This window comes from Flavobacterium marginilacus, from assembly GCF_026870155.1.
Lineage (GTDB): Bacteria > Bacteroidota > Bacteroidia > Flavobacteriales > Flavobacteriaceae > Flavobacterium > Flavobacterium marginilacus.
In genome coordinates this window covers 2,710,559-2,768,229 of sequence record NZ_CP113975.1, presented here as the reverse complement: position 1 = coordinate 2,768,229, position 57,671 = coordinate 2,710,559, and the positions used below count along the sequence as shown (strand labels likewise).

The following is a 57,671-nucleotide window of genomic DNA, read 5'->3' as shown; positions in this document are numbered from 1 at the left end:
GCTGTAAGCGTAAATAGATCCTATGGATAACTGCATAATCATTCCTGCCAATACTATCAAATATTTATTTTTTGACATAATTGTATAATTTTTTATTGTAAAAAATTGTCTTGAATTTTTATTTAACTTTTACATTTTTGAAGTACAGCCTGAATATTTCAGCAGCTTTATTTACTTCTTCAGCTGTGTGCGGTTTTGTATCTGCTAACTGATATTCTAAGCCTAATAACTCCCACTTGCTTTTTCCCATTTGATGGAAAGGAATGATTTCTACTTTTTCGATTGTTTTATAAGAAGTAAAATATTGTCCCCATTCATGAAGATATTCCTCCTGATCGCTCCAGCCTGGTACTAAAACGTAGCGCAGCCACATGGGTTTTCCAGTACTTTCTCTATATTCGGCTAATCGGAGAGTTGTTTTGTTTTTTACACCAGTCAGCTTTTTATGACATTCTTTATTGATGTGTTTGACATCCAATAGCAGTAAATCGGTTCTTTCGAGTAATTGTTCTGTTTTAGAGTCTAGTACTCTTCCATTAGAATCCAGACAGGTATGAATTCCGTTTTCGTGCAGACGGTCAAAAAAATGAATTAATTTTTCTCTCTGCAGTAAAGGTTCGCCTCCAGAAACTGTAATACCTCCTTTTTTGCCAAAATAAGTTTTTTGATGCAGCGCTTTTTCAACTAGTTCTTCAATAGGCAGAAAAGAACCGCCATGAATATCCAGAGTGTCAGGGTTTTGACAATACAGGCATCTGAACTGGCATCCCTGAACAAAAATGACCATTCGAATTCCAGGGCCGTCATGAGTTCCAAATGTTTCAATAGAATGGATTCGCAGTAGGTCAGGATTATGAGCGTCTATTGAATCGTCTGTATATTGTTGCTGTGGAAAATACATTCTGTAAAAGATTAAAAAAAACCTGCCTAAACTGAACTTGATCAGCTCTTTTTAGACAGGTTAATGTGGTTCAATTTAAATCTATAATTAATTTGGTTAATTTATAAACTTTCGTGAAAAGTTCTGGTAATAACTTCAAGCTGATGTGCTTTAGATAATCGAACGAAGTTTACGGCATATCCAGAAACTCTTATTGTTAACTGAGGGTAATTTTCAGGATGGTTGTAAGCATCAATTAATGTTTCTTTGTTAAGGACATTCACATTCAAGTGATGTGCATTACGGCCGAAGTAACTGTTTAAAATCGTTGTCAGATTATCTACCTGTTCTTCTTTATCGGAACCCAGAGATTTTGGAACCATTGTAAATGTATATGAAATACCATCCTGAGCATCCTGATATTTTAATTTACTAACTGAGTTCAAAGAAGCAATAGCTCCATTTGTATCTCTGCCGTGCATTGGGTTTGCTCCTGGTGCAAAAGCTTCGCCGCCTTTGCGTCCGTCTGGTGTTGAACCAGTATTGGAACCATACATCACATTTGATGTAATAGTCAATAAAGACAGGGTAGGAGTTGCATTTTTGTAAGCAGTATGTTTTCTCAATTCAGTAATAAATATAGTAGTGATTTCCTGTGCGATACTGTCTACTCGGTCATCATCATTTCCGAATTTTGGAAAATCTCCTTCGATATTGAAATCTACAGTTAATCCGATGTCGTTTCTAACAGGAGTTACTTTAGCATATTTGATAGCAGATAAGGAATCGGCAATAATTGAAATTCCAGCTGCACCATAAGCAATATCAATATTTGGGTCACTATCAATCAAAGCCATCTGTGCTCTTTCATAATAGTATTTGTCATGCATATAATGAATGATATACATTGATTTTGCATAAACTCTTGCTACTTCTGCCAGTGTAGTTTTAAATATGTTCATAACTGAATCATAATCAAGAACACCATCAGCCATTTGAGGGATGTTTTTAATAACAACAGATCCTTTATCTTCCTCGCGTCCGCCGTTTAAAGCCATAAGCAGTGCTTTTGGTAAATTTGCACGAGCTCCAAAATGCTGGATTGTTTTACCAATTTTTTGATATGAAACACAGCATGCAATTCCATAATCATCAGATCCTCTGTTGGTACGCATTAAATCATCATTCTCATACTGAAGAGAAGAAGTGTCGATAGAAACTTTGGCACAAAAATCTTTAAAGCCCTGTGGCAGGCTTTGAGACCAAAGAATAGTCAGGTTTGGTTCAGGAGAAGCTCCTAAATTATATAAAGTCTGTAAGAATCTAAAAGAAGTTTTGGTAACTTTTGTTCTTCCATCGTTAAGCTGTCCGCCGATAGCTTCGGTTACCCAAGTTGGATCTCCTCCAAAAATTTCATCATAGGCACCTGGACGCAAATGGCGCACCAAACGGAGTTTCATAACGAACTGGTCAATAAATTCCTGAGCTTCTTCCTCATTTATTAAACCTGATTTCAAATCATTTTCGATATAAATATCCAAAAATGATGAAACATTACCCAAAGACATTGCAGCGCCGTCTTGTTCTTTTACCGCACTTAAATAAGCTAAATATGTAAATTGAACAGCTTCTTTTGCATTTACAGCAGGTACAGAAATATCAATGCCGTATGAATTGGCCATGATTTTCATATCCTGTAAAGCATTTATCTGCTCCGTGATTTCTTCTCTAAGACGTACTTTATGATCTGTCATTTCACCTGCAACAGCAGTAAAATCCTCTTTCTTAGCTTCGATAAGACGGTCTACGCCATAAAGTGCTACTCTTCTAAAATCACCAATGATTCTTCCTCTTGCATAATTATCAGGCAATCCTGTTAATAAGTGTTTTGAGCGGTATGCTCTAATTTCACTGTCATAAGCACTAAATACTGCTTGATTATGATCTTTAGCATAATTGAATATTTTAACTACTTCATCAGAAACTGTCAAACCTCTTTCTGCAACTGCAGACTGTACTAATTTGATTCCTCCGAAAGGTTTCATCGCTCTTTTTAATAACTGGTCAGTCTGAAGACCTACAATTACTTCATTGTCTTTATCAATATAACCAGGACCGAATGAGGTAAGATTAGAGATGATATTAGTATCAATAGCTAAACAGCCGTTTTTCTTTCTTTCTTCAAGTAAATTTTCTTTACAAACATCCCATAGCTTATTAGTCTTTTCAGACGGACCGGCTAAGAAACTTTGATCACCTTCATACGGAGAAATATTTTGCAATACAAAATCATAAACATCAATTGCATTATTCCAATTCCCTGTTTTAAAATTTGTTGTTTCAATCGTACTTTTCATTTTATAGAAATTATTTAGTTAACGTGTGTTGATTTATAAAACTGTTTTTATACTAGTAAATTTAAGCAAATTTCAGGCTATTTGGAAGCTGATGTTTATTTTTAGATAATAATTAAAGTATTTACTGCTAACTAGTTATTTGTTTATAAATTTCTTTATTTTGATGACTATTCTTTATAGCTATTACGTTATAGAGAAAACTTATCTGATTATTTTTTAATCAGTTAAAGATTGTTAAATTTTAGATACCTGAATAAATTTATTCTTATGTATGTAAAGAATAACTAATAATATAATGTATAATGATTTTTACAAAATGCTTTCCCTTGATTTTTTTTGTTCTTTAATTATCCAATAACCGTCTGTGATAATTAATCTGACCCAAATGATAAGCTAAATGTGTTGTGAGGTGAATTAATAAATACTCAGCAGAAGTTTTATTTTCGAAAACCAGATAGGGATGTTCATGTTTTAAATCTTCATCTAAAAGCTGATCGAGTGTATTATTAATCATTACAATTGCAGCGTCGATTTGAGCAATGAGCGTGCTTTTCGGAACAAATTTATTAGAAAATTCTAAGTCTCTGTTTCTAATGTAATTTGTATTCCCAATTTGGGCGCCTATATAAGTATTCAGATTACCTATTAAATGCAAACAAAGGTTGCCTCCGGAATTTGATATTAATTTTTCAATGTGCCATATTTTACCCTCATCGGAGTAGGAATCAATTTCTAATTTAAGCCTATTGAGATCCCGATTAAATAATGTTCGTAAAATTTCTATAGTCATTAGGATTGTTTTTTGATATAGTTTTTTAATGAAGAAACAGCCTGATTTTGAATCTGTTTTTGCATGAAACCAGTCCATCCCAATAAAAAACCTTTGAAACCAAAAGCTTGTTTAGACCATTTCCAAATGTCAAAATAATCAGTATGTTTAATAATTAAACCATCATGAAACTGAAATTGTGCATGAACTAGATTGACTATTTTTCGATTTGTTTTACTGAAATTATAAGTAGCAATCCATTTTGCTGTTCCAGCAAATTCATCAGCAGTAATATCAGAAAATTCTATTTTTATGTTTCCTTTGCTTTTTTCCAAAAGCATTTTCCACATTTGGCACGCATCATTTCTTCTCAATATGCCAAAAGCTGGATCTTGAAACTGAATGTCAGGGTGGTAGCATTCACGCATTGTCTGAGCATCAGCATTAGCGAAAGCAGAATAAAATTTATGAATTAATTGTTCGTTGCTATTCATTTTTAATAAAGTTAGAGAGTAAAAATAGTGATTTTTTTACAAAAAAAAGAGACTGTATAGTAGAACAGCCTCCTTTCATTTGAAAGAATTTAAATTCAGTACCTTTCCTTCTTTAAGTATTATGATGTAATCAATTCAATTCTTCGGTTTTTAGCTCTGCCCGAAGCTGTTTTATTACTGGTAATTTACTGTCGCCAAACCCTAAAGCAGTCAGCCTGATATCAGGTATTCCTTGGGTTATTAAATGGTTTTTTACAAATTCTGTCCGCTTTTGTTATAGATTTATATTACAACAGACATCACCGCCTGCTTGTCAGTGTTTCCGCCAATTTGCAGAATTGCTGCATTATGGTTACATATGTAAATGCTAAGTTCTATTGATTAGAATGATTTCTTTTAATTTGGTGTATTATTTATATAATATTCAACAGCAGGTTTGGATCTGGACAATTTTCCAGATAATAAGACAATTTGCTTTTGCTGCAGACACCTGGATAATCTCCAGACTTGCCGTCAATATCTTTTATAATCTGAAAATGAAGATGAGGAGCATAATTTCCATTTACTTCTGAGTTTCCTAGCATAGCTAACTGCTGTCCTTTTGCAAAAAAATCACCTTTTTTAATTGATTTAATACTTTCTAATGTCAAATGACCGTATAAAGTATAAAAAACATAATCCTCTAATTGATGTTCCAGTATAATTGTTGGCCCATAATCGCCAAGATTATTGTTGTTTTGAAAACTATGTACTTTTCCATCCAATGCAGCCAATACAGAAGTTCCGTCTTCAATCCACAAATCCATACCAATGTGAATATTACGTTCTTCAGTTGTTAAATCATTAAAAACAGTACTTCTTTTGTACAAATTGCGAACTTCGTTATAACCTCCATAAGCAGCTTTGGCATTATTACTGATTAAAATTTGGTTAATATATTCTTGAAGCTCAAACGCATTTGATACATTCAATTGATCAAGATCAGTATTGGATGGAGACAGATCTAAAGGCGTATACTGAGAGTAGGGGATTGAGCTGTCAATTACTTTAATGTCTTTTAAATCTAAAAATAATGTTTCTAAGGATTTCATTGCAAAATGTAATAAGTTGGAATAAAAAAATCCCAACCTGTTAGATTGGGATTAAAATATAATTTTTGATTTTAATATAAAGAAGGAAATTTTGAAGGATTAGCTTCGTTCATCATTTCATATACCTTTTCATAAATATCTTCAGCAGAAGGTTTTGAAAAATAATCACCATCTGTTCCGTAGGCTGGTCTGTGAGCTTTGGCAGTCAAAGTCTGCGGTTTACTGTCAAGATGAATATAAGCATTTTGATCTTCAATTATCTGCTGTAGAATAAATGCAGCGGCTCCTCCTGGCACATCTTCATCAATTATTAATAAGCGATTTGTTTTTTCAATACTTTTTACAATGTCATGATTAATATCAAATGGAAGTAGTGACTGCAGGTCGATAATCTCACAGTCAATTCCTGCTTCGAACAATTCTTTGGTAGCCTGCTCAACTAATCGCAGAGTTGAACCATAAGAAACAAGCGTTATATCAGTTCCAGTTCTTAAAGTTTCAACAACACCTATTGGAGTTTTGAATTCACCGTAATTTAAAGGAGCTTTTTCTTTTAAACGATAACCATTCAAGCATTCGATTACTAATGCAGGTTCATCGCTTTCTAATAATGAATTATAAAAACCGGCAGCCTGCGTCATGTTTCTTGGAACCAATACATGAATTCCTCTGACGGCGTTTATTATCATTCCCATTGGAGAACCAGAATGCCAGATACCTTCTAAACGATGACCGCGGGTACGGATAATCAAAGGAGCTTTTTGTCTGCCTACCGTTCTGTATTGCAATGTTGCTAAATCATCGCTCATAATCTGAATAGCATACAGCAGGTAATCCAAATATTGAATTTCGGCAATAGGGCGTAAACCTCTCAATGCCATTCCAATTCCTTGTCCTACAATTGTAGCTTCACGGATTCCAGTGTCGGCAACACGTAATTCTCCGTATTTTTCCTGCATGCCTTCAAGTCCTTGGTTTACATCGCCAATATTGCCGGCATCTTCACCAAAAATCAATGCTTCAGGATATTTTGAAAAGAGAGCGTCAAAATTATCTCTCAAAATCATTCTTCCGTCAGTATCTGCAGCAGCATTACTTGGATATTCAGGTAAAACTTTTTTTACCGAAAACACATTTTTGTCTGATTCCGAAAGTAAATGACTGCTAAACTTTGGCTGTGTTGTATTGATATAATTAGTAATCCAATTTGATAATTCTGCTTTGTCACTTTCATTTATGATTAAACGAAGTGATTTTCGGGCAATTATCATTATTTCCTTTTTTAAAGGGGATTTAATATTTTTTAAATTTGATATGTTTTTTAGAATTTCATCCTTTTTTGCGCAAACTTCTGAAGCTCTTTCTAAAATGGCAATTAATTCATTTTTCTCTTCAATAATAGGATTTATAAAAGCATTCCAAGCTGTTTTTTTACCTTCAAAAACTTCTTTTTTTGCATCCAGATCAATGGCATCCAGCTCTTCAGGAGAAGCAATATTGATGGCAATCATCCATAATTTCATTTGACGGATACAGTCAAATTCTTTTTCCCATGCTAATCGGGAGGCACTTTTATATCTTTCGTGCGAGCCAGAACTTGAATGTCCTTGAGGCTGTGTTAATTGATTTACGTGGATTAAAACCGGAACATGGCTTTCACGTGCTATTTCGGCAGCTTTTTCATAAGTTGCAATCAGGTCTACATAATCCCAGCCTTTAACGGTTAATATTTCAAAACCATTGGTGCCTTCTTCTTTTTGGTACCCTTTTAATATTTCAGATATATTTTCTTTAGTAGTCTGATGTTTTGCATGTACCGAAATACCGTATTCATCATCCCAGATACTCATTACCATTGGCACCTGAAGTACGCCGGCAGCGTTTATGGTTTCAAAAAAAAGACCTTCAGATGTACTGGCGTTTCCTATAGTTCCCCAAGCGATTTCGTTTCCTTCTATAGAGAATTGGTCAGCATTTGGAATATTAGGCACATTTCTATAAATTTTTGAAGCTTGTGCTAGTCCAAGCAGTCTTGGCATTTGTCCAGCAGTCGGAGAAATATCTGCGCTGGAATTTTTTTGCTGCGTTAGGTTTTTCCAGGATCCGTCTTCATTTAAGCTGTGAGTTACAAAATGTCCTCCCATTTGCCTTCCTGCAGACATTGGTTCCAAATCAATATCTGTATGTCCATATAAACCGGCAAAAAACTGTTCAATAGTTAATTCACCAATTGCCATCATAAAAGTCTGATCACGATAATAACCAGAACGGAAATCACCATTTTTAAAGCATTTTGCCATGGCTAGCTGCGGTACTTCTTTGCCATCTCCAAAAATACCAAACTTGGCTTTTCCAGTTAATACTTCTTTACGCCCTAATAAACTGCATTCCCGGCTTATAATGGCGACTTTATAATCATTTAATACTTCAGTTTTGAAATCTTCAAATGTTAAACCAATATCGACTTTTTCTGTAATCATAATTAAGAAGTATAACTTTAATGCGGCAAATTTAATTAAAACTATCTAGATAGCATTGTGCAATTCTGTATTTTTATATTTTTTTGGCAAATAATTTTTAGTAAAACGAATGTATTTTTATTAAAAAAATAATTTTACCTAAATTTTTCAAACAATAATTCAATATTTTAAAGTTTTTATTTTGAATTAAAACCATTTTCGGGTAAAAAGATTAATTAATGATTTTGGGTTAAAAATGAAGATAAAACGTATTTTCTCTCCATAATTTTTTTCTGACAGTTCAAATCCGTTTGAAGAATATACAGGAAAATACAATTCGAAGTAATCCTGAACTAAATTTAACCGAATACCGCTGTCATAAAGAAACGTATTTGAAGCCCCTTTATTTTTTATAAAACCAAAATCTGCATATGCATCAACCCAGTTCCATAGTATAGAATAACTCAGATTCGCCGTTGTCAGCCATTGATCAGCTTCAGACGGATTTAAAAATGATTTAAAACCTCCCTGAGCATGGATATACTGCTGACTTAAGATTCCAGTTATATCAGACCTTGCATAGACGGCATAATCAAACATATAATCGTTTACTCGTGATACACCAAAATTATAGTTTTGAGTATTGTTGCTATTATATAAAAAGGTTCCTGCAAAAACTCTGGCATTAAAATATCGGTTGTCATTAAACAATTTACGATATTCCATCTCAGCCGATACTTTACCAAAATAACTCGAAAATTGAACATCTGTAAAGAATCTTACATGACTTGTAACCTCGGTTTTTATATTAAAGTATTTAATGTTAAAGATAGAATAGTTATCAGTACTGTCGGTTACAATTGCTGATGGCTCCTTATAAATGATATTATATTTCATCATTAAAGCCTGTTTCCTATTATCACGATAGTTTGGCTGTCTTAAAAAAAAGGATAAGCTTGGATATAATTTCAAATAAGCCGCATCTGATGCATAATGGAAATAAGAACCGTTTAAAGAGTATCGAATGTTGTAGAGATTTCTATCCCTTAAATATTGATTGTATGCAAAGGTGTAGCTGCCAACAATTGATTTGGTATTAATGGAATACATCGGATTTAAAATAAACATAAACGGTTTATCAAAAAAGCTGTAATTATAAAAACTTACTCCTGGGGCAAAACCATCATATTTATTATAAAACAGCGTAGGCACATAAAATAATTGGGAGTAATGCGGGTCTTCTAAATCTTGAAAAAAAGTCATTTTTAAAGGACGGTTCAGCGAAAGAGCATTCAGCGATTTCCAATTGTTTCTCAAATTGAATTCGGGAACTTCATTTTTATAATTTAGAGCTAATTTGTCGATACTTTTTCTTTCTAAAGTTATCTGCTTATCAATTTCACTAATTTCAAGCCATTTTTTAAAAATAACCTGTTTATCTCTAATTCCAAATATTGGCATTGGAACCAATGGAAATCCTTTGTTCTTTACAGTAAACGTTACACTGTCTTTAGTTTTAGAAACGGCATCAAATTTATAATCAATGATTTCCCTGCTGTCAATTATATGATTAAAAAACCAATCGATATCTTTTGGAGTTTTTGATTTCAAAAGCTCCTCAAAATCATTTCTGTCTGTTTGTTTTTCTTTATTGAGACTGTAAAAATCTTTAATTCCTGATAAAACTATTTTGCTGCCAAGATAATCGTCAAGATACTGCATGCTCAATCCGGCTTTGTATTTATTTGCAATTTGAACATTGTATTTTATCAATGTATTTTTTGAAGCATTAAGAGGCTGGTCAAGGTTTTTTCTGGCCATCAGCATGTAATAATAGCTGTACTGCTCATTAAAATCAGTTTGTGCCATCTTAAAACCTCTGAGTAAAAAATATTTTGAGGCAGATCCCATCATTTTGCTTTTAGGATGATATTCATCGATATAATTCATCATCGTAAAGATTTGGATTCCGTCATAAATCCAGTTGTATTTTCTCGAATCTAACCGCATGCTGGTTTTTAGATAGTTATTCATGAAGGTTTTTAAAAACTTAATTTCAAATAAAAAGTCTTCGTGAAAAGGGCGCATGAATTTTGGAAGCTGATTTAAGCCGTAAAAAGGATTTTTTTCATAATCGGCCTGAGATATAATTATTTTATCAAATGGATATTCTCCAATCTGATTCTTGGCAAAATCAGCAGTTCTTTCAATGATTTTTTTCTTTAATGAGTCGTTAAACTTTCCAGATCGAATATTTGTAAAAACTTCCAGACCGTTAATTTTAAAATTAGTGTAACTGGACTCCTTTTCTATAATGAGATCAACATCACAGATGTTTTTGCCTGTTAATCGAATGTTAGTTTCCTTATCAGTCTGTGCTGACTGTTCAACTGCTAAATTAGTAGTAACTGCATTTTTTCCGCTGATTTTTAAATCAATATCAAAATCTGAAACAGCATTAGCAATGTCATCAAGATTTTCGTTGCTGTATTTTACAAACTGTTTGTTCTCATATCGGGCAGGCGTAAGAAACCAATTTTTGAGATGCATGCCATATTTTTCAAAATAACCATAACCAGTAAATTTATCGCTGGGAATTTTGGAAACATACGTAAGATGTAATTTAATTTTTTGATTTGGAAGTAATTTTTTGTTCAGAAATATAGTAATATAATCAGGATTTTTTTCAGTTCTTTCCCATGTAAAAGAGTTTTTATCAGTATCTTCAATAATTAAATTGATAGTCCCGCCAAGCTCTTCAGTAGAAGCCATGTGAAATTTATTGTAAAACTCATCCGAAAAACGTTTTCCCAAAGGACTTTTTTTGTTCGAAAATGCATTATTCCAGTCATTCAGTATAATTGAAGACAAAGTATCATTAGATTGATTGTAAAAAGTAATTTCCTGATTAATTGATACTGTTTTATAATCCATATTCGCCACCGCAGCTATCTTTGATTGATGCTGGGCATATTGTTTTTGAGCTGTCAACAAAACAATAAGGAATAAGATAATTTTACAGTAAGTTTTCAATTTGGAGCTGTATAAGTTTACGAAGGCATAAAGCTAATACAATTTACAAATTTTTAGGAAAAGTTCAGTATTAAGCGGGTGAAATGCGCTGAAAGACGTTAAAATGAAAAACCCGACGCATTCTTTGAAGATGGGGCGGGTTTTTGAATTAGAAATTAGGACTTAAATCGTATTTTTTGTAGAATTTATTGATGACATCAACTACTTCATCTTCAGTGTCGACAATCTTAAATAAGTTCAAATCATCGGGGCTTATTGTATGTTCTCTTTCAAGTAAAACTTCTTTAATCCAATCGATTAAACCTGACCAAAATGAACTTCCAACCAATATAATCGGGAATTTGCCAATTTTTTTGGTTTGAATTAAAGTAATTGCTTCAAACAATTCGTCCAATGTTCCAAAACCTCCCGGCATTACTACAAAACCTTGTGAATATTTTACAAACATTACTTTTCTGACAAAGAAATAATCGAAATTCAGGTTTTTATCTCTGTCAATATAAGGATTAAAATGCTGTTCAAAAGGTAATTCGATATTCAAACCTACTGAAGTTCCTCCGCCTAAGTGAGCACCTTTGTTACCCGCTTCCATAATTCCTGGACCGCCTCCGGTAATTACACCATAGCCTGCTTTACTAATTTTGAAAGCAATTTTCTCAGCCAGCTGATAATAATGGTCTTCAGGTTTTATTCTTGCCGAACCAAAAATTGTAACACAGGGACCAATACGTCCCATAGAATCATATCCGTTAACAAATTCGGACATGATTTTAAAGATTCCCCAACTATCATTGGATCTAATCTCATTCCATGTTTTTTGTTTAAGACTATCTTGAATTACTTTGTCTTCGTCATTGTCGAAATCTTCTAGTTTCATATGTGTTTAGTGTTAATTTTTAGGAGCTATTTACTTCGTCAGCCCGCTTCGCTCGTGCCGGCTATCCGTTTTCAAAAGGAACTATTTTTAAAACTAAAGTAACTCTTTTTTCAAAAATTGTGCTGTGTAGCTTTTTTTGTTTTTTACAATTTCCTCAGGAGTTCCTTTAGCGACTAGAGTTCCACCGCCTTTCCCTCCTTCTGGGCCAATGTCAATAATGTAATCGGCAAGTTTGATAACATCCATATTATGTTCGATAATCAGGATGGTATTTCCTTTGTCAACCAATTTGTTAATTACATCCATCAATACCCTAATGTCTTCAAAATGCAAACCTGTTGTTGGTTCGTCAAGAATATAGAACGTATTTCCAGTATCTTTTTTAGACAATTCTCCAGCTAGTTTGATTCGCTGTGCTTCACCGCCAGAAAGTGTTGTACTTTGTTGTCCAAGTGTAATGTAGCCCAAACCAACATCCTGAATTGTTTTTACTTTTCGATAAATTTTTGGAATATTTTCAAAGAAAGGAACCGCTTCATCAACCGTCATATTTAAAACGTCAGAAATAGATTTTCCTTTATAGCGAATTTCTAAAGTTTCTCTGTTGAAACGTTTTCCTTGGCAGGTTTCACATTCCACATATACATCTGGTAAAAAATTCATTTCTATAGTACGCACTCCGGAGCCTTCGCAGGTTTCACAGCGTCCGCCTTTTACATTAAAACTAAAACGTCCCGCTTTATAACCACGAATCATACTTTCAGAAGTCATTGTAAAAAGATTTCGTATTTCAGAAAAGACTTCGGTATAAGTCGCAGGATTAGAACGCGGCGTACGCCCAATCGGACTTTGGTCAATATCAATAACTTTGTCGATATGCTCCAAGCCTTCAATTTTTTTATACGGTTTCGGAATTTTTACACCATTAAAATAATAGGCATTCAAAATAGGGTAGAGGGTTTCATTAATCAAAGTCGATTTCCCGCTGCCCGAAACACCTGTAACGCATATCATTTTACCCAAAGGCAATTCGATCGAAACATTTTTTAGATTATTTCCAGTCGCTCCAGTAAGTTTTAGGAATTTTCCGTTTCCTTCACGGCGTTTTTCTGGAATTTCTAATTTCATTTTTCCATTCAGATACTGCGCTGTAATTGTATCCGAAGCTAAAGTTTCTTTAGGAGTTCCTATACTGATGATTTCACCACCATATTTCCCTGCTTTTGGACCAATATCAATCACATAATCGGCACGTTCCATAATATCTTTGTCGTGTTCAACCACAAGTATTGAGTTACCGATGTCTCGCAATTGCTCTAAAGAATGAATCAGTTTTTCATTGTCTCTTTGATGTAAACCAATACTTGGCTCATCCAAAATATACAAAACACCCACCAGTTGTGATCCAATTTGTGTCGCTAATCGTATGCGCTGTGCTTCACCGCCCGAAAGCGATTTGGAGCTTCGGCTTAAAGCCAGATAATTCAAACCAACATTCATCAAAAAAGTCAATCGGTCTTTGATTTCTTTAATTACTTCGGTGGCAATTATTTTTTGTTTATCAGATAAATGTTTATCCAAATCAAAAAACCAGGCTGTCAAATCAGAAATGTCCATATCGCACAATTCGGAAATGCTTTTTTCATTTACCCTAAAATAATTTGCTTCTTTTTTCAATCGGGAACCTTCACAGACAGGACATTTTATTTCGTCCATAAATTCTTTTGCCCAACGCTTAATTGCTGTTGAACCACTTTCGTCGTGCTGATTTTTTATGAAATGGGAAATTCCCTCAAAATCAATTTTGTAATCTCGGGCAACACCTAAATCTTTAGAATTAATAGTAAATTTTTCTTTTCCGCCGTTCAAAATCATTTCCATCGCCTCGGCAGGAATTTTTTCAACGGCATCAGTCAATTTAAAACCGTATTTTTCTCCAATGATTTCCAGCTGCTTAAAAATCCAAGAAGATTTATATTCTCCCAAAGGTGCAAAACCACCAGCTTTAATGGATAATTTAGGATTTGGAATAATTTTATTGATATTGATTTGATTAACGGTTCCCAATCCGTTGCAATGATCACAAGCCCCTTTTGGAGAGTTGAACGAAAATAAATTCGGTTCCGGATTCTGATACGAAATTCCAGTTGAAGGACACATCAAATTCCGGCTGAAATAACGCACTTCATTCGTATCCTGATCGAGAACCATCAATACGTTTTCGCCGTGATGCATGGCAGTGTTGATGCTTTCGGAAAGACGTTTTTCGTTGTCAGGAGTATTTTCAATTACCATACGGTCAACGACAATTTCGATGTCGTGGGTTTTGTAACGATCCAATTTCATTCCAGAAACCAAGTCCAAAATATCTCCGTTGACACGGACTTTTAAGAATCCCTGCTTGGTAATCTGCTGAAAAAGTTCTGCGTAATGCCCTTTTCTGGCTCGAATGACCGGAGCGAGAATATTGATTCGTTTTCCAGTAAAATCCTGAATAATCAAATCCTTGATTTGGTCATCCGAGTATGAAACCATTTTTTCACCAGTGTTGTAACTGTAAGCATCGGCACCACGTGCATAAAGCAAACGAAGAAAATCGTAAATTTCGGTAATGGTTCCTACAGTCGAACGAGGACTCTTGCTGGTTGTTTTTTGCTCGATGGCGATAACAGGAGAGAGTCCGTCAATTTTATCGACATCAGGGCGTTCCAAACCGCCGAGAAATTGTCTTGCATAAGCCGAAAAGGTCTCAACATATCGGCGCTGTCCTTCGGCATAAATAGTATCGAACGCTAATGAGGATTTCCCTGAGCCCGAAAGCCCGGTAATTACAACCAATTTTTCCCTTGGGATGGAAATATCTATATTTTTTAGATTGTGAACGCGTGCGCCCTGAACTTCAATCGTATTGTCTGTGTCTAGCATAATTTTTGCAAAAAAGCAAAGTTACCATTTTGATTGGTTCTTTTAGTTGTAGAAAGCAAAAGTTTGTGCTAGTCTGCTATAATAAAAAAACGCTAACCTAAGCTAGCGTTTTCTTTTGCGATTTGTAATATAATCTTCAATGGCTTCACGTGTTGTAAGCCAGTTTCGTCCTTCTTTATAAGCGTCTATCTTACCTGTCCGGGCTAATAGACTTATGTATTCCTGACCATATTCCATACCGGGTTCTTGAATAATATTTGAAATTTCCTGATATTCGGTATAATTGTCCGGCATTGCAGTTTTGTAAATATTCAAGGTACGTTCCAGTGCCTGACACATCAATAAAGTGAGTTTTTGATAATTACCTCCATTAGCCTGATTTAAGGCTTCGTAATATTTCTTTCGGTCATTTTTTAAAATAATAGCTGGAGGAAAACCACTTCGCATTAATATTAAATTCATTGCCAATCGAACTGTACGGCCATTACCATCAAAAAAAGGATGTATCCACACAAATTTATGATGAAAAATAGTTGCCAGCTCAATATCATTCAGCTGTAATGGATTGGTATTTACAAAATCAATTAATTCATCCAGTAAATCAGAAACTTTATTTGCATTTGGCGGTGTAAAATTAGCACCAGTTATTCGTACTCCTCCATTACGGATTCGTCCTGCAAAATCATCTTCTATGGATCGCAAAACCAAACCATGCAATGACAATACATCGATACTGCGCAAAGTATAATTATCATTTACAATTGAATATAAATAATCAATAGCCTTATCGTGATTATGTGTTTCAAAATGTTCTCTTAGTGATTTCCCTTTTACAGTTATCCCTTCCTGAATGACCATTTGGGTTTCGCGCAGGCTCATTGTGTTTCCTTCTATGCTGTTTGAGTTGTAGGTCCATTCAATGGAAAGGCTTTCCCTGATTTTATTCAATGCAATATTGGGCAGAGGTCTGCTGGACTGCAGAGTTTGTCGTTTTTCGTGCAATCTGTCAAAAGTTGACTGTAGTTCGTCTCGGTATGTTAAATTAATGTCCCACATACCACAAAGATATAATTAATATCGGATAGTTGAAAAAAAATATTTACCCGATATTAAAATTATTCTATCGTCATAGACTTCAACTTACTTCGGTATACTTCCAGAGCGACAGATTTGGATATAAAACCATAATATTTGTCATCACTTATGACAGGAAGAAAAGCTTTTTTGGAACTCTCAAATTTATCCATTACAATTTCCATACTCTGCGAAGGATGAACAATGGTAACTGGCTGAACCATAATTTCTTTTATTAAAGTATATTTTACTCTGTATGGGTTAAAAATGATCTCCCTAATATCATTAAAATGTACAATTCCTAATAGACGTTTTTCATTGGAAACCACTGGAAAAATAACTTGATTTGAATGAGAAATCAAATCAACCAATTTTTCAAGAGTATCTTCTGGCTTAACAGTTAAATAATCGGTCTGAATAATTGAGGCGGTATTTAAAGTTGAAAGAACATTTGAATCTTTGTTACTGGTAAAAGCATGTCCCTTTTTGGCTAGATTTTTCACATCTAAAGAGTGTTTCTCAAATCGTTTTGAAATGGCAAAACTAATAGAGGCTACAATCATAAGCGGAATCATTAAGCCGTAACCGCCAGTAATTTCAGCAATCAAGAAAATTGCGGTTAATGGTGCATGAAATAATCCGCTCAAAATTCCTGCCATACCAACCATCGTAAAATTACCAATGGGCAAATTAGTCAAACTGGTTAGGTTCAATAATTTTGAAAAGAAAAATCCAACATATGAACCCAGAAAAAGGGAAGGAGCAAAATTTCCTCCATTACCGCCACTTCCTAAGGTAATTCCTGTTGCAAAAGCTTTTAACAGTAATGAACATCCAATAAAAGCCAATAAAGCCCAATTATTGTTTCTAAATTCACTAAAAAGAGTATTCTCTAATAATTCGCCCGGATCACTGCCGGCTAAACTGCGAATGCTTTCATAACCTTCTCCAAATAGTGTTGGAAAAACAAATATCATAAGTGCTAAAATGGAAGCTCCAATAAGAGCTTTTGTATATAGAGGAAATCTAATATGTCCAAAAAAATGTTCCGTTTTTTGAAAATTTCTGGCGTAAAAAACAGATACAAATCCTGTAGATACTCCCAGTAATACATAATATGGAATATTATGGTAATTAAACGTTTCTCTGCTTGGAAAATTCAGCAAAATAGTCTCATCTAAGGCAATTGCAGAAACCAATGCTCCAGTAGCGGCAGCGATCATTATTGGCGTAAATGCAGAAACGCTGACATCAACAAGCAGCACTTCAACGGCAAACAAAACTCCAGCAATTGGAGCATTAAAAGCGGCTGCTATACCAGCAGCGACCCCACAGCCAATTAGGAGTGTCCGATCTTTATAATGTAATTTATACCGTTGTGCATAATTAGATCCAAATGCAGCACCGGTAACTACAATAGGGCTTTCAAGACCAGCAGAACCACCCATACCAACAGTTAGGGAGCTGGTCATGATTTGGGCGTACATTTGTTTTTTCGGAATAATACTTGCTTTTTTAGCAACAGCGTATAAGATTTGTGAAGTTCCTTTTTCAATCGTTCCTCCCAAAAAACGTTTAACTACAAAGACCGTAAGCATAATACCAATTACCGGCAGCATTATCTTGATAAGTCCAATTTTAAAAATAGCAGCATGGACAGTTATGTAAGTAGCAAATCTAAAAACCCAGTGAGCAAATGTTTTTAAAATAATTACAGCAATTGCAGAAGATATTCCAACTAAAACGCTTGATAAAAAGATAAATTGTTTTGGAGTTAAAGCCGATTGTGCTAAAGCCAGCAGAAGTTCTATTTTTGAAAAAAACTTTTTAAACATTGTGATTGAACGTTGATTTATAACAAAAATAGGCTTTTTTGATGTAAAAGCTACAAATTATTCCATTAAAGACATGGCGTGTTTTGCAACAATTCCAAAATTATATCCTTGCGCTTGATCATAGCCAGCATAATTCACAGCAATAAGCTGTCCGCATTCATTAAAAACCGGCGAACCACTGGCTCCATGGGTTGAAGTCACATTATACTGCACGCTAACACCATCAGATTCTTTGTTGATCTGGCCTTCATAAACCTGCACTTTTATCCCTTTTCGGGTATTAGCTAACTGCATTCCCATCGGATATCCGATCAAAATTGCATTGGTTCCTGGTTTTATACTTGAATCATCCTGTACAGCATTATCCAAATCAACAATATTGGATACAGAATCTGGAAGGTTTTCACTATTAAGCTGTAAAATTGCAACATCAACCTCTTCTTCATCGGCAATTTTCAATACTTTACATTGCAGCCAATCATCTTTTGAGCCATGAAGAGCTACGCTGATTTCAACAGTTTTTGGAACAATTTCGATATCCTCTAGTTTGGTGTAGATAATCTGACTCGTTATAGCTTTTTCTTCTGACTGATTTTCAGATATCAAGTCATTTACTTCAGTAGCAACACTTGATGAGTCAATATTTGCAGCAGGTGCCGAAGCAACTGGAGTTTCTTCAGCTTCTTCATCGGAATAATTACCTTCTTCTTCACCGCTGTAATCATTCCAGTGCAGTTCAAGGTAACTTTTATAATCTTTTTTATCAATAGAGTCAGGTAGAATTGCTGCGATATGATCTTTTAAATCGCTAAAATCATCCTCTTTAGTGTTATCATCATACTTCCAAGGTTCGGCAACATGGTGGTTGGTAACTATTTTGCCATCTTCAGAAACAAAAAATCCTGTTCCGGAAATTGTTTTTTCCTCAAATGAATTGTCATCTACTGTAATCTGGAATGGTTCAGATCCTTTGATGGAAATTTGCAGTGCATAAGTGTGTTTGACAAGTACTACTGCATCTTTATATTTTTCATAAATCTCAGTCTGATTATTGAGACAGACAGCTTCTTTTTTATTGAATTTATTCCAAACCCTTGGTATTATTATTACTCCGAGGACAATTAGAACGCCGGCTATTAATGCAATTTTTTTATTTCTGGATTTATTATCTATTTCAAATGAATTTGTTTCATTTTTTCCTTCAGAAGTCTGATTGTCTAGCATTTTTATTTAATTTTTGTAAGCAAATTTAGTAAAACAAACCGTACTAATTATGAAGAGATTTATTTTTAATTTAAAATATTTTTACATAAAAATAAGTCTTTAATAATCAGCTGAATGTAAATAAAATTAGCTGATTTTTTATCATAAATTTTTCAAAGCTTCTCTTTTGCTCAAATTTTTTAGATCCGAAATAGATACAAAATTTTTAACCGCAATGGGATTTACTTTTGAATATTCACGCAGAGCCCAGCCAATAGATTTTTGGATAAAAAACTCATTTGAAGTTCCATGTTTCTCACAAAGTGTTTTAAGTAAATCAAAATCTGTTTTTCCTTTATAGCTCAGCTGAAAGAGAATCGCACTTCGATTGAGCCACATATTATCTGAGTTTGAAAAACGGGAGATAACATTGCCTCTTTCCAATGGAAATTCCAGCAGATATTCACCCAGAATAAATTTAGCAATAACATCCACACTGTCCCACCAGGAATGAGTAATTATAAGCTTTTCAATAAACTTAATATCTTCCTTTAAATATTTTTTTTTGAGATTTTTTATCAAAATTTCAAGAGCGCAGTAATGCAGTTCACGTTCTTTTTTTGAATATAATGACAATGCTATTTCTCGTGAGTTTTCAGCAGTTTCCTTTTGGTTTTCAAGACAAATCTTTTTAAAAATAAATCTTCTTTCGTTAGTCTTTATACCAAAAAAAGGAAAATTGTTTTTCATATATTTTGACATAGCTTCTGCATTTACAGCATCAGCAGATTCATTAAAAGCTTTTTCTAAAGAGTAAATAAAATTCATAACAAAATTAATTTTTGATGAGCTTCGATTCTTATATCTTCAAAAAAAGCAATGAATTCCGACTCGAAATCACTATAATATTCAGAAAGTTCATTGGAGGAAAATCTCATTTTGGATTCATTTTTCGTTCTGCCATCCATTTGTGTCAAGATTTTACTGATTCCTTCTACGGTTTGGTAGCTCATCAGCCAATTGCGCTCAATCATGTACGGCATAATTCCTCTGGTTCTTTCAGATAAAAACTCATAATTATCATGAAGCGATTGGTAAAAACGGTTTGTGAAATCTGTCAGACTTTCTTTTGAATAATTGCTCCAGTTTTTTGCCAAAAAATGATCATAAAAAACATCTGTAATAACGCCGGCATAGTGATGGTATTTTTCGTGCAGGCGTTTGGTGCTCTTTCTGAAAACAGGATGAGCATCGGTATAAGTATCTATGAAACGGTGCAGCAGAATTCCTTTTTGTATTTCCAGAGGATAAGTTTCAAATTGTTTACCCCTGATGCCGTCTGCCATGAAGTTTCCAATTTTTATCAAATCACTGTCTCCTGATAAATAGATGTGGGCTAAGAAGTTCATTGAAATTTTAGATTTTAGATTAACGATTTCTGATTTTTGATTTAGAAATCAAGTCTGAAGATGTTTTTACGTGTGTTTGTTTGATAAAGATATAAAAAATCACCAATCCTTTTTATTAAAACAATTTGATGCTCAAGATCCAATTCCTTTTTGCGATTTAGTCCTTATAAAGACATAAACTTTTTTATATTTGCCTTAATAAAATAATTCTAATATTTGATTGTAAAGTAGAAATCTGCAATCTAAAATCGTTAATCTAAAATCATAATTTAAATGACTTTAATAAAATCAATATCAGGAATCCGAGGAACAATAGGGGGTAAAGTAGGAGACAATTTAACTCCTGTTGATGCTGTGAAATTTGCTTCGGCTTATGGAACCTGGCTGAAAAATCATTCTAAAAAAGACAAGCTGACTGTTGTTGTAGGACGTGACGCTCGTATTTCGGGACCTATGATTCACAATTTGGTTATCAATACACTAATTGGTTTAGGAATTAATGTAATCGATTTAGGTTTATCAACAACGCCGACTGTTGAAATTGCCGTGCCATTGGAAAAAGCTGACGGAGGAATCATTTTAACAGCTTCTCATAATCCAAAACAATGGAATGCATTGAAATTATTGAATGAAAAAGGAGAGTTCTTGAGCGGTGCAGCCGGTGAAAAAATTCTTGAGATTGCTGAAGCAGAAGCTTTCGATTTTGCAGATGTAGACAGTTTAGGTCAGATCACTGTAAATGATGCTTATATGGACATTCATATCGATGAAGTCTTGAACTTGCCATTGGTGGATATTGAAGCAGTAAAAGCGGCAAAATTTAAAGTTGTGGTAGATGGCGTAAATTCATCAGGAGGAATTATTATTCCAAGATTATTAGAATTAATGGGTGTTGAAGTAGTAAAATTATACTGTGAACCAAACGGGCATTTTCCTCACAATCCAGAACCTCTGAAAGAGCATTTAACGGATATTTCAGAATTGGTGGTTAAAGAAAAAGCGCATTTGGGAGTTGTTGTTGATCCAGATGTAGATCGTTTAGCTTTTATAAGTGATGATGGTGAAATGTTTGGCGAAGAATATACATTGGTAGCCTGCGCAGATTATGTTTTGAGCAAAACTCCAGGAAATACAGTTTCCAATATGTCATCTTCACGCGCATTGCGTGATGTTACTAACAAACATAATGGCAGCTATGAAGCCAGCGCAGTAGGCGAGGTGAATGTAGTAGAATTGATGAAGAAAAACAATGCAGTCATTGGAGGCGAAGGAAATGGCGGTATTATTTATCCAGAATCTCACTACGGTCGTGACAGCATGGTGGGCGTGGCTTTATTTCTGACTCATTTGGCAAACAAAAAAATCTCAGTTTCTGCCTTGAGAGCTTCGTATCCTGAATATTATATGAGTAAAAACAAAATTGAATTGACACCACAAATTGATGTTGATGCAATTCTTGCTGCAATGACCGAGAAATATAAAAATGAAGATATTACCACTATTGACGGAGTGAAAATTGATTTTGCCGAAAATTGGGTGCATTTAAGAAAATCAAATACAGAACCTATAATACGTATCTATACCGAGGCTTCGAGCCAGAAATTAGCTGATGATTTAGCCTTGCGAATTATCGATGAAATAAAAGCTGTTGCTGGAATATAATCTAAAACCCGACTGCCGTCGGGTTTTTTTATGTATTGTCGGGATGACTGGATTCGAACCAGCGACCCCTAGCACCCCATGCTAGTACGCTGCCAGGCTGCGCTACATCCCGGTTTTGAGTTTGCAAATATATTTTTTTACAGAAAATAAAAAAAGTTTGAGACTTGTTTTTCCACTATTAAAATAAAAGTATAGGTAGACAACCCCTACAAAAATGATTCATAAAACTACTTTGCTATCATTTGCGGCTGAATTTTAAATTTAAAAATCCATCCTTTTTTTATAATCTATAGATCAAATAGGTTAAATAGATATTTTGTCTAAAAGCCTATTTGTATGGATATTTCTCAAAAAGTTAGAGACTTAAAAGAATAATATTGTAATAATTATCATTTTGTGTGATAAAAATCACAAAAATGTAAAAATGAAATTTCAAATATTGCAAAAAACTATATATTTGAAATCAAATTTAAACCCAATGTCTGTACCCCCAAAAATTACATTATTAGAACAGTATTTTAAACAATTCAGAGACAATATTATCGGAATTGAACAAGAGTTTGAATCTCCTTATGGTAAACAAAAAATTGTATATACTGACTGGACAGCTAGCGGCCGTTTGTATCGCCCCATTGAAGAAAAACTGATGAATGAATTTGGACCATTTGTGGCCAATACCCATACAGAAACGACTGTTTCCGGAACAGCAATGACCAAATCATACCATCATGCCCGAAATATTATTAAGGATCATGTAAATGCCAGTTCTGAAGATGTTTTGATAACTGATGGAACCGGAATGACAGGTGTTGTAAATAAATTTCAGCGGATATTGGGACTGAAAGTGCCAGAAAATCTGACTGAGTATTTCACTATTCCGGCTGAAAAAAAACCGATTGTATTTATTTCGCACATGGAGCATCATTCCAATCAGACTTCATGGCTGGAGACCATTGCTGATGTGGAAGTGATTCCATCGTGTGAAGAAGGCCTTTTCAGTCTTTCGAATCTTACTGCATTATTAGAAAAACACAAAGACAGAGCATATAAAATTGCTTCAATAACTTCCTGTTCCAATGTGACAGGAATTAAAACACCATATCATGAAGCAGCAAAATTGATGCATGAACACAATGGCGTTTGTTTTGTGGATTTTGCCTGTTCCGGTCCTTATGTAAAAATAGATATGCATCCCGAAGATCCAGAATCCTATCTGGATGCTGTTTTCTTTTCTCCGCATAAATTTTTAGGAGGCCCTGGAACTTCAGGAGTTTTGGTTTTCAATAAAAAACTGTATCACAATATGGTGCCAGACTGCCCAGGCGGAGGAACTGTTTCCTGGACAAATCCTTGGGGCGAGCATAAATATCTGGATAATATCGAAGATAGGGAAGATGGCGGAACTCCAGGTTTTCTGCAGGTAATTAAAACAGCTTTAGCAATTCAGCTGAAAGAGCAGATGGGAGCTGAAAATATTCTTAAACGCGAACACGAAATCGTAGAATATGTTTTTGATGCACTGGGAAGTGTTCCAAATATAAAAATACTCGCAGGACAGCATCACGACCGTTTAGGAGTGATTTCATTTTTTATAGAAGATCTGCATTTTAATCTGGGAGTAAAATTATTAAATGATAAATTTGGAATTCAGACCCGCGGTGGCTGCAGCTGTGCGGGTACTTACGGGCATTTCTTGCTGCATGTGGATCAGGAAGCTTCCAATAAACTGGTTGATGAAATTAGTCTGGGAGATTTGATTCGAAAACCAGGATGGATCAGAATGTCAATACATCCAACTACAGCAACAGAAGAAATTGAATATGTCTGCAACAGTATAAAATTATTAGCTCAAGAGCACAAAAACTGGTCATTAGATTACGAATATGATAAAGTAAATAACGAATTTATTCATAAAAATGCGCAGACATTAGAAGATATATTAGTACAGAATTGGTTTTCTTTTTAGCAGCTAAAAATTAATATTTTCTAATAAAAAAATCACTTAATCTAGACAGTCTGCCTAGATTAAGTGATTTTTTTATTTTTAAAATTCGAAGTCTTATTTTCTGTATTTCCATCTTTTGTGTGTCCACAAATAATATTCAGGAGCTTCATAAATTTGTTTTTCCAAAAGCTCTAAATATTGGTCGGTAAGGGCAAAATTTGGAATCTCTTTTGGATTATCAGAAAGAAGCTCGAGAGTGGCTTCATAATAACCGCGTTTTATTTTTTTAGTATTTAGATACAGCAAATTCATATTGTATCTTTTGGAAAGCATTTCAGCGCCAACATGCACTGGGACTTCAATTCCCATAAATTTAGACCAATGCAGTGCACCTTTTGCCTTAGGAGATTGATCACTCGCAAAACCATACAAAGACAGAATATTGTTTTTATTGTTATTTATTATTGTTGGTACTGTCTGCTTTGTAGTAATTAATTTGGCATTGAATCTAGAACGAATTTTATGTACTAGTTTATCAAAATATGGATTTTTTATCTGTTTATAAATACCATATCCGGCAAAGCTTGAGTAATAGTTCATCGATATAATCCATTCATAACTAGCATAATGAGAACATATAATAGCGACGCTTTTTCCCTGTTTCTCTAACTCTTTATACATATCAATGTTTTTGAAAACAAATCTCTTACATATTTCTTCTTTAGAAATATTCATTGTTTTTATCATTTCCAGAAACATGTCGCACATATGGTGATAGAATTTTTTCTCGATAACTAAACGTTCTTCATCTGTTAATTTAGGAAGTGCCAAAGCTAGATTTTCGCGAACCGTTTTTCTGCGGTATCCAATAATTTTATAAACGAAGAAATAAACAATATCAGAAAATAAATATAGTAATCTAAAAGGAAGCATCGATATACACCAAATTAAGGGATAGGCTAGTAGATATATGAAGTATTGCATGTAGTAAAAGTTTATGCAAATATAAATAAATATTATTTTTCTTTATATTCTTCGGAATTCAGAATTCCTTGTACGAGTCAATCTATATATTGAAACTCTATCTTTTATGCTTCCATCTTTTATGAGTCCATAAATAGTATTCTGGAGTTTCATAAATCTGCTGTTCAACCAATTTGATAAACTGGTCTGTAATTTCATAGTTTGGAACTTCTTTAGAATTTTCAGAAAGAACTTCCATAACTGCTTCGTAATAACCACGTTTTATTTTTTTTGTTTTAAGAAAAACAACATTCATATCATACTTTTTTGCCAGCATTTCTGCTCCAGTATGTACAGGAACCTCAATTCCCATGAATTTTGTCCAATGATAAGCGCAGCTTTCTTTTGGTGACTGATCACTTGCAAATCCATAAACTGACAAAGTTTTGTTTTTGCAGTTATTTTCGATAGTGGATATTGTTTCTTTTGTCGTTATCAGGTGTGCATTAAACTTAGATCGGATAGAATGAATCAATTTATCAAAATACGGATTTTTTATCTGCTTATAAATGCCAAAACTTTGAAATTCTGTATAATAATTCATAGAAATAACCCATTCATAACTTGCATAATGAGCGCACATTATGGCAATGCTTTTTCCTTTTTTCTCTAAATCGGCATAGATTTCAAAATTTTTAAAAACATATCTCCTGCAGATTTCTTCTTTAGAAATATTCATTGTTTTTATCATTTCCAGAAACATATCACATAAATGATGATAAAATTTCTTTTCAATAATTAACCGTTCTTTATTTGATAAATGAGGTAAAGCCAATGCCAGATTTGTCCGTACAGTTTTTTTTCTGTAACCAATAATACGGTAGAGGATTATATAAACATAATCTGAAAAAAGATACAATAGCGGAAAAGGGAGCATTGAAATACACCATAAAAAAGGGTAAACAATCAGATAAACAAGGTATTTCATTCTTATAGTTTGACCAAATATAGCGTATTAATCTGCGTTTAAATGTTCTTTAAGGTTTATTTAAGCATTTAATAATAACAGGATGTTAATCTTTTGAAAAAAATAAGAAATTACCTTTAATTCATTGCTGACAGTAGTATTTGTAAATTAAATAATAGTTAGCTTTACGGTAAAATTTTAAAAACGTATCAATATTATGAATATCATTTTAATTGCAATTATTGTTGCAAATGTATTAATCAGTTATAAAGGATTTAATGATTTTTCATTTTTTCGAAAATATGAATTTCATGTCGGAAGCATTCGTGCAGGAGAACAAATCAGAATGATTTCATCCGGATTTCTACATGCTGATGTTGCACACTTATTTTTCAATATGGTGACTCTTTATTTTTTTGCACCAGTTGTTACAAATTACTTGGGGAATTTCTCATTTGTTTTGGTTTATTTTGGGAGTTTAATTTTTGGGAGTTTACTAACTATGTCGTTTCATAAAGATGACTATAATTATAGAGCGGTAGGCGCATCTGGAGCTGTAACGGGAATTATTTTTAGTTCAATTTTGCTTGATTCACGCTTAGAAATTTTTGGATTTATTCCTGGATTTATTTATGGATTTATTTATTTACTTTCTTCTATTTATGGTATGAAAGCCAAAAATGACAATATTGGACACACAGCACATTTTGGCGGCGCAGTAGGCGGTTATTTGATAACGATTTTGAGAAATCCTGAGTTATTGCATGAGCATACTTTTAACGTCGTTATATTAGCTATTCCCATTATTATTCTTTTTATAATGGCAAAAATGGGTAAATTATAGAATAATGATTTTATAAATTTAAAAAGTATGAAAAATTTAATATGACTATCCGTGACTAATACCAAATCGATAAAATTGGCCACATATTATAAAGATTAACACAGATTCCTAAAAAATGCATGTGAAATCTGTGAGAGTCTGTGTAATCAGTGGCAAAAAAACATTTAGTATGCTTTGCGGATAGTCATGAAATTAAATATTAATGTGAGTTTTAAATTGTACTGAATTTAAAAATAATTAGAATTCAAAATCCTATTTCATTATAAAATGCGATGGGATTTTTTTATGAATGAGGTATAAAAAGCATTTTTTTCAGCTTTTTTACTTTTTTGAAGTGTGCAGAATTCTAATCTAACGTGTAAAATTCGATTATTATTTTATAGCCGTATTTTTTTGTAATTATTAAAATGGCTCAATTAATTTATTTTTTTCGTAAAAAAACAATTGAATTTTTTGAGTTAATTTTTTAAATTAATCTTTGTCCTATAAAACCGGTAGTATTTAAAATAAATTAACCAAACAAAAATATAAAAGCACAAAATTACAAAACTGCTATTTTTTTAATTTAGTGATTTTAAATACTATATATAAAATATTGACATTAATAAAGTAAGTGAGAAAACCTCCAGATTGGTACATTTTTTCTAACTAAATCATCTTTTTAGTTTTTAAAATAAAAAATGTTTAATATTGCTTTTGGATCTTCACACCCTTTAGTTAATGTCTGCTTATCATAAATATGCTGATCAAATTTTATTAAATCTTCTTAAGGAAGATGATCAATTGGCGTATACCGAAATTTTTGAAAGATATTCTAAAATCTTAGTCAATCATGCTTACAAAATGCTTGGCAGCAGGGATGAAGCAAATGATGTTGTTCAAGATGTTTTTTTAGCCATTTGGAACAAAAGAAATGAAATAATACTTACCGGTTCTCTTTCTTCTTATTTATACAAAGCAGTAAAAAATAGAATTCTGAATCATATTGCCCATGAAAAAGTAGTTTCACGTTATGCTGATTCGATTTTAAACTTTATTGAAAATGATTATGTTTTGGCAGATTCTAAACTTAGAGAAGAAGAATTAGAAGCTATTATCGAAAAAGAAATCACTCTGCTTCCTGAAAAAATGCGTGAAGTTTTCCTTTTAAGAAAGGTAGAAGAACTTTCATACGAAGAAATTGCAGTTAAATTAAATATTACTGATAAAACTGCTAAACAGCAAGTTTATAATTCGCTTAAAATACTGAGACATAAACTCAAGTCTCTATTGGGTGTATTCGTTTGGTAATTAACGCATTGTTACTTTTTTCTTTTTGTTGTCATATCTGACGAAAATTACTCACATTACCCTTATTTGCCTAATTAAAAACAATGAAAATTGATATTTGTTAACAATTTTACAAAGTTTTTTTAATATTGCCTATGACAAATGTTATTTCTAACTGTCTTACTTAAAACGGAGACAAAATTTCGTGTTGTAATTATGGATAAAACTGAAATCTTAGCATTGCTGCAAAAATACCAAAATGGCACTTTATCTAACGAGGATAGAGATAAACTAGATGCGTGGTATTTAAATAAAGCTTTAAATAGCGATTTACAGCTTAGTGAAAATGAAATAGAAAGCAGTTACGAATATTTGAAATCTAAATTACCGCTTCATCAGGAAAGAAAAGTAATCAGCCTATGGCCGCGTGCCGCTGTTGCTGCATCAATTGCCTTATTATTGGGTACAGGCATATTTTATTTCACAAAATCTAAACAGGAGGTTATTCAGGTTGCTGTAAAACAGAAAGAAATTGCTCCAGGAGGTAATAGAGGGATTTTGACCCTTTCAAACGGAAAGCAGATTATTCTGGCTGACATTTCAGCAAAAGATACTATTGCCAGCGAAGGAGAAGAACAGGAAGTTACAATTAAAATGAATGCCGATGGAGTGATCACTTATATTATAAACCCTGATGCTGATACTTCAAAAAATGATGTTAATTCATTTAATACACTTTCAACACCAACAGGAGGGCAATACAATATTATTCTGGCAGACGGAACGAAAGTATACTTAAATACGGTTTCATCTATTAAGTATCCAACTCAGTTTAATGGAGATAAAAGGATAGTAGAGTTAGAAGGAGAGGCATATTTTGAAGTAGCCAAAAATAAAAACAAACCTTTTATCGTGAAATCCGGTAATCAGTCTATAGAAGTACTTGGAACTCATTTTAACGTACATGCTTATAATAATGAAGCGGTTACAAAAACTACTTTATTGGAAGGAAGTGTTGCTGTTGCTTATAAAAATCAAAAAGCAGTTTTAAAACCAGGGGAACAGTCTAATGTATCTGATAATTTTAATAAGATAGCTATTCGGAAAGTTGATACCGAAGCCGCTATTGCCTGGAAAAATGGCCGTTTTAAATTTGATAACGCCGATCTAAAAACTGTAATGAAACAATTGGAGCGCTGGTACGGAATAAAAGTAGAGTACCGCGGAGATGTCTCGGATGTCAGGTTTAACGGAGGCACATTTATGAATAAAAATCTGTCTGAGGTATTAAAAGTACTTGAGCTTAGTAATATAAAATTTAAGGTTGAAGGAAAAACGATTATTGTTTACCCCTGATTTTAAATTTACTCGATTATATTGAGACTATAAATTAAAAAACCAGAAGCAGTTGCGATGCTTCTGGTTGTTAAAAAGTTTATAGCCAGTATAAGTTGTCTACTAATTGTTTAACTATAACTAATCGTAAATGTATGAAATTTAATTTACAAACGAAAAAGCCTTACAAAAAATTCGGGAAAAAGATTCCCTGTCTTAATTTTTCTAATCATGTATGGGTACTTTGTGCACTGCTTATGCTAATATGCAGTCATACAGCTAAGGCACAAAAGGTTACCGTTAATTTTAAAGATGCGCCGCTTGAAACAGTTCTCAAAGAAACTGCAAAACAGGCCAATTACGAAGTTTTTTACAATCAGAATTTACTAAAAAATTCAAATCCTGTAACAATCAACGTCAAAAATTCTAATTTAAGAGATGCTTTAAATTTAATTTTCAGTAATCAAAGTTTGAAGTATACAATTACCAATCAAACGATAGTGGTGACTGATTTAAAAGAAGAGAATCGGGGAAACGGAATAATAAACATACGCGGAAAAGTACTAAATAGCAAAAATGAGACTTTTCCGGGAGTAAATGTTTATGTTGCAGGGACAAACAAGCGTACTATAACCGATTATGATGGGAGCTTTTCTTTTGATAATGTATCATCAGATGGTATCATTGAATGTTCTGGGCTGACTATTGAAAAAAAATCTTTTTCTATTAATGGGCGTGTAGAATTGACACTTATTGTTGAAGATAAAATATCTGCCATGAAAGAAGTGGTAGTTACAGGTTTTCAAACGCTCACCAAAAGCCATTCTACAGGGGCATTTGCTCAGGTTGATGAAAAAACTTTAAATGAAAATATTAATTCCAATCTTGCAACTGCTATTGAAGGACGTGTGGCAGGTTTGATGTTCCAGAAAAATCCAACAGGAGCATCGGCTGATACGCCTATATTAAGAGGTATTGGCACCTATTCTTCTTTAGAAGTTGGGTATAGCCCGCTTTTGGTTATAGATGGTCTCCCAACAGAATTGACTCTTGACGAGATTAATCCTTATGATATTGAAAGCGTAAACGTTCTTAAAGATGCCGCAGCCGGATCTATTTATGGTTCAAGAGCAGCGAATGGTATTATTGTTTTGACTACCAAGAAAGGAAATGGTAAGCTAAAAGTGAGTGTAAATTCTGATTTCTTTGTTGGTACCAAACCAAACCTTAACGATATGAATTATGTTTCAACCAGTGAGCTGATTGATTTTGAACAGGCTGTGTATAATAGAGAGCGAGCGAGATTTGCCAATACAACCAGTATGTTCAGCAGTTATGGTGATATTGGAAGCACCAGCCCGAAGTATTATAGCCCTTTATACCAGCTCAACAGAGATTTGGAAGATAAAAAAATCAGCAGTGCAGATTACGATACCACTATCGCCCAATGGAGAAAGAACGATTATATAAAAGATTATAGTGATAATGTATGGCAAAATGAATTCAGACAGCGTTACAATGTAGCATTTTCAGGGAGCACAAGTAAGCAGAATACGTATGTGTCATTGAATTATGACGCAGCAGACAATCGAATCAAATTCAATAACAGCCGTGCATTTAATCTTTATGCAAAAAGCAGTTTTCAGGTAAACAACTGGTTAAATGCCACTTTTGGATTAAACTCAACTTATACGAATGAAGATGTTACTGATTCTGATTTTAGAAATTATGATATCCAAAAAAGATACGAGCGCATCACTGATGATAATGGAGATTTAGTGATGTCATCTTTTGTAGGTATTAAAGATGGTTTTACAGGCAGCAGTGTTATTAACCCTGCTATGGCCGCAAAAATAAATAGTTTAAGCGGTTTTAAATCAGTAAGATTTAATGTGTTGAATTCTCTACAGGAAGGTATTACACAAGAAAACTCATTAAGTTTGAGAACTTTTGCAAATATTCGTGCTAAAATATGGAAAGGCTTAAGCTATAATACACAATTTCAGTACGAATTAAGAAAAAACGACAATGAACAGTATAACGCTGTAGATTCTTATAAAATGCGTTTCGCTATTAATACTCTAACAGGATATAATGCAGCTACAAACGCCTACACGTATGTTGATGGTTTTTCTACAGGAGGACGTTACAAACAATTGAGCAGTCAGGCGAGTAATTATTCTTTTAGAAACCAGTTAGATTTTAATCAGGATTTTAGTGAAGGGAAACACTCTGTTAATGCTTTAGCAGGTTTTGAAATGCGTGAAACTTTTGTTCCCAGAACTATTGAACAGATACGATACGGTTATGACCCAGTTACACTTACTTCTGCTACATTAAATAACCTTTCACTTAGTCAGACAGGTGTTTCTAGTTATATTTATGGAAATAGCGCAACTTTAGCAGCTTTATCAAGAACACAGACAGAAGTTTTACATCGTTATTTTTCTGTTTTTAGTACAGCAGGTTATACATATTTATCAAAATATAACGTAACAGGAAGTTACCGTGTGGATCGTGCTGATTTATTTGGAGTAGATTCTAAATATAAAAACCGTCCATTGTGGTCTGTAGGTTTAGGATGGAATATTAGCAATGAGGACTTCATGAAAGAGGTAAAATGGGTAGATATGCTTAAGCTTAGAGCGACTTATGGTGTTAGCGGAAATATCGATCAAAGTACAACACCGTATGTAACTGCTACAAGAAAAAATGACAACTTATACCAGTCTTTACAATATATAAACATTACAGCTCAGCCTAACCCAATGCTGAGATGGGAAAAAACACAAACCACTAACTTAGGTTTAGATTATACTGTATTAAGGCATAAACTAACAGGAAGTATTGATGTATATCGTAAATACAGCAGTGATTTATTGGCAACAACCGATTTAGATCCTACTGTTGGAGCAACAAGCAGAAGAATCAATGCAGGAGCTTTACTGAACAGAGGAGTTGAATTTAGTGTTGGTTCTGAATGGTTTAATAATGGTAATTTCCGTATTAATTCTAATGTAGTTTTTGGTTTCAACAATACAACTGTTGATAAAGTTACCAGAGCACAATCTTCGTCATCAGTTTATGTTAGCGCACCATCGAATTACTTTTTCCAAGGGGATATATACAATACGCTGTATGCTTATAAATACGGAGGTACAGTTAATGGATATCCTTATGTTCTGGATGAAAACGGAAATCCATCAATCACTTTTGATGCCAATGGAAACCCTGTGTCAACGAGTATAAAAACTGTTACCAATCCGAATGCGCTTGTAAAAATGGGAAGTTTAACACCAACTTATACAGGTTCCCTGTCACAGCGATTCACCTATAGACAATTCGATTTAAATATGATGTTTATTTTCTCAGGAGGTAACGTAATGCGAAAAGAAACTATCGACATGAGTACTGATGCTGTAAATCTTTCAGGTATTACAGATCGTTACACAGATGCACAGCCAAACGGCAATACACGTTTATATGTAGATTTAGCAGAAAACGTGAGAAGTTATGCTGGAACAATCAGCAGCCAATGGAGAAATTCTGATGTAAATGTTGTAGATGGAGATTATATCAAACTTAGAAATATTTCATTAGGTTACAGCCTGCCAAAATCTTTCGCAAATAAAATCAAAATGGAATCAGCAAAATTCACTTTCCAGGTAAACAATATATGGTATTGGAGCGCTGCTGGAAACCGTATTGATCCTGAAGTCTATTCAGTTAACTCAGGAACACGCAACTTACCATTGCCTAAAACTTATTTATTTGGGTTTAATCTAACACTTTAAAAAAATGAAACATAAATATATAATAATACTATCGCTGATGATGTTAACTATTACATCCTGCGAAGATTACACTGATGTTACGCCTAAAGGGGCTTTAGTTGTTGAGACAGCCTCGCAATTCTATGAAATGGTATCTCTGCCGGGCAGAGGCTATCCAATCAATAACTTTCAGTATCTGGTAGACGATCAATGGATGAAAGAATCAAATGTAATAGGTAAAACGCCAAACATCGATATTATCAATTTTACTTTTGATGAAACTACCGACAGAGTTTCTTTAATGACTGGTTCCAGCTTTTATAATCAGGCTTACACTTATATAAACAGATGGAATACTATTATTTCATTAGTTGATAATAGCAAAGGAGATGAAAGTACAAAACAATTAGCAAAAGCAGAAGCCAAAATCTATAGAGCATACGATCACTTTTTATTAGTAAACCACTATGCAAAAGGTTATGACCCGCAGACTGCGGCTACTGACGGCGGTATCTGTATCATGGACAAATTTGATTTAGAAGCACAGCCATCAAAATCTACTGTAGCTCAGGTTTACGATTTTATTCAAAAGGATATAGAAGATGCACTGCCGTATCTTCAGGAAAAACCAGCTGATGTTTACCATCCTTCATTGGCATTTGCTTATGCATTTAAGGCCAAGGTTCATTTATTTAAACGTGAAATCGCCAGTGCCCAAGCAGCTGCAGAAAAATCATTAAGTTATAATAATCAAATATTTGATATGGTAGCTTATAACAAGCAGGGAGGACCAAATGTAGTTGCCGTACCAGCAGCAAATAATATAGAAGTACTCAGCTACATGTACATGACGGGTTATAATGAAATGAATTTTGCCTATCAGTATATCATAAGCCCGGAGCTTCGTACTTTATTTGGTATTAATGATGCCCGTTTTAATTTGTTTTTCAATACTACCAGCACAACAAATCTTGATCTGGGATCAAATACAGCATATTGGGCAACTGTATATACGAAGTTTTTTTACCCTACTGTTGGAATGAAAACAACTGAAGTTTATTTAATGCTGGCCGAATGTTATGCCAGAGAAAATAAATTTACGGAAGCTGTTGATATTTTAAATAAACTAAGAGCAAAACGTATTTTATCAGGTACTGTAAATTTATCTGTTCCAGCCACCAGAAAAGAAACAATGGAACTTGTTATAAACGAACGCAGAAAAGAATTACTGTTAGGCTTTAATCGTTTTTTTGATCTTAAAAGATTAAACACTGAAACGGAATACGCAAAAACGATTACAAGAGTATTTCCAATCGTTAACAAGACCGTTCCGCAAAAAACGTATACTTTACAGCCTAATTCCAAATTATACATTGTTCCGTTTCCTTTGTCAGCTTTAACAAAAAATCCAAAGCTTACATTAAATACTGACGAAAAACTTCCATTTTAATTCTAATGAAGAAATTATTTATATTAACAATCATGCTGGCAGCTTTGCTCCAGCATGGTTTTGCTCAGGCACAAGAAAAAAAAGAAGACAGTATCAGTAACCAGCAGAAAGGTTTACAGGCCTATGATAAGATAATTAAAGAAGGTGCTAAAACCAAAATAGGCCTTTTTACTGTTAATCAGGTCGTTAATAAATTTTACTTTCAAATTCCGGATAGTTTGTACAACAGATATATGCTGGTAGTGACCAGATATCTTTCTACTCCTGAAGGCATGGGTTTTTTTGGCGGTGAAAAAGCCAACGAGCAGACTATTTACTTTGAAAAAGGAGCTAATAATACTGTTTTCTTAAGATCATTGCAATACAAACAGGATGTCCGCAATCCCGATTCGATGCTGGCAAAAGCATTAGCCGGCAGTAACGAAAATCCAATTGTTGCCGCTTTTCCAATAAAAACAATTAATCCTGCTACCGGAAATGCTGTTATTGATGTAACAGATGTTTTCAAGAAAGATAACCCGATGTTTTCTTTGCCAAGCCAGGAAAAAACAGAGAAAAAGCTAACCACGCTTGCTGATGATAAAACTTTTATCGAAACCATTGACAGCTATCCGATTAATATTGAAGTAAAGACCACCAAGACATATACAAGTACTTCATCTAACAGCGGAAGCATAACGCTGCGATTAAATGTCTCTATTGTATTACTTCCAAAAACGCCGATGCGAAAACGTTTTGAAGATGAAAGAGTTGGTTATTTTGCAAATAAGTATGTTTTGTTTGATGATGACAAGCAGCGGGCTGAAAAAAAATTCATTATTCAGCGTTACCGTTTGGAACCAAAAGATAAAGACATCAAAAAATACTTAAGAGGCGAACTGGTTGAACCTAAAAAGCAAATTGTTTACTATATTGACCCAGCGACGCCAAAAAAATGGAGACCTTATCTAATTGCAGGTATCAACGACTGGCAGAAAGCTTTTGAGGCTGCAGGTTTTAAAAATGCTATTGTTGGTAAAGAATGGCCGGAAGATGATAAAACAATGAGTCTGGAAGACGCTAGGTATTCGGTAGTAAGATATCTTGCCTCTGAAACACCAAATGCTTACGGTCCGAGAATTAGTGATCCAAGAAGCGGGGAAATCATGGAGAGCCACGTAGGATGGTATCATAATGTGATGAAATTAGTGCAAAGATGGTATATGATTCAGGTAGGGCCTTTGGATCCAAAAGCCAGAAAAATGCATTTGGATGATGAGTTAATGGGACAGTTAATCCGTTTTGTTTCTTCTCATGAAATTGGGCATACAATTGGTTTACGCCACAACATGGGAGCCAGCAGCGCAACTCCTGTTGAAAAATTAAGGGATAAAAAATGGGTTGAAGCAAATGGTCATACCGTTTCTATCATGGATTATGCCCGCTTTAACTATGTGGCTCAGCCGGAAGATAATATTGGTCCAGAGGGTATTTATCCACGTATCGGGATGTACGATAAATGGGCAGTTAAATGGGGGTACAGCTATTTTCCAAACGCTAAAGATGAGTTTGAAGAAGAAAATATTCTTGCCAAATTAACAACAGACAGTTTAACTGCTAATCCTAAATTATGGTTTGGAGGCGAAGGAAAAGAAGAAGATCCGCGCAGTCAGTCAGAGGATCTAGGTGATGACGCAGTACTTGCGAGCGATTACGGAATTAAAAATCTGAAACGTGTTGTACCAAATCTTGTAGAATGGACTTACGAACCAAACGATGCTTATAACAATTTAGAAGATATGCACAAAGCGGTTGTAACACAATATTCAAGGTACTTGTATCATGTGCTGAAATATATTGGTAATAACTATGTCACTAAAAGAAGTGTTGACGAAAAAGGTGTCGTAATCCAGCCAGTGCCAAAAGAAAAAGTGAAAGCAGCTATCGATTATGTAGGCAGACAATTGTTTGTAGCCCCTCTTTGGATGTATCCGCAGAATATTGATCAGCTTATTTCTTTAAAAACTGAGGATCAGATTTCAGATCAGCAGAATCAGGTGTTAAACATACTGCTAAGTTCAGGGATACTTTACAATATCAACCTTAAATCGATGCAGTTTGAAGGAGCATATACCGTTCCTGAGTTTTTAAACGATTTACAGCAGACAGTATGGGTAAAATTTACTGGTGACACAAAACAGGATTATTACAGAAGATCTTTGCAACGCAGCTATATTGATAAATTAGGCATGCTGTTATTACCTAAAGAGACAGAACCTGGCAAGGCTTTGAATGCCGCGCAGCGCAGTGATGTGAGGTTATATGGTAAACAGCATCTTTTAAAATTAAGAGCAGATATTACAAAGCTGATGAGTGGAGCAACAGGATTAAACAAAGAACATTTCGAAAGTATTTTAATCGATATTGACAAAATTATTTCAAAACTAAATAAAACTGATATATGAAAAGAATACTAGTTATAGCATTCATGAGCTTAAGTACTTTGGGACACGCCCAATTGAAGTCAAAAGATGAAGTGACTCCAGATCAGGTAGAGAAACGGGAAGCGCAAAAAAAGGAAATCACAAAAAATTATCTGGCCTTAAAAAACAGCCTTATAATTTCAGATAGTCTTGCTGCTGTCAAAAATGCTGAGGCATTAAAGACTTCATTAAAAAACTTCAAATTTAAAAAGTTAAGGCTTGAACAAATGAATGAGGCTACTGCAAAAAGAAGAGAAATTATTGATCTGGCCACTGAAGTAACAGCAACTAAAAACATCAATAAACAAAGAAAAATTGTTCAGGAACTTTCAGTTAAATTCTGGGACTTAGCTCCAAAATTTAAGGCCGAAGATACTGCATTATATCTTCAGGTATGCCCAATGACGGGAGCAGTCTGGACAAGCGACAGCAAAGAAATCAAAAATCCTTACTATCCTAAAAATATGCTGACTTGCGGTGAAGTAAAAGCAAGTTTATAAAAGTTGAATTAAATTGAGTTAGTTTGTCTGATAAATACGGTATTCTTAAACAGGAGCCGTATTTGTCTTTTTTGCTAAAAAAACATTAATGTTTAAAAGGTTTTGCTCAAAGATAAATTCAAATTTTATAATTTTGTAATACACTAATAATTAATGAAAAAGATATTCCTTTTGCTAGTATTTGTTTTGGGTTTCCTTTTGGTACCTAGCACAGTTATGGCCTGTAAAAGTGAATCTTTAAAAGATACTCCGCATAAAGAAATATCCTCAAAAAATACCAAAGAACATTCTTGCAGCAGTTCTTCCCATTCGAAAAAAAACAATCATAACTGCGGCGGAAAATGCAGTCATTCCAAGTGTGTCTGTCCTTCTTTTTGTTCGGTATCCTTCTTCTTTAATGAAGTAAATATTGATGCTGTTGCTTTAGAAAATGCTATCGTACCGCAAAGATTTCCTAATTTCACAACATTTCTTTCTGCAGGTTATGGATCGCTTTGGCTTATCCCTAAAATAAGCTAAAAAAAAAACTGACAGCCATTGGTCTGTCAATTTCAGAGCATATTAACGCTCAAAACTATCTATTCCAGACTCTTTTTTACAATTTGATTAATGCTTTGCAAAAAGTTCATTTGATCAAATCATAAGTTATTCACTTTAAAACACACACAATGTATTCATTTAAAAATATAATGATAGCAATGCTTCTATTGCTGTCAGCCATAGGCAGTACTCAAATTAAAAATCCTATTAAAGCAAATATCCAAATATACGGCAGCTGCGGCATGTGCAAAAACAATATTGAGCAGGCAGGGAATCAAAAAAATATTGTGGCTGTCGATTGGGATAAAAATACTAAAATAGCTTCCATTACTTACGATTCAAAGAAGACTAATACCGATCAGATTTTAAAACGTATTGCTTTGGCAGGATATGACAGCAGCAGTTTTTTGGCACCAGCATCGGCCTATGCCAAACTTTCCGACTGCTGTAAGTACACCCGAGACGCAAAAAAAACAGAACCTAAATCTGAAATAGACACTACTGCTCATAATACTCACAATGAAACAGTATTGAACCCATTGCAAGAAGTTTATGATGCTTATTTTACCCTTAAGGATGCTTTTATACAGTCTAACAGCACAACGGTTTCTGCTGGCGCAAAAGCATTACTGATACTTATTTCTTCGGTAAAAACAGAGTCTTTATCAGCACAGGAGCAAAAAATATGGATGAAGATAAATGCATCGTTAATTACTCAGTCTAGTGCGATTACAAAGACAAATAATATAGAAAAACAAAGAGAAATTTTTAAAGAATTATTTAAAACATTTTATGAACTGATTAAAAATATCAAAATTGCAGATCCAGTTTATTATCAATATTGTCCTATGGCAGATGCTAATTGGCTGAGTAAAGAAAGTGCTGTAAAAAATCCTTACTATGGATCTCAGATGTTAACCTGCGGTAAAACGGTAGAGATCATTAAATAATTCAATATCCAAAAATGAAATCAATCTATATACTGTTTCTTTTTGCCGTAACGGCAAGCGCTCAGCAGGTGGTTCGTTACGATTTGTATGTCAGGGATACTCTTGTCAGCTTTACGGACAGACCAAAAAAAGCTATTGCAGTAAACGGACAGATACCGATGCCTACACTTACATTCACAGAAGGCGATATTGCCGAGATTTATGTGCATAATGAGATGGAGGAGGAAACATCGCTCCATTGGCACGGTCTGTTTTTGCCCAACAAAGAAGACGGAGTTCCATATTTGACTCAAATGCCTATAAAGCCACACACGGTTTATAAATATACCTTTCCCATTATTCAGCATGGTACGCATTGGTATCACAGTCACAGCGGGCTTCAGGAGCAAATCGGAATGTATGGATCTTTTATAATCAATAAAAAAGCTGACGATCCTCATTTCAGAAAAGGAATAGATGATCTGCCAGCGGTTCCTGTTATTTTAAGCGAATGGACCGATATGAAACCCGAAAATATCCACAGGTTGCTGCATAATGCCAGCGATTGGTTTGCTATAAAAAAAGGCTCAACCCAAAGTTATGGTGAAGCCATAAAGCAGAGACACTTTTCTACTAAAGTGATTAACGAATGGAAACGTATGAACGCTATGGACGTAAGTGATGTTTACTATGATCGTTTTTTAATCAATGGGGAGAATGAAAGGCAGCTCTCTCAGTTCAAAGCTGGAGATAAAGTGCGTTTAAGGGTTTCCAATGGCGGAGCTTCAAGTAATTTCTGGCTTACCTATGCAGGCGGAAAAATTACTGTAGTTGCTAATGACGGTAATGATGTAGAACCTGTAGCTGTAGATCGTCTGCTTATTGCCGTGTCCGAAACCTATGATCTTGTTATTGATATTCCAGAAGACCAAACAGCTTATGAGTTCTTAGCTACGCCAGAAGACAGGACTAAATCAGCGTCTTTGTACATTGGCTCCGGTATCAAGCAGCTCACAGAACCGCTTCCTAAATTGAAGTATTTTGAAGGGATGAAGATGATGAACAGCATGATGAAATTTAATGGTGATCTGGACGATATGGGCATGAGTATGTCTTTGAATCAAATGGATATGAACGTCGTAATGTATCCTGAAATAACCGGTGAAGCTTTAAAAAAAGAAAATTCTTCTCACAAGAACCACACAGAAGATACTGCAGCACAGTATAACAGTAATGCATTATCAGATATTGTAACCTTAAATTACAGCATGCTTAAATCAACGGTAAAAACAACTCTTCCCCAGAATGCACCAGTAAAGGAACTTCGGTTTGAACTCAGTGGAAATATGAATCGTTATGTGTGGAGTCTGGATAATAAAGTGGTATCTGAAACGGATAAAATCCTAATCAAAAAAGGAGAAAACGTTCGTATAGTATTGTACAACGGTTCCATGATGCGCCATCCCATGCACCTGCACGGGCATGATTTCCGTCTGCTCAACGGTCAGGGTGATTATGCACCGCTAAAAAATGTCGTCGATATTATGCCCATGGAAACCGATACAATAGAATTTAATGCGAATGCTGAAGGCGACTGGTTTTTTCACTGTCATATTCTGTATCATATGATGAGCGGTATGGGAAGAATTTTTAGTTATGAAGACCAGAAATCCAATGCTGAAATTCCAGAGCCTAAAGCAGCACAGAAAAAACTGTTTGCAGATGATAGGATGTTTCATTTTATGGCAGAAAATGATTTTGCGATTAATGGAAATGATGGAGAAGCAATGTATCAAAATACCCGATGGAGTATAGGTTCTGAATGGCGGTTAGGCTATAACGATATGCACGGTTATGAAACAGAAACTCATATAGGGAGATATATTGGTAAAATGCAGTGGCTGATGCCGTTTATCGGATTTGACTGGAGATACCGCAAAATGGAGGCAGGAGAGAACGAAGAAAATGTTTTTGGACAAAGCAGTACTAAAAACAGTAGATCAGTATTTAGTGCCGGAGTTAATTATACGCTGCCAATGCTTATTACAGCACAGGCAGAAGTTTTTACCGATGGTAATTTCCGTCTTCAGTTTGAGCGCAAAGATATACCGCTTTCTAAGAGGCTTCGAATGAGTTTGATGTGGAACACTGATAAAGAGTATATGGGAGCTTTAAAATATATAGCAGGCAGGAATTTTGGACTTACGACACATTACGACAGTGATATGGGAATAGGATTTGGTTTTAACCTGAATTATTAAATACAGCCGTTTATTACAAAGAATAAATGACTTTAAAAGTTTATTGGAATATTTTTTTTCAGAAAGACAGCTATTTATTTAATAACTAAAATCCCATCTCGTTACAAAATGAGATGGGATTTTTTTGTAGATTAAATACGGTCTGAATATTTTCGGTTCCTTCATATTGCTCTGCCTAGATTTCGATATATTCATCCTTTTTAAATTGTATCCTTAAATTATATAAGTATTAGATTAAAAAATTAAGACTGCTTTAAGATTTAATTAAAATATTTTATTAATTTTAATTAACTAAAAATCAACACAATGGATAAAACTATAAGGATGCGGGTGAAAAAGGAGATTGACAATAGTAACCAGCTAAAAGTTTTAAAACTGAAAGGTACTTTAATAACCAAGGGGTTCACTGAAATTATTCACATTGCTGATGAAAACGAAGATTTTTATCTCAATTCATTTTCAACTTCACCAGATCATAAAAAAGAAGCAGAAAATTTTGTACTGAATTATATTTCCAATAATAATCTAAGCGATACCATTACGCTTTTAAGTACATAGTATTTTTTATAAATAATACCCTACACTTACAGGTATACTTTGAATACTTCACTAAGTTATAGATTTATCAAACGATCAGCATGGGATCTCTTGATTTAGCAGTGCAAAAACAACTAGCTGATAATCGATTGTCTGTTAGAATTGCCGTTTCAGATATTTTATATACGGGCAACTGGTCGGGTGAAACGCAATACGGAGAATTATTTATTCGCGGAAATGGTGGTTATGAAAGCCGTCAGTTCAAGGTCAACCTTAGCTACAATTTTGGAAATAAAGAAATTAAAGAAACAAGAAAAAGAGCGTCAGTGTCAGAAGAGGAAAAGGCACGAATTACAAATTAAGTATGTTTTTAAAAAATACACAGAGGCTGTCCGAAAAGGACAGCTTTTTTTTGCATGAAGATACTGGGATATATTCGAATCCGTGGACGACAAGTCCGGCTTTTAAAAGCTTGTGTTTATGGAATCGAATGGAATTGCGAATTAGAATCTTTCTTTTCTTCTTTATATTGTTTTATTAAGAAAATAACTAAAAATTATTGATTTTGTAATATGTTGCTTAGCTAGACAAGCATTAGCAGTCAATCAATAAAATTTCATTGATAACAGCAATCTGATAAACTCCTGCATAACATTAAATTGACAATAGTATAAAACCTTGTTAAGGATTTCTTAAAATCAAAAAGTTAACTAATAGTAAAAATAAATTCAAATTTGTACTGAAAAAATTTACTAATAGTAATTATTTAATTAATCAATGAAAAACTTAAGAACCTTAATAATTTTATTGATGATGTGCTCAACATCATTAATTGTTGCTCAAACAACTGTTTTCAAAGGAAGAGTGATTGACGAACTTGGTTTGCCTTTGCCTAGTGCATCAGTACTGGTTAAAGGAACAACTACTGCTGTAAATGCAGATTCCAATGGAAATTTTGAAATTGAATTACTGAAACCTAATGAAATATTGCAGATTTCATTTTTAGGATATGTGACTGCTAATTTTGAAACAGCAAACAAAACTTCGGGAATATTTAAGCTTAATCCCGATTCTCATACGTTGGACGAAGTGGTGGTAACTGCTTTAGGCATAAAAAAAGAAAAGAAAAAATTAAGTTATTCTGTTCAGGAAGTCGAAGGAGACTTGACCAAAGGAAGAGATGCTAATATAATGAACTCTCTTTCGGGAAAAGTTTCAGGTCTGATTGTTGCGGCTTCTCCTGAATTTTTTAGCAGTCCAAAAATGTATTTAAGGGGTAAAGCACCACTAATCGTTGTAGACGGTGTGCCATTGGGAACAGATACTTGGAATATCAGTCCTGATGACATCGAAAGTGTCAATGTTTTAAAAGGAGCGAATGCTGCTGCATTGTATGGCTCTGTAGGAGGAAACGGAGCAATCCAGATCACCACCAAAAGAGGAGCAAACAATAAAAAAGGGTATGTAGTTGAATTCAATCATAATTCGATGATTCAAGCTGGTTTTAATGCGGTTCCTAAAACACAGAATGCATATGGCCCTGGCTCTTACGGAAATTATGCTTTTGTTGATGGTAAAGGCGGCGGGATAAATGATGCCGATTACGATCAATGGGGACCAAAATTTGAGGGACAGTTAATTACGCAATATGATAGCCCGCTGGATGCGAACGGAAAACTAATTCCAACGCCGTGGACAGCAAGAGGAGCTAATAACTTTAATAATTTCATGGAAGACGGACTATTGTCGACCAACAACTTATCATTAGCTTCAAATTTTGATAAAGGAAACATCCGCTTTTCATTATCCAATACTCATCAGGACGGAATCAATCCAAATACTAAACTGGATATTTATAATTTCAATTTGAGCGGAAGATATAGTCTGAGTGATAAAACTTGGGTGGATGCCAGTTCAAATTTTAATTTCCAGACTTCTCCAAATAATCCAAATGTACAATACGGACCAAATAGTTATATCTATAATATGCTGATTTGGGGCGGAGCTGATTATGATATCAGAGATTTAAAAGATTATTGGCAAGAGGGAAAAGAAGGTCTTCAGCAAAAGAATTTCGAATATACAAGATACAATAATCCCAATTTTATGGCTCACGAATGGCTGAGAGGGTATTATAAGAATGATTATTCAGGCCAGATAAGTTTAAATCATCAGTTTAGCAATGATTTCTCGGCCTTGATAAGAACTAATATGTCGGTAAGCAATTTATTTAGAAATGAAAAATTTCCTTACTCAATGACTACATATGACAGGGAAAAAGCCGAAGGAGATTACAAAGAGCAATATGATTACAGATACAAAAGTTATTCTGATTTCATGCTGAACTATAATAAAACGATGGGTGATTTTGAAATTAAAGCTACTCTTGGAGCTAATATAAATACTGAAAAATATAGAAACTCCTATGCTTCAACTAATTATTTGATTATACCTGGTTTGTACACTTTGAGTAATACACAAACACCAATGCAGCCAACGAGTTATAATAGCCATTATAAAACGAATAGCTGGTATGGTTCGCTGGATTTATCATACAAATCATTTTTATTTCTAAATGCCACAGGAAGATCTGACACCGATTCCAGATTGCCGGAAAAAAACAATAGATTTTTTTATCCATCTGTTGGTTTAAGTACTGTTATCAGCGAACTTGTAAAGATTCCTTATGTAGATTTCTTTAAAGTAAGAACTTCTTATGCAAAAGTGGGAGGCTCATTGGACATCTATAGTAACCTTGATACTTACCGATTAAGAGATCCATTTACTATTGACGGAATTACATATAATGCGGCCTATGTTGGAGAAATTTTGACTAACGATCAATTAAAACCAGCATTTAACTCCTCAGCAGAGATTGGTTTAGAAACAAGAATGTTCAAAAACAGATTTGGTTTTGATGCTACTTACTATCAGAATACGAATGGTCCACAGATTTTTGATTTAAAATATTCAGAAACTTCAGGTTATCAAGGCAGTAAGCAGAATGGTATTACTACTGAGACAAAGGGTTTTGAATTATCAGGTTTTGTGAAAGCTGTAAAAAGTACAAACTTTAATTGGGATTTCAGTGTAAACTGGTCAACTTATAAAGAGTATCTAAAAGAGGTTTATGAGGGAATTGAAAACAATGGACTGATAAAAATTGGAGACCGGGTTGATGGTTTTTATATAAATGATTTTATGAGAACCAATGATGGCAGATTAATTGTTGGTAATGACGGAAAACCGCTTATCAATGCTTATAAAACAAAAGTAGGCTATAAGGCACCAGACTGGTCAATGGGTATTACAAATAAAGTGAGTTATAAAAGCCTAGCGTTAAACTTCACTTTTGATGGCCGTTATGGAGGAAAAATCGAAAACTACGTGAATCAGAAAATGTGGCAGAGTGGACGCCATGCCGATAGCGATACCCCAGAAAGAGCCAATGATGTAAAAGGAATAAAATCATATGTAACAGATGGTGTGGTTATTACAAGCGGAGAGCTAATTACTGATGGTCAAGGAAATGTGATTACCGATACCAGGACTTTTGCACCAAATACAACAAAAATGTATTATCAGGATTACGCAAAAGCATATCACGGAAACTACGCTGCCAATATTATAGAAAAAACGTTTTTTAAATTAAGAGAAATAAGCCTTACGTACAATTTCCCAGATTCTTTTATCAAAAAATCATTTATGACAAATGCTTCTATTTCATTGATTGGAAGAGATTTATTGTACTTCTCAAAAAATAAAAATATCGATTTAGATCAGTTTTTAGACGAAAGTGCTTCGCCATTGCAAACTCCAACTGTAAAAAGTTATGGTATTAACTTAAACATTAAATTTTAAAAACGAGCAAAATGAAAACAATACAATTATATAAAAGCATCCTAATTATAGCAATGGTTTTTATGATTGGGGCCTGTACCAATTTTGAAGATCTGGCCGATGATCCCAATCGTGCTACAAGTGTGCCGCCATCAATGCTGCTGACAGAAGTTTTACGGGTTATGAACAATGTAGACGATGAAGGTCCGTGGTCAAGTGCACAAAGGGACAATCAGTTTTGGGCAATATCTTTTGACTATTACGGAGAACAGGATTACAATTGGGGTTCGGCCCCATTACGTTACACGACTTTGTCCAATGTACAGGCAATGGTAAAAGAAGCAGAAAAACTGGACACAAAAAATAAATACGGCGCTTTGGCAAAATTTTTTCAGGCTTACTTTTTAGATTATATGTCTAAAAGAATGGGGGATATTCCAATGTCTGAATCTTTAAAAGCCAAAAGTGATACTCCAATTACAAAACCAAAATACGATACTCAGAAAGAGGTCTATGTTGAGATTCTGAGTCTTTTGGATGCAGCTAATGATCAAATTGCAATGGCAAGAGCCCAAGTAGGAACTGGTGCAGTTCAAGGCGATTTTTTATATAATGGTGATCTGGATAAATGGCAGAGAGCAATTAATTCTTTCCATTTAAGAGTTTTAATAAGTTTAAGTAAAAAAACAGCCGAACTTAATGTTGCCAGCCAATTCAGTGCAATAGTAAGTAATCCGTCAAAATACCCGCTAATGAGAGGGATTGAAGATAATATGACCCGCTATTTTTCAGATGAAAATGGCAATAATTATGCCCTAAATCCAGGTAATTTTGGGCGTAATAGAAATAGAGATATCATGGCGGGAACCTATTTAAACATTCTGAAACAAAATAATGATCCCCGAATTTATAAAGTTGCCGATCCTGCCGCTTTTTATTTTAAGGCTAATGATCCTCTCAATTTAAATGCTTACATCCCAGCAAACACAGGAGACGAGCAGGGTTCTATGCAAGTGGCTTCAGATGAAGGAAAATTATCCTATCCTAACGAAAAAAGATATTACAGCAGTTATGTCGGCGAAGGATATATTTTATTTGGATATGCAGAACAGCAATTCATAATTGCTGAAGCCATAAACAGAGGCTGGATAATGGGTGATGCTGCCAGTTTTTACAAGCAGGGAATTAAAGCCTCTATGGATTTTTATGATGTATCTAATACGGATGTTACTGCCTTTTTAAACAATGCTAATATAGTTTATAAAGGAAATAATACTGCAGGTCTAGAGCAGATACTGACACAGAAATATGTTGCTTTTTTCCAAAATTCCGAAAGAGAATCTTATTTTAATTTCAGAAGAACAGGTATTCCAAAATTTAACATTGGACCAGCGAATAAAAACAATGGCAAAATCCCGATGCGATGGAAATATCCTCAAAGCGAATTTGAAACCAACTCCCAGAATGTAAATACTGCGCTAACCAGACAATACGGGGGTACAGATGATATCAATGCAGTAATGTGGCTTATTAAATAGAAAAAAATTCATGAAAATACTAAAAAATAAAATCATGATCATAGCGCTGTTCTCGCTATGGTCGTGTTTTTCTCAAAATAATGAATTCTCAAAAGTAAAACATGTCGTTGTAATTGGCTTTGACGGATTGAGTCCAGACGGAATCGAACATGCCAGCACACCTGCTTTTCACAAACTGATGAAGGAAGGAGCTTCGACAATGCATGCCCGTTCCGTTTTACCATCGAGCTCCAGTACCAATTGGGCTTCAATGATTATGGGAGCGGGACCAGAACAGCACGGAATTACATCTAATGATTGGGAGAAAAGCAATTTTGTATTACCATCAGTAGTGCAAGGCGATGATTTTTTGTTTCCTACCATTTTTTCGATAATAAATTCACAAATAAAGAATGCCGAAATCGGAGCTGTTTATCATTGGTCAGGATTCGGCCGGCTCTTTGAAAAAAGTGCTGTCGATTATAATGTAAATCCAGAAACCGAAGATAAAACAGCAGTAATTGCCAGCGATTATATAAAAGCCAAACAGCCCACTTTTACCTTTATTCATTTTGATCACGTGGACCACGCAGGACACGAATTTGGTCATGGGAGTACAGAATATTATAAATCGGTTGAAAAAGCAGATGCATTATTGGCTCAGGTTATGCAGGCTATTACATCCTCTCCAATGGGTAATGAGACTGTAGTCATAGTAAGTGCAGATCATGGCGGATTGGGCAAAGGACATGGTGGCGAATCATTACAGGAAATGGAAATTCCGTTTATTATTTGGGGCAAATCCGTAAAGAAAAATACCATACTCAATTATCCGGTTTATCAGTATGATAATGCAGCGACTGTTGCATTTGCATTGGGTATAAAAATGCCAATGGCCAGTATTGGAAGACCAGTTAAAAATGCTTTTGAAGGCTATAACGAAATTGATAGTTATACATTAACTAAAAGGTATAAAGAACCTGTAATTCAGCCAAAAGCTTATTTAAGTAAAAAAGCTGGCGGATTGTTTAGAGAGGCAGCCCAAGTAGTAATTGATAACCCTGATAAAGAAGGTGAAATTCGATATACGCTGGATGGTTCAATGCCTGCCAAAGATTCGGAAATCTACAAAATGCCATTTAAAGTATATCAAAATACAGTCGTAAAAAGTGCCATTTTCAAAAACCAAAGCATCGCAAGTTTGGTAAACGAAGCTTTTTTCAGAGTGGTTTCCAGTACTGCAAAAGCTCCAGTTTCCTATGAAATTTTTTATTTATCTAATTTAAACAGCGTGCCGTTTTTAGATAAATATACGCCAGACGAAAAAGGAAGCTGCTTCGAAATAGGTTCTGATGAAATTGATTCGAAGATTAAGGAAAATACCGCAGTAAGATTCAAGACTGTCATAAAAATTGATAAGGAGGAGCAATATGGTTTTTTCACCAGATCGGATGATGGAAGCATTTTGAAAATCAACAATGAAGTCGTTGTTAATAATGATGGAGATCACGGTGTAAAAGAGAAAGGCGGTGCAATCACACTAAAGCCTGGAACATATACTTTGGAAGTAATCTGGTTTAATGGCGGCGGAAGTGGCTGGCTGGATGTTTATTATCAAACTGCTTCGGTACCAAAACAGATCATTCCTGCAGCTTTTTTTCAAAAAATGAGTTTTAATTAAATGAACAGCATCGACACCTATAAAAAAACAGAAGGAGATATTAATTTAACTCCAGCAAGAACGGCTTGGAATGAGACCATGAACGATGAAGAAACAAAACATCTTTTAGAAAAAGATGCCCGTTATTTTTTGCATCAGTCGATGTCAACGCCTTGCCTGGATGTTCTGGAAACTGCTGCTGGTTCATCTATAAAAAACAATTCAGGTAAAAGCTATTTAGACTTTCACGGAAATAATGTGCATCAGATTGGTTATGCGAATCCATTTCTTATTGAAAATCTAATCGAGCAAATGAAAGCATTGCCATTTTCCCCCAGACGTTTTACAAATAAACCTGCAATTGATTTTGCAGAAAAACTAGCTTCTTTATGTCCATCTGATTTAAACAGAATATTATTGACGCCTAATGGAAGTTCAGCAGTGGGCATTGCTCTTAAATTGGCAAGAGCTGTAACTAAAAAGTTCAAAGTGGTTTCATTTTGGGATTCTTTTCATGGTGCGTCTCTCGATGCTATCAGTGTTGGAGGTGAATCGGTTTTTAGGGATTATATGGGACCAATGCCAACGGGTGTGGAGCGGATTCCTCCGCCAGTAACGTATCGCGGTATTTTTGAAAATAATGAGAATAAATGTTTAGAATATTTAGAATATGTTTTTTCTAAAGAAAATGATATCGGAGCATTTATCGCAGAAACCATCCGAAATACTGATGTACAGCTTCCATCTCAAAATTTTTGGAAACAGGTTCGTAAACTCTGTACGCAGTATGGAGTACTATTAATATTAGACGAAATTCCAATTGCATTAGGAAGGACAGGCAAAATGTTTGCATTTGAACATTATGGAATTGAACCCGATATTCTGTGTTTAGGAAAAGGGTTGGGAGGGGGGATATTCCCTCAGGCAGCTATTGTTACAAGAGACGAGTACAATGTTTTCAGTGATATTTCCCTGGGGCATTATACTCACGAAAAAAGCCCTTTGGGTGCTGTAGCGGGATTGAGTACTATAGCTTTTATCGAAAAAGAAAATCTATTGAAAAAAGTAGTCGATGATGCTGTTTATATGGAAAAATCCCTGATGGATTTAAAAGATAAATACACAATTATTGGCGATATTAGAGGAATAGGACTTTTATGGGCAATAGAATTGGTAAAAGACCAACAGACTAAAGAAAAAGCTGTAGATGAAGCAGAGCAGATGCTGTATCTGTGCCTAAAAAAAGGATTGAGTTTCAAAGTTTCTTCCGGTAATGTTCTGCAATTGTCACCAGCACTGACTATCAGACGGGAAGAGTTAGAATCGGCATTGAATATCCTTGATGAAAGTTTCTCAGTATTATAGTTAAAAAAAACAATTTGTTGGTTGTAATCATGAAAATTTAATTTGACACAGAAAAATAGATTTCTTCTTAATAATAGAATACAAAAAAAGAAATATTTCTTTCATATAGATAGCTATGCGTTTTTTTAAAAGTGAAATGTCTTTTTTAAGTCTGCAAAAGCAATTTTTCTTTGTGTTATAAATAATTACAGCCAATAAATTAAAAATAATCTTTTAAATATTTAAAAAATAAATCAAAATGAAAAAGTCACTTATAATTTCAAGTTTTGCTTTCTTAAGTTTTTTGGGAGTAAACGCTCAACAAAAAGAAATAAGTAAAAATCCAAAAATTGTGCTTATTACTCTGGATGGATTCCGCTGGCAGGAATTATTTACTGGTGCAGATGAAAAGCTGATCAGAGAAAAAAAGTATGTAGAAGATACTACGGATTTAAAGGAAAAATTCTGGAGAAAAACACCCGAAGAACGCAGAACAGCCTTAATGCCTTTTTTCTGGAATGAAGTTACAAAAATGGGGCAATTGCATGGCAACAGAAACTTCGGGAGTGAAGTGAATCTGACCAATACAATGTGGTTTTCGTATCCGGGATACAACGAAATACTGACTGGTGCTGCCGATGATAAGAGAATAAACAGTAACGATAAATTCAATAATCCAAACACAACAGTTTTAGAAAAAATTAATAATACTGCTGCATATAAAGGCAAAGTGGCTGCTTTTGGCAGTTGGGATGTGTTTCCGTTTATTGTGAACGAAGAGCGTTCGGGAATACCTGTAAACGCAGGTTTTGAGGAAGCTAAGGGGTCGGATCTTTCGCCTAGAGAAACGTTTTTAAATGAATTGCAATCCAAAGTGCCATCTCCTTGGGATTCGGTTCGATTTGATGCATTTACATCTAATTATGCTTTGGAGTACATGAAGAAAAATCATCCCGAATTAATTTATATTTCTTATGGAGAAACTGATGATTTTGCCCACGACGGAAACTATCAGGCCTATTTGAAATCGGCTCATGCAGCAGATGGATTAATAAAAGAATTATGGAATTTTACCCAGAAAGATACATTTTATAAAAACAATACCATTTTTATTGTTTCTACAGATCATGGCCGCGGAACTGAACCTTTGGATCAGTGGAGAAGCCACGGGTCAAAAATAAATGGTGCCGATCAGGTGTATTTGGTTGTGTTTGGAAACGGAATTCAAGTTTTAGGAGAGGTAAAATCAAAAGAACAGCTGTACAGCAATCAGATTGCACCAACTGTTTTACAGCTTTTGGATTCCAAAGCAAACGATCCTGATATGAAAGGAAAACCATTATCAATTCTTAAAAAATAGCAGTGATGAGTAATAAAAAGTCAGATGTGCCTTTTGTGCTTTCTGCTTCATTGGCTGCTTTTGGAGCTTACTTTTGTATGTATGCTTTTAGAAAACCATTTAGTGCTGCCACTTTTGAGGGATTGGAAGTTTTTCATATCGATTATAAAATTCTGCTGATTATTGCTCAGGTAGCAGGTTATGCGATTTCGAAATTTATTGGCATAAAAATTATTTCGGAGCTAAAAGCGCATCAGCGTGCCTTTTATCTGTTAGGATTAATCGGGATTGCAGAGACAGCTTTGATATTGTTTGCAATTGTTCCAAAACCGTACAATATCATCTGTATGTTTTTTAACGGCATACCATTAGGTATGATTTGGGGAATTGTTTTCTCGTATTTGGAAGGAAGAAAATTTACCGAAATATTAGGAGTTGCCCTGAGTACAAGTTTTATCGTTTCTAGCGGAGTGGTAAAATCAGCAGGCCTTTTTGTGATGGAATCACTGGGCTTTTCCCAATTTTCGATGCCTGCTATCACGGGTTTGTTATTCGTACCGCCCTTATTATTTTTTACTTGGATGCTGGAGAGGATTCCAAAACCAACAGCCGAAGATATTGAGCTGCGCTCAGAACGTATTCCAATGAATAGTAAAGACCGTAAAAAAGTATTGCTTAAATTTTCATTTCCGATCACTCTCTGGATTCTGTTTTATACCTATTTGACCGCATTTAGAGACTTCCGCGACAATTTTGCCCGTGAACTATGGGACAGCCTTGGATTTAGAAGTGACATATCCGTTTTTTCAAGTTCAGAAATGTATGTAGCTGCGATTGTATTATTGGTTTTGGGAGCTGCCTTTTACTTTAAAGACAATATGAAAGCCTTGTTTTTTTATCATGTATTATTAATAATCGGTTCGTTGTCCATTGGAATTTCGACTATTTTATTCCGCTCAGGGAATATTAGCCCTTACTCATGGATGGTAGTTTCCGGCTTTGGATTATACATTTGTTATGTACCATTTAATTGCCTTTTTTTCGACCGCTTCATTGCAGCTTTTAAGATAAAAGGAAATGCAGGCTTTTTGATTTATGTAGGCGATGCTTTTGGTTATTTAGGAAGCGTGTTAATCTTACTATATAAAAATTTTGGACAGTCGGCTTCATCATGGCTGCTGTTTTTTATAAACGGAGCCTATATAGTTGCGGTTATGGGAGTGGGGGTGGCTTCAATATCCATTATCTATCTCAATAGAAAAAAGAAAAAGAGTAAAAAAGAAACTATAAATTATCAATTGGTTTTGAATGAAAACAGTATATGATTTAATAGTCGTGGGAGGTGGAGTTCTAGGAACTTTTCATGCCTTTCACGCTTTAAAAAAAGGATTAAAAGTGGCTGTTATCGAAAAAGATAAAATGCCAATCAGTGCTACAGTTAAAAATTTTGGACAAGTTGTTCCATCAGGAATGAATTCAAAATGGCAGGCCTATGGAAGAGAAAGTTTATTGATTTATAAAGAAATTCAAAGTCAATTTGATATTTCTATCAGGCAGCAAGGATCCGTTTATTTGGCTTCCAATGACGAAGAAATGATGCTTATTGAAGAGCTGGCTCAAATAAATAAATCGAATAATTACGATTCAGAACTTTTGACCAAGCAAGAATGTCTGAATAAATACCAGGGACTGCGTCCCGATTATGTAAAAGCAGGGCTGTTTTTTCCAGATGAAGTTACTGTCGAACCCAGAACAATGATTTACAGGCTTCAGCAATATATGCAGCAGTATTTAGGGTTGGAATTGATTACTAATACTGCGATAACAAATTGCGAAAATACGCATGAAGGGGTAACTCTTCAAAGCGCTGCTATGGAAACTTTTTTATCAAAAAAAGTAATAATCTGTAACGGTAATGAATTCAAAACTTTATATCCCGAGTTGTTTTTCAACAGTGATCTTGAAGTTTCAAAATTACAGATGCTTCAGACAAAACCGCAAAACAATTACAAATTAGACGGTTCTATTTTAACAGGATTATCAATCAGGAGGTATGAGGCTTTTCATGAATGTCCATCGTTTAAAGAGATTAAAGCTAAAGAAAGCAGAGATTCTTTAGAAAAAAAATGGGGAGTTCATATTCTGTTTAAGCAAGCTATGGATGGTTCTGTTATTTTGGGTGACTCACATCAATATGCCGATGCCAGAAACAGTGACGATCTGGGCTTTAATCTAGATATGGATATTGATAATTTCATGATTGAAGAAGCCAAAAAAATTATAGATCTGCCAACTTATGAAATTCAGAACAGGTGGTTTGGAACCTATTCACAATGCAGGACCAAAGATGTTTTTGAGCATACAATCGGCGAAAACATTCATATTATCACAGGAATTGGCGGAAAAGGAATGACAGGAAGTGCCGGATTTTCAAAAGAGAATATTACTAAAATTTTTAATATATAATAATGAAATCACAATTGACAAAGAGTTTGCTGCAAACAAATACCTATCAAATAAAGGTGATAACATATATGACCTATAAAAAATAAATTTAACATATATGAAACGAAGAATAGAATTGGTGGTATTTGATATGGCCGGAACAACTGTAGATGAGGGAAATGTAGTTTATAAAACAGTACAAAAAGTAATCAATGATGAAGGATTTAATGTGTCTTTAAATGATGTTTTAAAACATGGAGCAGGTAAGGAAAAGCATCAGGCCATTGCAGCTATTTTAAAAGAATGTACTGATTTAAACGGAATAGAGAAAGTTGCATATAAGGCATTTACAAACTTTAAAATAGCTTTAGAAAAAGCATATAACGATTTAGATGTAAAAACTTTTGAAGGAACAGAATCCTTATTCAAAGATTTGCGAGCGAATCAGATAAAAGTAGTTTTAAATACAGGTTATGATACTGTTACTGCAAATAAATTACTCAGCAAATTAGGCTGGAAAGTAGGTGTAACCATTGATGCTTTAGTCACAGCTGATGATGTAGAAAATGGCCGGCCTGATGGTGATATGATTTTGAAAGCTATGCAGATCACCGCCGTAAATGATGCTCAAAAAGTTTTAAAAGTAGGCGATTCGGCAATTGATATAGAAGAAGGAAAAAATGCCAATTGTGGGATAACTGCAGGAGTTTTAACAGGAGCACAGACTCGTGAGCAGATTCAAGAAGCAAATCCTACTTATATTTTGGAAAATTTAAACGGATTACGGGCAATATTGTTATAATATTTTTGTTTATTTATTTTTTTAACTCTTCCTTTGATACGGTGTAAAGGAAGAGTTTTTTTATCAAAGCTGCTGATCTGGCTTAGTCATTTTGAGTATTAAAAAAGAAGTATAATACTAACATTTTACAAGTCATTGAACTGCGGTTAACGGGAACGTGAGGAATTCTTCCGTCAAAAAAAATAGAATCTCCTTCTTTAATCAGTACTTCATCATCGCCGATAATATAAACACATTCACCTGAAAGGACGTATTTGTATTCATAAGCATCGGTTTCAACTTTTTCTCGTTGTGAGTCCGGCTTTACTTCTAATAATACGGCTTCAAATCCGATAGATGAAAGCTGTTTTCCGAAAATATATTTATATGTAAACCCCTTTGCATCATCTTCTTTTTCAATAATTGAATTTTCATCAGCTCTCGATACAATATGATTCTGTCTGGAAGATTTTGGCATTCCATCAAAAAAAACAGAAACTTCAATTTCCAATGCATTGATGATATTCAGTAAAACAGGAAGCGAGGGAATAGTTCTTCCATTTTCAATCCTGGATATAAGGCCATTACTTACCTGAGCTGTATTAGCAATGGTACTGATGGTTTTTTTACAGCTTTTTCTAATGTCTTTAATTCGTTTACCAATTCCAATTAAATAATCGTCCATTTTTTTGTATTTATTTTCAATATACAAATTTAACGGTTCTGTTACATCTAAAAAATTTATGAATTTAAAGTTGTAAAGCAACGTGATTCGAGTTTTAAAATTGCTGCCTGTTAGAAATAGCACTTAGATATTGCATCTGCCGAGATCATCAAGTTAACAAGATCACAAGGCTCATCAGTTTATAGATTTTCAGTTTAGGCTTTCGGTGTGCTATTTTTTATTATGTAACTTTTAGGATTGATCCTAATCTTCCATGAGATTTTTTTTTATTCTAAAGCAAAAAAAAAACGTTTCAATTACTTGAAACGTTTTTTGTGGGGAGAGCAGGATTCGAACCTGCGAAGTTCACACAGCAGATTTACAGTCTGCCCTCGTTGGCCGCTTGAGTATCTCCCCGAGCCTCATTTAGTAACGCTTATTGCGTTATCCGGGTGCAAATATAGGTACTGTTTTTAGTTCTGCAAACTTTTTTTGCACTTTATTTCTATAATATTTTCACTTTATTTTTAACAAACTGGAAGTGAATAAAATAAAAAATCTCCACAAGGGAGATTTTTTATTCTTTACTAGTAAAAAAGATTATTTTCCAAGTAATTCTATGATTTTTGCTTTAAGTTCAGCACCTCTCAAATCTTGTACAACTACATTTCCGGACTTATCAAGTATGAAAGTCGCCGGAATTGATTCCACTTTGTATTGCTTTGCGATTGGATCTTCCCAGCCTTTAAGATTTGAAACCTGTGTCCAGATTAATTTGTCTTTTGCAATAGCTTCTTTCCATTTTACCGGATCTTCATCTAAAGAAACACCAATTATATTAAGACCTTTTGAATGCAGTTCGTTATAAATAGCTACTACATTTGGATTCTCTCTTCGGCATGGACCACACCATGAAGCCCAAAAATCAACAATGGTAACTTTTCCTAAACTTTCTTTAAGGCTGATTGTTTTGCCTTGCGGGTTAGGAGCGGAAAAATCTGTTCTTCATTTAGCTGCCGGCGCCGCTGGAGCTGCTGCTGCACCTACTGAAGGAAGTTTTAATGCTTCGATTTTTGTTTTTACAGCTTTACCATGTTTAGAGTTTTTCAATGACTCTTCTAAATTATTGAACATAGACTCAATTTTTTTAGAATCTACTGATGGATCATTACTCATACCTTCAATAATTAATACACTAATAAAAGCTTTTGGATGCGTGTTAGCATAATCTACATATTTAGCTTTTGATGTAGTTCCAATTTCAGTTTGGATTTTAGTATATTCTTTCATTAAACCATTGATAGTTGCTGTATCTTTAGTTTGCTGAGCCGTTTGCATTTTTTGCATATTAGCTGTTTGAAAGTCCATTAAAGGCTTTTGTATTTTAGTGATGTCTTCATTAAATTTCACATACTCATCATTATTATATGTACCTGAAATTTTAGATTTTTGGATAGTATCTTTATTAACTACAACTGTAATATCACCGTTCTCTAAAATAAATGGAATTTTACCTTGTGCACCTTCAATTTGTAATGTATGAAAAGCTGGTTCAGTTACTTTTCCTTCCATTTCAAATTTTCCGTTTTCTATTTTTACTGTATCTACAGCTATTAACCCCATTCCTTTCTCATCCTGGGTTTCCATGATAACGGTTTTACCGTTTTCAAATCCTTTAGCAGTTCCTGAGATTGTGTATTTGTCTTTGCTACAAGAAGTAAGTAAAGCTGTAGCGGTAAGAAATAAAATAATTTTTTTCATTTTTATTAGTTAATTGTTTTTAAAGTTTACAAAAGTATTTAAAATTATAAATTAACAATAACTTTAGACCCTAAATTTATGTTATAATTTTTTAGCCTTTTTCAGATGTTTAAAAATCAGAAAAGATTCTGTTTTAATTTTTTACTATTCATTACCTGCATAATTCATTACTGAAAAGAGAGCATTATGAAGTCAGAGGCTTTTTCTTGAATGGTGTTTTTTTAAATAGTTTATTACCCGCTGAAAAGGAACTAAGCAGGCACATAGATTTATAATCAACCACTGGCAGAGATTGACTATGCAAAATAACTATTGAACTCTCTTTAAAATAGCAAAAACTATGTTTTAGCGCTGTTTAAAAAGAGATATAATTTTTTTATGAATTGTATTCAAAAAGATGCGATTCCAGATGTTCGATTTCATTTAGAGTAATCGTTATATCTAAATTCACTGTTCTTAAATCTTTGTGCAAATGCG

At 34.2% G+C, this 57,671-nt stretch carries 43 protein-coding genes and 2 tRNA genes (2 of these 45 running past the window's edge); 22 read left to right on the top strand and 23 right to left on the bottom strand.

Annotation, left to right across the window (positions count from 1 at the left end; genetic code table 11):
* The 15 genes from OZP07_RS11940 to OZP07_RS11870 all read right to left on the bottom strand — a co-directional run.
* Window positions 1–78: the beginning of an OFA family MFS transporter gene (locus OZP07_RS11940; RefSeq protein ID WP_281635249.1), read on the bottom strand. Its footprint begins 1,098 nt before the window's first position; only the first 78 of its 1,176 coding nucleotides appear in the window; its start codon is at window positions 76–78; the stop codon falls past the left edge of the window.
* A gap of 40 nt (window positions 79–118) precedes the next feature.
* Window positions 119–901, bottom strand: a complete 783-nt coding sequence (gene pflA / locus OZP07_RS11935; protein ID WP_281635248.1) for a pyruvate formate-lyase-activating protein — start codon at window positions 899–901, stop codon at window positions 119–121.
* Between the two features lie 101 nt (window positions 902–1,002).
* Complete coding sequence (gene pflB, locus OZP07_RS11930) at window positions 1,003–3,237, bottom strand: formate C-acetyltransferase (protein ID WP_281635247.1); 2,235 nt, start codon at window positions 3,235–3,237, stop codon at window positions 1,003–1,005.
* Between the two features lie 343 nt (window positions 3,238–3,580).
* Window positions 3,581–4,027, bottom strand: a complete 447-nt coding sequence (locus tag OZP07_RS11925) for a DinB family protein (protein WP_194640563.1) — start codon at window positions 4,025–4,027, stop codon at window positions 3,581–3,583.
* On the bottom strand, window positions 4,027–4,500 hold the full coding sequence (locus OZP07_RS11920) for a nuclear transport factor 2 family protein (RefSeq protein ID WP_194640564.1): 474 nt from the start codon (window positions 4,498–4,500) through the stop codon (window positions 4,027–4,029). The genes OZP07_RS11925 and OZP07_RS11920 overlap by 1 nt, the downstream gene beginning before the upstream one ends.
* Before the next feature lie 413 nt (window positions 4,501–4,913).
* Entirely contained in the window at window positions 4,914–5,591 is a 678-nt protein-coding gene (locus OZP07_RS11915; RefSeq protein WP_281635246.1) for a peptidoglycan DD-metalloendopeptidase family protein, read from the bottom strand.
* A 71-nt stretch (window positions 5,592–5,662) separates the two neighbouring features.
* On the bottom strand, window positions 5,663–8,071 hold the full coding sequence (locus OZP07_RS11910) for an alpha-ketoacid dehydrogenase subunit alpha/beta (RefSeq protein ID WP_281635245.1): 2,409 nt from the start codon (window positions 8,069–8,071) through the stop codon (window positions 5,663–5,665).
* 186 nt (window positions 8,072–8,257) lie between these two features.
* Complete coding sequence (locus OZP07_RS11905) at window positions 8,258–11,083, bottom strand: gluzincin family metallopeptidase (protein ID WP_349293634.1); 2,826 nt, start codon at window positions 11,081–11,083, stop codon at window positions 8,258–8,260.
* Window positions 11,084–11,231: 148 nt separating this feature from the next.
* The gene (locus OZP07_RS11900) at window positions 11,232–11,960 is read right to left on the bottom strand and encodes an LOG family protein (RefSeq protein WP_281635244.1); all 729 of its coding nucleotides are present in this window, start codon (window positions 11,958–11,960) and stop codon (window positions 11,232–11,234) included.
* Window positions 11,961–12,053: 93 nt separating this feature from the next.
* Window positions 12,054–14,885 carry an excinuclease ABC subunit UvrA gene (uvrA, locus tag OZP07_RS11895; protein ID WP_281635243.1) on the bottom strand — a complete coding sequence of 944 codons (2,832 nt, stop codon included), beginning with the start codon at window positions 14,883–14,885 and terminating at the stop codon, window positions 12,054–12,056.
* Window positions 14,886–14,987: 102 nt separating this feature from the next.
* A complete protein-coding gene (locus tag OZP07_RS11890) occupies window positions 14,988–15,941 on the bottom strand; it encodes a Fic family protein (RefSeq protein WP_281635242.1) in 954 nt (317 codons plus the stop codon).
* 59 nt (window positions 15,942–16,000) lie between these two features.
* Window positions 16,001–17,794 carry a chloride channel protein gene (locus OZP07_RS11885; protein ID WP_194640573.1) on the bottom strand — a complete coding sequence of 598 codons (1,794 nt, stop codon included), beginning with the start codon at window positions 17,792–17,794 and terminating at the stop codon, window positions 16,001–16,003.
* A 57-nt stretch (window positions 17,795–17,851) separates the two neighbouring features.
* Window positions 17,852–19,018, bottom strand: a complete 1,167-nt coding sequence (locus OZP07_RS11880; RefSeq protein WP_281635241.1) for a S1 family peptidase — start codon at window positions 19,016–19,018, stop codon at window positions 17,852–17,854.
* A gap of 141 nt (window positions 19,019–19,159) precedes the next feature.
* Complete coding sequence (locus OZP07_RS11875) at window positions 19,160–19,825, bottom strand: DNA alkylation repair protein (protein WP_281635240.1); 666 nt, start codon at window positions 19,823–19,825, stop codon at window positions 19,160–19,162.
* Entirely contained in the window at window positions 19,822–20,406 is a 585-nt protein-coding gene (locus OZP07_RS11870) for an acyl carrier protein phosphodiesterase (protein ID WP_281635239.1), read from the bottom strand. Before OZP07_RS11870 ends, OZP07_RS11875 begins: the two co-directional genes overlap by 4 nt.
* 273 nt (window positions 20,407–20,679) lie before the next feature.
* Between OZP07_RS11870 and glmM the strand changes: the two genes are divergently transcribed.
* Window positions 20,680–22,068 (top strand): phosphoglucosamine mutase, encoded by a 1,389-nt coding sequence (gene glmM, locus OZP07_RS11865; protein ID WP_194640577.1) that lies wholly within the window; start codon window positions 20,680–20,682, stop codon window positions 22,066–22,068.
* Window positions 22,069–22,106: 38 nt separating this feature from the next.
* Here the strand turns inward: glmM and OZP07_RS11860 are convergent.
* Window positions 22,107–22,180, bottom strand: a tRNA-Pro gene (locus OZP07_RS11860).
* Between the two features lie 366 nt (window positions 22,181–22,546).
* Here OZP07_RS11860 and OZP07_RS11855 point away from each other — a divergent pair.
* Entirely contained in the window at window positions 22,547–24,034 is a 1,488-nt protein-coding gene (locus tag OZP07_RS11855) for an aminotransferase class V-fold PLP-dependent enzyme (protein WP_281638472.1), read from the top strand.
* Between the two features lie 93 nt (window positions 24,035–24,127).
* On the opposite strand, the gene OZP07_RS11850 is transcribed toward OZP07_RS11855, so the two are convergent.
* Both OZP07_RS11850 and OZP07_RS11845 read right to left on the bottom strand, forming a co-directional pair.
* On the bottom strand, window positions 24,128–24,997 hold the full coding sequence (locus OZP07_RS11850; RefSeq protein WP_281635238.1) for a lysophospholipid acyltransferase family protein: 870 nt from the start codon (window positions 24,995–24,997) through the stop codon (window positions 24,128–24,130).
* A gap of 97 nt (window positions 24,998–25,094) precedes the next feature.
* Window positions 25,095–25,964 (bottom strand): lysophospholipid acyltransferase family protein, encoded by an 870-nt coding sequence (locus OZP07_RS11845; protein ID WP_194640579.1) that lies wholly within the window; start codon window positions 25,962–25,964, stop codon window positions 25,095–25,097.
* 196 nt (window positions 25,965–26,160) lie between these two features.
* Between OZP07_RS11845 and OZP07_RS11840 the strand changes: the two genes are divergently transcribed.
* The 20 genes from OZP07_RS11840 to OZP07_RS11745 all read left to right on the top strand — a co-directional run bounded on the left by OZP07_RS11840 (window position 26,161) and on the right by OZP07_RS11745 (window position 54,790).
* Window positions 26,161–26,787 carry a rhomboid family intramembrane serine protease gene (locus tag OZP07_RS11840; RefSeq protein WP_281635237.1) on the top strand — a complete coding sequence of 209 codons (627 nt, stop codon included), beginning with the start codon at window positions 26,161–26,163 and terminating at the stop codon, window positions 26,785–26,787.
* 720 nt (window positions 26,788–27,507) lie between these two features.
* Window positions 27,508–28,077, top strand: a complete 570-nt coding sequence (locus OZP07_RS11835) for an RNA polymerase sigma factor (protein WP_281635236.1) — start codon at window positions 27,508–27,510, stop codon at window positions 28,075–28,077.
* A gap of 195 nt (window positions 28,078–28,272) precedes the next feature.
* Window positions 28,273–29,412, top strand: a complete 1,140-nt coding sequence (locus tag OZP07_RS11830) for a FecR family protein (protein ID WP_281635235.1) — start codon at window positions 28,273–28,275, stop codon at window positions 29,410–29,412.
* 134 nt (window positions 29,413–29,546) lie between these two features.
* Window positions 29,547–33,185 (top strand): SusC/RagA family TonB-linked outer membrane protein, encoded by a 3,639-nt coding sequence (locus tag OZP07_RS11825; protein WP_281635234.1) that lies wholly within the window; start codon window positions 29,547–29,549, stop codon window positions 33,183–33,185.
* Between the two features lie 4 nt (window positions 33,186–33,189).
* Entirely contained in the window at window positions 33,190–34,614 is a 1,425-nt protein-coding gene (locus tag OZP07_RS11820; RefSeq protein WP_281635233.1) for a RagB/SusD family nutrient uptake outer membrane protein, read from the top strand.
* Between the two features lie 5 nt (window positions 34,615–34,619).
* Window positions 34,620–37,058 (top strand): zinc-dependent metalloprotease, encoded by a 2,439-nt coding sequence (locus tag OZP07_RS11815; RefSeq protein ID WP_281635232.1) that lies wholly within the window; start codon window positions 34,620–34,622, stop codon window positions 37,056–37,058.
* Entirely contained in the window at window positions 37,055–37,576 is a 522-nt protein-coding gene (locus OZP07_RS11810; RefSeq protein ID WP_281635231.1) for a DUF3347 domain-containing protein, read from the top strand. Before OZP07_RS11815 ends, OZP07_RS11810 begins: the two co-directional genes overlap by 4 nt.
* A 153-nt stretch (window positions 37,577–37,729) precedes the next feature.
* A complete protein-coding gene (locus tag OZP07_RS11805; protein WP_281635230.1) occupies window positions 37,730–38,095 on the top strand; it encodes a hypothetical protein in 366 nt (121 codons plus the stop codon).
* A gap of 149 nt (window positions 38,096–38,244) precedes the next feature.
* Entirely contained in the window at window positions 38,245–39,066 is an 822-nt protein-coding gene (locus OZP07_RS11800) for a DUF3347 domain-containing protein (protein ID WP_281635229.1), read from the top strand.
* 14 nt (window positions 39,067–39,080) lie between these two features.
* Window positions 39,081–41,306 (top strand): multicopper oxidase family protein, encoded by a 2,226-nt coding sequence (locus OZP07_RS11795; RefSeq protein ID WP_281635228.1) that lies wholly within the window; start codon window positions 39,081–39,083, stop codon window positions 41,304–41,306.
* A 306-nt stretch (window positions 41,307–41,612) separates the two neighbouring features.
* Window positions 41,613–41,864, top strand: a complete 252-nt coding sequence (locus tag OZP07_RS11790) for a hypothetical protein (protein ID WP_281635227.1) — start codon at window positions 41,613–41,615, stop codon at window positions 41,862–41,864.
* A gap of 80 nt (window positions 41,865–41,944) precedes the next feature.
* The gene (locus OZP07_RS11785; protein WP_281635226.1) at window positions 41,945–42,205 is read left to right on the top strand and encodes an outer membrane beta-barrel protein; all 261 of its coding nucleotides are present in this window, start codon (window positions 41,945–41,947) and stop codon (window positions 42,203–42,205) included.
* A 415-nt stretch (window positions 42,206–42,620) separates the two neighbouring features.
* Entirely contained in the window at window positions 42,621–45,704 is a 3,084-nt protein-coding gene (locus tag OZP07_RS11780; protein ID WP_281635225.1) for a SusC/RagA family TonB-linked outer membrane protein, read from the top strand.
* Window positions 45,705–45,715: 11 nt separating this feature from the next.
* Complete coding sequence (locus OZP07_RS11775; protein WP_281635224.1) at window positions 45,716–47,221, top strand: SusD/RagB family nutrient-binding outer membrane lipoprotein; 1,506 nt, start codon at window positions 45,716–45,718, stop codon at window positions 47,219–47,221.
* Window positions 47,222–47,231: 10 nt separating this feature from the next.
* Window positions 47,232–48,881: an alkaline phosphatase family protein gene (locus OZP07_RS11770; RefSeq protein ID WP_281635223.1), complete on the top strand. Its 1,650-nt coding sequence runs from the start codon at window positions 47,232–47,234 to the stop codon at window positions 48,879–48,881.
* Window positions 48,882–50,225, top strand: a complete 1,344-nt coding sequence (gene pbfA, locus OZP07_RS11765) for a (R)-1-hydroxy-2-aminoethylphosphonate ammonia-lyase (protein WP_281635222.1) — start codon at window positions 48,882–48,884, stop codon at window positions 50,223–50,225.
* Window positions 50,226–50,463: 238 nt separating this feature from the next.
* Window positions 50,464–51,564 carry an alkaline phosphatase family protein gene (locus OZP07_RS11760; protein ID WP_281635221.1) on the top strand — a complete coding sequence of 367 codons (1,101 nt, stop codon included), beginning with the start codon at window positions 50,464–50,466 and terminating at the stop codon, window positions 51,562–51,564.
* Window positions 51,565–51,569: 5 nt separating this feature from the next.
* The gene (locus OZP07_RS11755; protein ID WP_281635220.1) at window positions 51,570–52,868 is read left to right on the top strand and encodes a DUF5690 family protein; all 1,299 of its coding nucleotides are present in this window, start codon (window positions 51,570–51,572) and stop codon (window positions 52,866–52,868) included.
* The gene (locus OZP07_RS11750) at window positions 52,852–54,009 is read left to right on the top strand and encodes a TIGR03364 family FAD-dependent oxidoreductase (RefSeq protein WP_281635219.1); all 1,158 of its coding nucleotides are present in this window, start codon (window positions 52,852–52,854) and stop codon (window positions 54,007–54,009) included. The genes OZP07_RS11755 and OZP07_RS11750 overlap by 17 nt, the downstream gene beginning before the upstream one ends.
* A gap of 97 nt (window positions 54,010–54,106) precedes the next feature.
* Window positions 54,107–54,790 (top strand): phosphonatase-like hydrolase, encoded by a 684-nt coding sequence (locus OZP07_RS11745; protein ID WP_281635218.1) that lies wholly within the window; start codon window positions 54,107–54,109, stop codon window positions 54,788–54,790.
* Window positions 54,791–54,872: 82 nt separating this feature from the next.
* On the opposite strand, the gene OZP07_RS11740 is transcribed toward OZP07_RS11745, so the two are convergent.
* From OZP07_RS11740 to OZP07_RS11720, 5 genes are all read right to left on the bottom strand, one after another.
* Entirely contained in the window at window positions 54,873–55,454 is a 582-nt protein-coding gene (locus tag OZP07_RS11740; protein WP_281635217.1) for a helix-turn-helix domain-containing protein, read from the bottom strand.
* Between the two features lie 315 nt (window positions 55,455–55,769).
* Window positions 55,770–55,850 (bottom strand) — tRNA-Tyr (locus tag OZP07_RS11735).
* 183 nt (window positions 55,851–56,033) lie between these two features.
* Window positions 56,034–56,399 (bottom strand): TlpA family protein disulfide reductase, encoded by a 366-nt coding sequence (locus OZP07_RS22260; RefSeq protein ID WP_432419564.1) that lies wholly within the window; start codon window positions 56,397–56,399, stop codon window positions 56,034–56,036.
* A gap of 39 nt (window positions 56,400–56,438) precedes the next feature.
* Window positions 56,439–57,194 (bottom strand): DUF4369 domain-containing protein, encoded by a 756-nt coding sequence (locus tag OZP07_RS11725; RefSeq protein WP_281635215.1) that lies wholly within the window; start codon window positions 57,192–57,194, stop codon window positions 56,439–56,441.
* 376 nt (window positions 57,195–57,570) lie between these two features.
* A protein-coding gene (locus tag OZP07_RS11720; RefSeq protein WP_194640605.1) for a hypothetical protein crosses the window boundary here: on the bottom strand, window positions 57,571–57,671 show its final stretch. It continues 118 nt past the right edge of the window; 101 of the gene's 219 nt are visible here — the last part of the coding sequence; the start codon falls outside the window, past its right edge; it ends in the stop codon at window positions 57,571–57,573.

Bases quoted from the DNA above. Each gene is read 5' to 3' on its own strand.
- OZP07_RS11780 (WP_281635225.1), top strand. From the start codon at position 42,621: ATGAAAAACTTAAGAACCTTAATAATTTTATTGATGATGTGCTCAACA.
- OZP07_RS11785 (WP_281635226.1), top strand. From the start codon at position 41,945: ATGGGATCTCTTGATTTAGCAGTGCAAAAACAACTAGCTGATAATCGA.
- OZP07_RS11880 (WP_281635241.1), bottom strand. From the start codon at position 19,018: ATGCTAGACAATCAGACTTCTGAAGGAAAAAATGAAACAAATTCATTT.
- OZP07_RS11830 (WP_281635235.1), top strand. From the start codon at position 28,273: ATGGATAAAACTGAAATCTTAGCATTGCTGCAAAAATACCAAAATGGC.
- OZP07_RS11890 (WP_281635242.1), bottom strand. From the start codon at position 15,941: ATGTGGGACATTAATTTAACATACCGAGACGAACTACAGTCAACTTTT.
- OZP07_RS11810 (WP_281635231.1), top strand. From the start codon at position 37,055: ATGAAAAGAATACTAGTTATAGCATTCATGAGCTTAAGTACTTTGGGA.
- OZP07_RS11755 (WP_281635220.1), top strand. From the start codon at position 51,570: ATGAGTAATAAAAAGTCAGATGTGCCTTTTGTGCTTTCTGCTTCATTG.
- OZP07_RS11855 (WP_281638472.1), top strand. From the start codon at position 22,547: ATGTCTGTACCCCCAAAAATTACATTATTAGAACAGTATTTTAAACAA.
- OZP07_RS11815 (WP_281635232.1), top strand. From the start codon at position 34,620: ATGAAGAAATTATTTATATTAACAATCATGCTGGCAGCTTTGCTCCAG.
- OZP07_RS11790 (WP_281635227.1), top strand. From the start codon at position 41,613: ATGGATAAAACTATAAGGATGCGGGTGAAAAAGGAGATTGACAATAGT.
- OZP07_RS11740 (WP_281635217.1), bottom strand. From the start codon at position 55,454: ATGGACGATTATTTAATTGGAATTGGTAAACGAATTAAAGACATTAGA.
- OZP07_RS11850 (WP_281635238.1), bottom strand. From the start codon at position 24,997: ATGCAATACTTCATATATCTACTAGCCTATCCCTTAATTTGGTGTATA.
- OZP07_RS11870 (WP_281635239.1), bottom strand. From the start codon at position 20,406: ATGAACTTCTTAGCCCACATCTATTTATCAGGAGACAGTGATTTGATA.
- OZP07_RS11840 (WP_281635237.1), top strand. From the start codon at position 26,161: ATGAATATCATTTTAATTGCAATTATTGTTGCAAATGTATTAATCAGT.
- OZP07_RS11805 (WP_281635230.1), top strand. From the start codon at position 37,730: ATGAAAAAGATATTCCTTTTGCTAGTATTTGTTTTGGGTTTCCTTTTG.
- OZP07_RS11845 (WP_194640579.1), bottom strand. From the start codon at position 25,964: ATGAAATACCTTGTTTATCTGATTGTTTACCCTTTTTTATGGTGTATT.
- OZP07_RS11915 (WP_281635246.1), bottom strand. From the start codon at position 5,591: ATGAAATCCTTAGAAACATTATTTTTAGATTTAAAAGACATTAAAGTA.
- pflA (WP_281635248.1), bottom strand. From the start codon at position 901: ATGTATTTTCCACAGCAACAATATACAGACGATTCAATAGACGCTCAT.
- OZP07_RS11760 (WP_281635221.1), top strand. From the start codon at position 50,464: ATGAAAAAGTCACTTATAATTTCAAGTTTTGCTTTCTTAAGTTTTTTG.
- OZP07_RS11775 (WP_281635224.1), top strand. From the start codon at position 45,716: ATGAAAACAATACAATTATATAAAAGCATCCTAATTATAGCAATGGTT.
- OZP07_RS11770 (WP_281635223.1), top strand. From the start codon at position 47,232: ATGAAAATACTAAAAAATAAAATCATGATCATAGCGCTGTTCTCGCTA.
- OZP07_RS11875 (WP_281635240.1), bottom strand. From the start codon at position 19,825: ATGAATTTTATTTACTCTTTAGAAAAAGCTTTTAATGAATCTGCTGAT.
- pbfA (WP_281635222.1), top strand. From the start codon at position 48,882: ATGAACAGCATCGACACCTATAAAAAAACAGAAGGAGATATTAATTTA.
- OZP07_RS11795 (WP_281635228.1), top strand. From the start codon at position 39,081: ATGAAATCAATCTATATACTGTTTCTTTTTGCCGTAACGGCAAGCGCT.
- OZP07_RS11820 (WP_281635233.1), top strand. From the start codon at position 33,190: ATGAAACATAAATATATAATAATACTATCGCTGATGATGTTAACTATT.
- OZP07_RS11800 (WP_281635229.1), top strand. From the start codon at position 38,245: ATGTATTCATTTAAAAATATAATGATAGCAATGCTTCTATTGCTGTCA.
- OZP07_RS11825 (WP_281635234.1), top strand. From the start codon at position 29,547: ATGAAATTTAATTTACAAACGAAAAAGCCTTACAAAAAATTCGGGAAA.
- OZP07_RS11750 (WP_281635219.1), top strand. From the start codon at position 52,852: ATGAAAACAGTATATGATTTAATAGTCGTGGGAGGTGGAGTTCTAGGA.
- OZP07_RS11725 (WP_281635215.1), bottom strand. From the start codon at position 57,194: ATGAAAAAAATTATTTTATTTCTTACCGCTACAGCTTTACTTACTTCT.
- OZP07_RS11925 (WP_194640563.1), bottom strand. From the start codon at position 4,027: ATGACTATAGAAATTTTACGAACATTATTTAATCGGGATCTCAATAGG.
- pflB (WP_281635247.1), bottom strand. From the start codon at position 3,237: ATGAAAAGTACGATTGAAACAACAAATTTTAAAACAGGGAATTGGAAT.
- OZP07_RS11835 (WP_281635236.1), top strand. From the start codon at position 27,508: ATGTCTGCTTATCATAAATATGCTGATCAAATTTTATTAAATCTTCTT.
- uvrA (WP_281635243.1), bottom strand. From the start codon at position 14,885: ATGCTAGACACAGACAATACGATTGAAGTTCAGGGCGCACGCGTTCAC.
- OZP07_RS11885 (WP_194640573.1), bottom strand. From the start codon at position 17,794: ATGTTTAAAAAGTTTTTTTCAAAAATAGAACTTCTGCTGGCTTTAGCA.
- OZP07_RS11910 (WP_281635245.1), bottom strand. From the start codon at position 8,071: ATGATTACAGAAAAAGTCGATATTGGTTTAACATTTGAAGATTTCAAA.
- OZP07_RS11900 (WP_281635244.1), bottom strand. From the start codon at position 11,960: ATGAAACTAGAAGATTTCGACAATGACGAAGACAAAGTAATTCAAGAT.
- glmM (WP_194640577.1), top strand. From the start codon at position 20,680: ATGACTTTAATAAAATCAATATCAGGAATCCGAGGAACAATAGGGGGT.
- OZP07_RS11920 (WP_194640564.1), bottom strand. From the start codon at position 4,500: ATGAATAGCAACGAACAATTAATTCATAAATTTTATTCTGCTTTCGCT.
- OZP07_RS11745 (WP_281635218.1), top strand. From the start codon at position 54,107: ATGAAACGAAGAATAGAATTGGTGGTATTTGATATGGCCGGAACAACT.